This window comes from Winogradskyella sp. HaHa_3_26 (assembly GCF_019278425.1).
In the GTDB taxonomy this organism is placed as follows: domain Bacteria; phylum Bacteroidota; class Bacteroidia; order Flavobacteriales; family Flavobacteriaceae; genus Winogradskyella; species Winogradskyella undariae.
Genome location: NZ_CP058981.1, coordinates 987,501 through 1,045,171, shown reverse-complemented (window position 1 = coordinate 1,045,171; position 57,671 = coordinate 987,501). Strand labels below are relative to the sequence as shown.

The 57,671-nt window shown below is 31.5% G+C and carries 51 protein-coding genes and 1 tRNA gene (1 of these 52 only partly in view); 25 read left to right on the top strand and 27 right to left on the bottom strand.

The features are described from left to right. The 5 genes in view from lipA to H0I32_RS04570 are tightly spaced (at most 50 nt apart) and all read right to left on the bottom strand, a layout consistent with a single transcriptional unit that may run on beyond the window. Window positions 1–367: the start of a lipoyl synthase gene (gene lipA / locus H0I32_RS04590; protein WP_173587323.1), read on the bottom strand. The gene continues 506 nt to the left of window position 1, outside the view; 367 of the gene's 873 nt are visible here — the first part of the coding sequence; the start codon lies at window positions 365–367; its stop codon lies beyond the left edge, outside the window. Window positions 368–417: 50 nt separating this feature from the next. Then, complete coding sequence (locus H0I32_RS04585; protein WP_179312876.1) at window positions 418–1,662, bottom strand: Nramp family divalent metal transporter; 1,245 nt, start codon at window positions 1,660–1,662, stop codon at window positions 418–420. After that, window positions 1,662–2,207 carry an RNA polymerase sigma factor gene (locus H0I32_RS04580; protein WP_179312877.1) on the bottom strand — a complete coding sequence of 182 codons (546 nt, stop codon included), beginning with the start codon at window positions 2,205–2,207 and terminating at the stop codon, window positions 1,662–1,664. Before H0I32_RS04580 ends, H0I32_RS04585 begins: the two co-directional genes overlap by 1 nt. Beyond that, window positions 2,198–3,310, bottom strand: coding sequence for a glycosyltransferase (locus tag H0I32_RS04575; RefSeq protein WP_173587326.1), 1,113 nt, complete (start codon window positions 3,308–3,310; stop codon window positions 2,198–2,200). The genes H0I32_RS04580 and H0I32_RS04575 overlap by 10 nt, the downstream gene beginning before the upstream one ends. 6 nt (window positions 3,311–3,316) lie before the next feature. Beyond that, on the bottom strand, window positions 3,317–3,520 hold the full coding sequence (locus H0I32_RS04570; RefSeq protein WP_173587327.1) for a membrane or secreted protein: 204 nt from the start codon (window positions 3,518–3,520) through the stop codon (window positions 3,317–3,319). Window positions 3,521–3,651: 131 nt separating this feature from the next. On the opposite strand from H0I32_RS04570, the gene aqpZ reads away from it, so the two are divergent. Then, window positions 3,652–4,338 carry an aquaporin Z gene (aqpZ, locus tag H0I32_RS04565; protein ID WP_179312878.1) on the top strand — a complete coding sequence of 229 codons (687 nt, stop codon included), beginning with the start codon at window positions 3,652–3,654 and terminating at the stop codon, window positions 4,336–4,338. 76 nt (window positions 4,339–4,414) lie between these two features. Here aqpZ and H0I32_RS04560 read toward each other — a convergent pair whose 3' ends face one another. The 5 genes from H0I32_RS04560 to H0I32_RS04540 form a co-directional block, all read right to left on the bottom strand. After that, on the bottom strand, window positions 4,415–5,206 hold the full coding sequence (locus H0I32_RS04560; protein ID WP_179312879.1) for an anti-sigma factor: 792 nt from the start codon (window positions 5,204–5,206) through the stop codon (window positions 4,415–4,417). 11 nt (window positions 5,207–5,217) lie between these two features. Then, window positions 5,218–5,751, bottom strand: coding sequence for an RNA polymerase sigma factor (locus H0I32_RS04555; protein ID WP_179312880.1), 534 nt, complete (start codon window positions 5,749–5,751; stop codon window positions 5,218–5,220). 187 nt (window positions 5,752–5,938) lie between these two features. Continuing rightward, the gene (gene murB / locus H0I32_RS04550; protein ID WP_179312881.1) at window positions 5,939–6,952 is read right to left on the bottom strand and encodes a UDP-N-acetylmuramate dehydrogenase; all 1,014 of its coding nucleotides are present in this window, start codon (window positions 6,950–6,952) and stop codon (window positions 5,939–5,941) included. Continuing rightward, window positions 6,952–8,142 (bottom strand): pyridoxal phosphate-dependent aminotransferase, encoded by a 1,191-nt coding sequence (locus tag H0I32_RS04545; protein ID WP_173587332.1) that lies wholly within the window; start codon window positions 8,140–8,142, stop codon window positions 6,952–6,954. The genes murB and H0I32_RS04545 overlap by 1 nt, the downstream gene beginning before the upstream one ends. A 121-nt stretch (window positions 8,143–8,263) precedes the next feature. Then, window positions 8,264–8,689 (bottom strand): DUF1573 domain-containing protein, encoded by a 426-nt coding sequence (locus H0I32_RS04540; protein ID WP_173587333.1) that lies wholly within the window; start codon window positions 8,687–8,689, stop codon window positions 8,264–8,266. Between the two features lie 187 nt (window positions 8,690–8,876). Between H0I32_RS04540 and H0I32_RS04535 the strand changes: the two genes are divergently transcribed. Then, complete coding sequence (locus H0I32_RS04535; protein WP_179312882.1) at window positions 8,877–11,507, top strand: valine--tRNA ligase; 2,631 nt, start codon at window positions 8,877–8,879, stop codon at window positions 11,505–11,507. Window positions 11,508–11,561: 54 nt separating this feature from the next. Here the strand turns inward: H0I32_RS04535 and rodA are convergent, their stop codons facing one another. The 6 genes from rodA to purH form a co-directional block, all read right to left on the bottom strand. Then, window positions 11,562–12,842 (bottom strand): rod shape-determining protein RodA, encoded by a 1,281-nt coding sequence (gene rodA, locus H0I32_RS04530; protein WP_179312883.1) that lies wholly within the window; start codon window positions 12,840–12,842, stop codon window positions 11,562–11,564. Between the two features lie 6 nt (window positions 12,843–12,848). Further along, on the bottom strand, window positions 12,849–14,783 hold the full coding sequence (locus H0I32_RS04525) for a peptidoglycan D,D-transpeptidase FtsI family protein (protein WP_179312884.1): 1,935 nt from the start codon (window positions 14,781–14,783) through the stop codon (window positions 12,849–12,851). Next, window positions 14,780–15,286, bottom strand: a complete 507-nt coding sequence (locus H0I32_RS04520; protein WP_179312885.1) for a rod shape-determining protein MreD — start codon at window positions 15,284–15,286, stop codon at window positions 14,780–14,782. Before H0I32_RS04520 ends, H0I32_RS04525 begins: the two co-directional genes overlap by 4 nt. Continuing rightward, window positions 15,279–16,100 (bottom strand): rod shape-determining protein MreC, encoded by an 822-nt coding sequence (gene mreC, locus H0I32_RS04515; RefSeq protein WP_179312886.1) that lies wholly within the window; start codon window positions 16,098–16,100, stop codon window positions 15,279–15,281. Before mreC ends, H0I32_RS04520 begins: the two co-directional genes overlap by 8 nt. Before the next feature lie 10 nt (window positions 16,101–16,110). After that, window positions 16,111–17,139 (bottom strand): rod shape-determining protein, encoded by a 1,029-nt coding sequence (locus H0I32_RS04510; RefSeq protein WP_173587339.1) that lies wholly within the window; start codon window positions 17,137–17,139, stop codon window positions 16,111–16,113. 193 nt (window positions 17,140–17,332) lie between these two features. Then, window positions 17,333–18,862 carry a bifunctional phosphoribosylaminoimidazolecarboxamide formyltransferase/IMP cyclohydrolase gene (gene purH, locus H0I32_RS04505; RefSeq protein WP_179312887.1) on the bottom strand — a complete coding sequence of 510 codons (1,530 nt, stop codon included), beginning with the start codon at window positions 18,860–18,862 and terminating at the stop codon, window positions 17,333–17,335. Window positions 18,863–19,075: 213 nt separating this feature from the next. Between purH and H0I32_RS04500 the strand changes: the two genes are divergently transcribed. Next, window positions 19,076–20,329 (top strand): ABC transporter permease, encoded by a 1,254-nt coding sequence (locus H0I32_RS04500; RefSeq protein WP_173587341.1) that lies wholly within the window; start codon window positions 19,076–19,078, stop codon window positions 20,327–20,329. Between the two features lie 14 nt (window positions 20,330–20,343). Here the strand turns inward: H0I32_RS04500 and H0I32_RS04495 are convergent, their stop codons facing one another. Then, entirely contained in the window at window positions 20,344–20,799 is a 456-nt protein-coding gene (locus H0I32_RS04495; protein WP_173587342.1) for a GAF domain-containing protein, read from the bottom strand. Between the two features lie 114 nt (window positions 20,800–20,913). Here H0I32_RS04495 and xrtF point away from each other — a divergent pair, with 114 nt between their 5' ends. From xrtF to H0I32_RS04460, 7 genes are all read left to right on the top strand, one after another. Next, window positions 20,914–21,465 carry an exosortase family protein XrtF gene (gene xrtF / locus H0I32_RS04490; protein ID WP_179312888.1) on the top strand — a complete coding sequence of 184 codons (552 nt, stop codon included), beginning with the start codon at window positions 20,914–20,916 and terminating at the stop codon, window positions 21,463–21,465. Continuing rightward, entirely contained in the window at window positions 21,458–21,886 is a 429-nt protein-coding gene (locus H0I32_RS04485) for an exosortase F system-associated membrane protein (RefSeq protein WP_179312889.1), read from the top strand. The genes xrtF and H0I32_RS04485 overlap by 8 nt, the downstream gene beginning before the upstream one ends. Window positions 21,887–21,936: 50 nt before the next feature. Then, window positions 21,937–22,350: an HYC_CC_PP family protein gene (locus H0I32_RS04480; protein ID WP_173587345.1), complete on the top strand. Its 414-nt coding sequence runs from the start codon at window positions 21,937–21,939 to the stop codon at window positions 22,348–22,350. A gap of 68 nt (window positions 22,351–22,418) precedes the next feature. Continuing rightward, window positions 22,419–24,659 (top strand): TonB-dependent receptor domain-containing protein, encoded by a 2,241-nt coding sequence (locus H0I32_RS04475; RefSeq protein ID WP_173587346.1) that lies wholly within the window; start codon window positions 22,419–22,421, stop codon window positions 24,657–24,659. Window positions 24,660–24,756: 97 nt separating this feature from the next. Further along, window positions 24,757–25,113: a heavy-metal-associated domain-containing protein gene (locus H0I32_RS04470; RefSeq protein ID WP_179312890.1), complete on the top strand. Its 357-nt coding sequence runs from the start codon at window positions 24,757–24,759 to the stop codon at window positions 25,111–25,113. A gap of 117 nt (window positions 25,114–25,230) precedes the next feature. Further along, window positions 25,231–26,115 carry a LysR family transcriptional regulator gene (locus H0I32_RS04465; protein ID WP_179312891.1) on the top strand — a complete coding sequence of 295 codons (885 nt, stop codon included), beginning with the start codon at window positions 25,231–25,233 and terminating at the stop codon, window positions 26,113–26,115. 73 nt (window positions 26,116–26,188) lie between these two features. Continuing rightward, on the top strand, window positions 26,189–27,109 hold the full coding sequence (locus H0I32_RS04460) for a YeiH family protein (protein WP_179312892.1): 921 nt from the start codon (window positions 26,189–26,191) through the stop codon (window positions 27,107–27,109). Window positions 27,110–27,154: 45 nt separating this feature from the next. Here the strand turns inward: H0I32_RS04460 and H0I32_RS04455 are convergent, their stop codons facing one another. The 9 genes from H0I32_RS04455 to miaB all read right to left on the bottom strand — a co-directional run bounded on the left by H0I32_RS04455 (window position 27,155) and on the right by miaB (window position 36,212). Continuing rightward, entirely contained in the window at window positions 27,155–28,006 is an 852-nt protein-coding gene (locus H0I32_RS04455; protein ID WP_173587350.1) for a phosphatase PAP2 family protein, read from the bottom strand. A gap of 109 nt (window positions 28,007–28,115) precedes the next feature. Beyond that, window positions 28,116–29,744, bottom strand: coding sequence for a chaperonin GroEL (gene groL, locus H0I32_RS04450; protein WP_173587351.1), 1,629 nt, complete (start codon window positions 29,742–29,744; stop codon window positions 28,116–28,118). A gap of 87 nt (window positions 29,745–29,831) precedes the next feature. Next, window positions 29,832–30,107: a co-chaperone GroES gene (gene groES, locus H0I32_RS04445; protein WP_173587352.1), complete on the bottom strand. Its 276-nt coding sequence runs from the start codon at window positions 30,105–30,107 to the stop codon at window positions 29,832–29,834. 169 nt (window positions 30,108–30,276) lie between these two features. Continuing rightward, window positions 30,277–30,609, bottom strand: coding sequence for a preprotein translocase subunit SecG (secG, locus tag H0I32_RS04440; RefSeq protein ID WP_173587353.1), 333 nt, complete (start codon window positions 30,607–30,609; stop codon window positions 30,277–30,279). Window positions 30,610–30,611: 2 nt separating this feature from the next. Then, window positions 30,612–31,559 (bottom strand): tetratricopeptide repeat protein, encoded by a 948-nt coding sequence (locus tag H0I32_RS04435; RefSeq protein WP_179312893.1) that lies wholly within the window; start codon window positions 31,557–31,559, stop codon window positions 30,612–30,614. 4 nt (window positions 31,560–31,563) lie between these two features. After that, window positions 31,564–32,067, bottom strand: a complete 504-nt coding sequence (locus H0I32_RS04430; RefSeq protein ID WP_179312894.1) for an LptE family protein — start codon at window positions 32,065–32,067, stop codon at window positions 31,564–31,566. A 117-nt stretch (window positions 32,068–32,184) separates the two neighbouring features. After that, window positions 32,185–33,456 (bottom strand): sigma 54-interacting transcriptional regulator, encoded by a 1,272-nt coding sequence (locus H0I32_RS04425; protein ID WP_173587356.1) that lies wholly within the window; start codon window positions 33,454–33,456, stop codon window positions 32,185–32,187. A gap of 3 nt (window positions 33,457–33,459) precedes the next feature. After that, on the bottom strand, window positions 33,460–34,761 hold the full coding sequence (locus H0I32_RS04420) for a hypothetical protein (protein ID WP_179312895.1): 1,302 nt from the start codon (window positions 34,759–34,761) through the stop codon (window positions 33,460–33,462). A 5-nt stretch (window positions 34,762–34,766) separates the two neighbouring features. Then, window positions 34,767–36,212, bottom strand: coding sequence for a tRNA (N6-isopentenyl adenosine(37)-C2)-methylthiotransferase MiaB (gene miaB, locus H0I32_RS04415; protein WP_173587358.1), 1,446 nt, complete (start codon window positions 36,210–36,212; stop codon window positions 34,767–34,769). A 187-nt stretch (window positions 36,213–36,399) separates the two neighbouring features. On the opposite strand from miaB, the gene H0I32_RS04410 reads away from it, so the two are divergent. The 8 genes from H0I32_RS04410 (at window position 36,400) to H0I32_RS04375 (ending at window position 47,282) form a co-directional block, all read left to right on the top strand. Further along, on the top strand, window positions 36,400–37,215 hold the full coding sequence (locus tag H0I32_RS04410) for a hypothetical protein (protein WP_246293565.1): 816 nt from the start codon (window positions 36,400–36,402) through the stop codon (window positions 37,213–37,215). A gap of 324 nt (window positions 37,216–37,539) precedes the next feature. Then, complete coding sequence (gene topA, locus H0I32_RS04405; RefSeq protein ID WP_173587360.1) at window positions 37,540–40,083, top strand: type I DNA topoisomerase; 2,544 nt, start codon at window positions 37,540–37,542, stop codon at window positions 40,081–40,083. 6 nt (window positions 40,084–40,089) lie between these two features. Continuing rightward, window positions 40,090–41,256, top strand: coding sequence for a formimidoylglutamase (locus tag H0I32_RS04400; RefSeq protein ID WP_179312896.1), 1,167 nt, complete (start codon window positions 40,090–40,092; stop codon window positions 41,254–41,256). 159 nt (window positions 41,257–41,415) lie between these two features. After that, entirely contained in the window at window positions 41,416–42,768 is a 1,353-nt protein-coding gene (gene gldK / locus H0I32_RS04395) for a gliding motility lipoprotein GldK (protein ID WP_173587362.1), read from the top strand. A 78-nt stretch (window positions 42,769–42,846) separates the two neighbouring features. Continuing rightward, on the top strand, window positions 42,847–43,488 hold the full coding sequence (gene gldL, locus H0I32_RS04390) for a gliding motility protein GldL (protein WP_173587363.1): 642 nt from the start codon (window positions 42,847–42,849) through the stop codon (window positions 43,486–43,488). A gap of 50 nt (window positions 43,489–43,538) precedes the next feature. Further along, window positions 43,539–45,119: a gliding motility protein GldM gene (gene gldM / locus H0I32_RS04385; RefSeq protein WP_179312897.1), complete on the top strand. Its 1,581-nt coding sequence runs from the start codon at window positions 43,539–43,541 to the stop codon at window positions 45,117–45,119. Between the two features lie 61 nt (window positions 45,120–45,180). Next, window positions 45,181–46,092 (top strand): gliding motility protein GldN, encoded by a 912-nt coding sequence (gldN, locus tag H0I32_RS04380; RefSeq protein WP_173587365.1) that lies wholly within the window; start codon window positions 45,181–45,183, stop codon window positions 46,090–46,092. A gap of 146 nt (window positions 46,093–46,238) precedes the next feature. Beyond that, the gene (locus H0I32_RS04375) at window positions 46,239–47,282 is read left to right on the top strand and encodes an NAD(P)/FAD-dependent oxidoreductase (RefSeq protein WP_179312898.1); all 1,044 of its coding nucleotides are present in this window, start codon (window positions 46,239–46,241) and stop codon (window positions 47,280–47,282) included. Here the strand turns inward: H0I32_RS04375 and H0I32_RS04370 are convergent, their stop codons facing one another. Next, window positions 47,283–47,684 (bottom strand): DUF983 domain-containing protein, encoded by a 402-nt coding sequence (locus tag H0I32_RS04370; RefSeq protein WP_173587367.1) that lies wholly within the window; start codon window positions 47,682–47,684, stop codon window positions 47,283–47,285. Between the two features lie 112 nt (window positions 47,685–47,796). Here H0I32_RS04370 and H0I32_RS04365 point away from each other — a divergent pair, with 112 nt between their 5' ends. From H0I32_RS04365 to H0I32_RS04335, 7 genes are all read left to right on the top strand, one after another. Then, window positions 47,797–49,707 carry an ABC-F family ATP-binding cassette domain-containing protein gene (locus H0I32_RS04365; RefSeq protein ID WP_173587368.1) on the top strand — a complete coding sequence of 637 codons (1,911 nt, stop codon included), beginning with the start codon at window positions 47,797–47,799 and terminating at the stop codon, window positions 49,705–49,707. Window positions 49,708–49,783: 76 nt separating this feature from the next. Further along, on the top strand, window positions 49,784–50,917 hold the full coding sequence (locus tag H0I32_RS04360) for an efflux RND transporter periplasmic adaptor subunit (protein WP_179312934.1): 1,134 nt from the start codon (window positions 49,784–49,786) through the stop codon (window positions 50,915–50,917). Continuing rightward, window positions 50,917–54,114 (top strand): efflux RND transporter permease subunit, encoded by a 3,198-nt coding sequence (locus H0I32_RS04355; RefSeq protein ID WP_179312899.1) that lies wholly within the window; start codon window positions 50,917–50,919, stop codon window positions 54,112–54,114. Before H0I32_RS04360 ends, H0I32_RS04355 begins: the two co-directional genes overlap by 1 nt. Beyond that, window positions 54,104–55,420, top strand: coding sequence for a TolC family protein (locus H0I32_RS04350; protein ID WP_179312900.1), 1,317 nt, complete (start codon window positions 54,104–54,106; stop codon window positions 55,418–55,420). The genes H0I32_RS04355 and H0I32_RS04350 overlap by 11 nt, the downstream gene beginning before the upstream one ends. A gap of 11 nt (window positions 55,421–55,431) precedes the next feature. Further along, window positions 55,432–55,614 (top strand): CPXCG motif-containing cysteine-rich protein, encoded by a 183-nt coding sequence (locus tag H0I32_RS04345; RefSeq protein WP_179312901.1) that lies wholly within the window; start codon window positions 55,432–55,434, stop codon window positions 55,612–55,614. A gap of 130 nt (window positions 55,615–55,744) precedes the next feature. Beyond that, window positions 55,745–56,581, top strand: coding sequence for a Two component regulator three Y domain protein (locus H0I32_RS04340; RefSeq protein WP_179312902.1), 837 nt, complete (start codon window positions 55,745–55,747; stop codon window positions 56,579–56,581). 171 nt (window positions 56,582–56,752) lie between these two features. Continuing rightward, window positions 56,753–56,825, top strand: a tRNA-Met gene (locus tag H0I32_RS04335). The last annotated feature ends 846 nt before the right edge of the window (window positions 56,826–57,671 follow it).

Genomic DNA, 57,671 nt, shown 5'->3' with positions numbered 1-57,671 from the left:
TACTCCCCATGTCTTTAAGATCATCACGGTCTACACTTGTTAAAACGGCATGTTTAATTTGCATTAATTTTATAGAGCGTGCTACTTTTTCTGGTTCATCCCAATCTACCGTTTCTGGTCTTCCTGTTTTTACACCACAAAAACCACAAGAACGTGTACATACATTTCCTAAAATCATAAATGTAGCTGTTCCTTCTCCCCAGCATTCACCCATGTTAGGGCAACTTCCAGATGTACAAATTGTATTTAATTTATACTTATCTACTAATGACCTAAGTTCTGTGTATTTTTTTCCTGTAGGTAACTTTACTCTTAACCATTTTGGTTTTCTTTCTGGTAAAATATTCGAAGCAACTGTGGTTTCCATGTAATTATCAATTTCTTGTTGCAAAGATACGAAGTAAATAATAAAATAATTTAAAGTATAGAGAGGTACCAAGCACTAAATCCAATAAGAAAAACAATTCCTGTCCAAGATAAAATGCGGAGCGCTATTTTTGGTCTCCATTCTGGTGGTGTATGTTCACTACAGATTAATCTGTAATTGATGTAAGCATAAAAAGGAGTTGTTATAAAAGAGAGAATGGTTGCGATTTTTATAAGAATCCCCATTTCTGAAGCAAAAGCGAAGAAGATAATTAAAGTCCCTATAGTAAGGGTTAAGATCCAAAATAGATATCCGTTTTTATGTTTTTTTTGAGTTAATACCTCAATACTTGTTGCCATTGCTCTTGGTGAAGCATCTAGAGTGGTTAATGTTGTGCTAAACATAGTGGTTAATACGGCAATACCGATAATGACATAAGACCATTGCCCTAAGCTAGAAGTGTAAACATCTATTAATTGACTTGCGAATAACGTTGCTTGGGTACTGAAAGGTTCTTTAGAATCATACATTACAAAATAACCTAAGCATATAAATCCGATACCGAGAAACATAGCTCCAAAATAACCAATATTAAAATCTAATAATGCTACTTTAGGAGTGAAAGAGTTTTTTTCCTTTTTCTTTTCAACAGCCCATATAGATTGCCAAACAGAAACATCTAAAGGTGCCGGCATCCAACCCATGAAGGCTACTAAAAAAGCAATTTCTATTGGTGTTTTTGGTAGAATTTGACTAAAGTTAAGTGTCTGATTAAAGTTGTCATAAGCAAAATACACAGCAATAAGCGTACTTACAGTAAGTATTAAAATAATAACTTTAATTATTTTATCTAAGGCTTTATATTTTCCTACAAAAAGAATAAAAAGACAAATAGAAAGTATAATTACTGTCCAAATTTCTATACTTAAAACCTTTAAGTTTCCATAGTTTAAAAAGCTAATATCACCAAAAAGTGTATTGGCTATACCTGCAGTGACGATGGTTACAGCAGTTTGTATTGTAAATATAGTGGCAATGTTAAGAATGAAATAGGTAATTAATACACCTTTTCCTAATTTATAATAGCCATGAATTAGACTTTCTCCTGTAGCTGCAGCATACTTTGCTCCAAATTGAAAAAAAGGATACTTAAAAATATGGACTAGTAATAATGCCCAGAGCAGTCCTAAGCCAAAATCAGCACCAGCTCTTGTAGATTGTACAATGTGAGAAACTCCTATCGCAGCTCCTGCAAATAATAGTCCTGGACCTAATTTTTTAAATATTGAAAACACTAACTTTTTGTAATTATAGCTGCTAATAATTTTTTGGCTCTTAGGAGTTTTACTTTTACATTGTTTATCGGTTCATTTAATTTTTCAGAAATTTCCTTATAACTCAGTTCTTGAAAATATCTTAGGTTAATAACTTCTTGATAGTGAGGTTTTAGTTTTTTGATGTCTCGTAAAAGTTTTGCAAGATTTTGTTCTGTGATAATTTTATCTTCAGGAGTGGGAGAATCGTCAACGATGTAAAAATAGTTTTCATCGTTATCTTTAGAGGTGTTTCTAATAGATTGTTTTTGTTTTCTAACTAAATCTATATGAATGTTTTTAGAAATAGTAATTAGCCAAGTTTTAAACTTATAATCGTCATTATAACTGTTAATCTTGTCAAAAGCCTTAGAAAATGTTTGAATGGTAATGTCTTCAGCATCATTCTCATTCATTGTTCGTTTTAGTTGAAACGCATAAACATCATTCCAATATGTATCTAAAAGGAAATTGAATGCAATTTGATTGTTGTTTTTTGCTTTGTTTATAGCTTCTTTTATTTCCAATGTTTTGGCTTAGATATCAAATTAACTATAAAGATACTTAAATGAAAAGTAATTAATAGTATTTCTAAAATTGGCATCAGTAAAAGTAAGTCTGTTTCTTTAAATTTTTTAGCTGTAAACCCAAAAGAAATCCATTGTATTACATACTTTAAGGCAATTAAAGAAACAACCAAAGGCCATGAAAATTTAGTGATTAATAGTGAAATACCTAAAATCCAAAATAATAATTGTGTGGTGTAAAATAAGCCTAATAAAACTTTATGCTTTGATTTGTAATGCTTTGAAGTACTGATGTGTCTTCGTTTTTGGAGTATCCAAGATTTAAAAGATGTTTTTGGTTCTGAAATGGTGAAGCTTTCTTTAGTGTAGCAAAGTGCTGTATTTGAGGTGTTAGATACTTCATTAATAAATAAATCGTCGTCACCAGATTTAATAGACATATGGCTGTTAAAACCACAGTTGTCAAAGAATACATTTTTCTTGTAGGCTAAATTGCGACCAACGCCCATATAAGGTATCCCCATTTTAGCATAAGAAAAGTATTGTAAAGCCGTCATTACAGTTTCAAAACGGATAAGCTTATTTAAAATAGAAAATTTCTTTTTTGCATAAGCTCCATAACCTAAAATAATAGATTTTTCATTTGAAAAATGACTGGTTAATTGACTTAGCCATTGATCAGAATTTGGCGTACAATCTGCATCGGTAAAGACTAAATAATCATTTTTAGAGGCTTTGATGCCTAAGGTAAGTGCGTATTTTTTATTTCCCCAAAAAGCTTCGCTTATTTTAACATCAACAAGTTTTATTGAGTTGTGTTTTGAAGCGAACTCTTCCATTATTTCTAATGAGTTGTCAAACGAGCTATCATTGACTAATACAATTTCGAAATTAGAATAATCCTGATTTAATATTAAAGGGATATTTTTTTTTAAATTATCGGCTTCATTTTTAGCACAAATAATAAGAGATATTGGGATGTGTTTTTTTAATTGAGCTTCTGCTTTTTTTACTCCAAAAGAGAAGAGGAAACTTAGATAATATATAATTTGAACACAGACTACTGCTATAAATGCATAAAACAGCATTAAAATAATTGTCATTTAGGCTTAAGAATGTTGAGGTTCGCTACAGTCTTTATATTCGTCTGGCGTTTTTCCACAAAAACCACAAGCTTCTCCATCTTTGTTAAGCATTGGATTTTGGCTCGCACATGTGCCTGCAAATTTACCATCTTTTTTAGCCCAAATTTTTATTGCAATTCCTGCTACTGCTAAAGCTAATAATCCTAATGTAAGTAATAATAATTTCATTTGAATTTTTAAATTTGATGCAAAGATAAGGCTTTTCCATTTATTTCCTTCTTTCTTTTAGTGTGACTTAAACAGTTTTATTTGTGTCTTATTGACAATAGATATAACTAATTATATTAAAATAAAGAATTATGAAGAAATTATTTGCAGAGTTTTTTGGAACTTTTTGGCTTGTCTTTGGAGGTTGTGGTAGTGCTATTTTTGCAGCTGCATTTCCTGAATTAGGAATCGGATTTTTAGGTGTTGCATTAGCATTTGGACTTACGGTATTAACCATGGCTTTTGCTGTTGGGCATATTTCTGGAGGGCATTTTAATCCTGCTGTTTCTATAGGTCTTTGGGCTGGAGGAAAGTTTGAAGCTAAAAGTTTATTAGGGTACATTGTTGCTCAAATTATAGGAGCCATTACAGCTGCAGCAGTATTATATCTTATTGTTTCGGGTAAATCTGATTTTAATGGCGTAGGAGGTTTTGCAGCTAATGGTTATGATGCTTTGTCTCCAGGTGGTTTTAGTATGATATCTGCTTTAGTTGCAGAAGTTGTATTAACAGCATTCTTTTTAATTGTGATTTTAGGAAGTACAAATTTTAGAGCACCTAAAGGTTTTGCGCCTATTGCTATAGGTTTGTCTTTAACTTTAATTCACCTTATAAGTATACCTATTACAAATACATCTGTAAACCCCGCAAGATCTTTAAGTCAAGCAATATTTGCTGATGGGGCTTATTTATCTCAAGTATGGTTGTTCTGGGTAGCTCCAATTGCAGGTGCTATTATTGGAGGAATTATTCATAAGTCATTCTTCGAAAAAGAGTAATATTTTTAAATTTAAAAAAACAAAAGAGGCGCAATATATATTGCGCCTCTTTTTGGATTAATTAACTAATACTTGTTTAGTTATCTTTTAAAGAAATCTCAGCAACTTCAGTGTCATTTTCACTTGCGTTATCTCCTTTTGTTCCAATTTTAATACTTAAAGCTAAGGCATCTTCCATATATGGAATCTGTTTTAACTTACGGTCAGACTCATCTAAAATACCTAGATTAACCATTCTGTCTTGTAATTCAGCCCAAATTTGATATTGCTGTTCTTTTGGTAATTGAGGGAGTGTAATAACATCAATCATAGATGTTTTTTCAATAGGATTAATGTAGGCTACAGTTTTTAAATTCTTAGCACGATCATTACCATTAATAACATATTTCTTTGAATCTGGATTATTGAGTTTTAATAATTCTCTAGATAGTTCATCTAATTTAGAATTGTTACTTTCAATATCACCACGTAGATCAAAAATTTCATCTACAACAACATTATTTTCGTTTTTAAGCTCTTCATTTTTTTGATAAAACATAAAAGATGTTACCGCAAATATTACAGCAGCAGCACTCGCCGCAAAACTATACCACGGTGTCTTTCTGTTTTGTGTTATATGAATCACTTTTGGTTCAGTAGGTTCTTCTAAAGACTCTAAAATGTCATTTAAGAAATCTTTAGGCAAATCAACAGCTCCAGCTTTTGCTATGATTTCTAAATTATCTTGAAGTTTTTCATAAGCTTCAGTAGCCTCTGGGTAACTTGAAATAAAGTATTCTACTTCTTTAGACTCTGCTGTAGAGGTCTCTCCAATCAAATACTTTTGAAGTAGATCGGAATTTAAAAAGGTGTGTAATTTCTTTTCCATGATCAAATAATTTATGGATTATAAACTTTTTTCAGCTCTCTCAATCCTATTTTTAATCTAGATTTAATTGTACCAAGCGGAATATCTAATTCATCGCTGGCTTCTTGTTGTGTCATTCCTTGAAAAAATAAAGCATCTAACACAATTTGATATTTTTCTTCTAGTGTTCCAACATGTTTCTTAATGTCCATGACATCTTCATTGAAATTTGTTGTTGGTAGAATATATACGTTAGAAGTTTCAATTTGGACTTCTTTATGAAATCTATTATTAAAACTTCTTAGTTTATCTATAGCTGTATTTCTTGCAATACGGAATAACCAAGTAAATAGTTTGGCTTTCTTCTGGTCGTATTTTGAATGATTCTTCCAGACTTTAATAAAAGTTTCTTGTAAAGCGTCTTGGGCAATTTCTTCATTTATTGTAATTTTTACGATTACACCATAAAGACTATTTGAATAATTTTCATAAAGTAAATTCAAAGCCCGTTTATCTCCTTTATGAAGATAATCGATAATTTTTTGTTCTGTAGGTGTAATACTCAAAATGATAAAATCTTGTTTAGTTGATTTTTAAAAGGTCCAAAATGAATTTATAGGCGTAAATACACCTTAATGGTACTCTATATAAAGTGCTAGAATGGTTTTGTTTTTTTAAGATATTGATTGATAGCATTTTTTAAATAAAATCATTCTAAGGTCGAAAGTCACAATTTTAATTGTGGCTTTTGTTTTATATAATATTCACTTCAGTTTCTATATTAATATTAAATAAGCGTTTTACTGTTTTTTGAATTAGTTGTGCTAATTTAAATATGTCTTTGCCTTTTGCATTTCCATAATTGACTAAAACCAAAGCTTGTTTATCATGGACCCCATAGTCTTTAAATCGTTTTCCTTTAAAACCCGCTTTTTCAATGAGCCAACCTGCCGGTACTTTAATTTCATCTTCTGAAATGACGTAAGATGGTGCATCTGTAAAGTTAGCTTGTAATGCTTTAAAAGTTGCTGCTGTTACAATAGGGTTTTTAAAAAAACTACCGCTATTACCAATTTCTTTTGGATCTGGTAATTTGCTATGTCTAATGGCTATAACTGCTTTTGAAACATCTTGAATTGTAGGGTTTTCTATTTGTAAATCCTCTAATTCATTTTTAATAGCACCATAATCTATTCGTAAATGGTGGTTCGTTTTTGTTAATTGAAGATTAACACTTGTAATAATATAGTCGCCTTTTAAATCTTGTTTAAAAATAGATTCTCTGTAGCCAAAATTACAATCCGGTTTTAAAAATGTTTTTAAGGTTTGATTTTCTACATTTATAGCTTCACAACTCGAAAACACATCTTTAAGCTCAACTCCATATGCTCCAATATTTTGAATAGGTGCTGTTCCTATATTACCAGGTATTAAAGAAAGATTTTCAATCCCTCCATAATTATGCTGTAAACACCAAAGGACAAAATTATGCCAGTTTTCACCTGCCATAGCTTTAACTATGACGGTGTCTTCTGTTTCACTAACGACTTCAATACCTTTTAAATTAATATGAAGAACAAGTGCTTCAATATCTTTAGTTAATAGCATATTGCTTCCACCTCCTAAAAAAAATAGAGGTTTAGAATGTTGCGCTTTAAGAATGTCTTTAAGTGCTTCTATTGAGCTAATGTCACAATAAGATTGTGCATTAGCATCAATACCAAAGGTGTTAAAAGGTTTTAATGAAGCGTTGTTAATAATAGTCATTAGTCCTTGTAAACTTTTAATGCTTCTTTTAATATTTTAACTGCAGTTATTAGACTTTCTTCGTTTAATACGTATGCTATTCTAATTTGGTTTAATCCAACGCCTGGCGTAGAGTAAAAGCCAGCAGCAGGTGCTACCATTACAGTATCATTATTATAATCAAAAGATTCTAATAACCATTTTGCAAAATCGTCTGAATTTTTTACTGGTAATTCAGCAATACAATAAAAGGCACCGTTAGGTTTTGCAACTTTTACACCTTCAATTTTTTCCAATTCAGTAATTAGCGTATTTCTACGTTTTACATATTCATCTTTAACATCATCAAAATAACTCTGAGGAGTTTCTAAAGCTGCTTCACTAGCAATTTGAGCAAATGTTGGAGGACTTAATCTTGCTTGGGCAAATTTTAAAGCTGTCTTTATAAATTCTTTATTTTTTGAAACTAAATATCCAATTCTTGCGCCACACATGCTGTAACGTTTAGAAACAGAATCTATAATGATAGCATGCTCTTCTATACCTGGTTCTTGTAAAATAGAGTAGTGCTCAATACCATCGTAGACAAATTCTCTATAAACTTCGTCAGCAATTAAAAACAAATCATGCTTTTTTACAACGGCAGCTAATTGCTTTATTTCTTCTTTAGAATATAAATAACCTGTAGGGTTTCCTGGGTTGCAGATTAATATAGCTTTAGTTTTAGGAGTAATAAGTTTTTCGAATTCCTCAATTGCAGGTAAAGCAAAATTATCTTCAATTTTAGAAATTACCGGTACTACATTTACGCCAGAAGCTATAGAAAATCCGTTATAGTTAGCATAAAATGGTTCTGGGATTATTATTTCATCATCCTTATCCATTATACTACCAAAAGCAAATAAAAGTGCTTCACTTCCTCCTGTAGTAACAATGATATCGTTATGAGTTACGTTAATAGAATTACGCTTATAATATTCTGCAATTTTAATTCTGTATGTTTCAGAACCTTCAGATCTACTATAGGCTATAGTTTCTAAATTCTGATTTTTAACAGCATCAAGAGCGACCTGAGGGGTTTTTATATCTGGCTGACCGATATTAAGGTAATAAACATTTTTACCTTTTTTATGTGCAGCTTCGGCATACGGTACCAATTTTCTAATTGGAGATTCTGGCATGTTGATGCCTTTGTTTGATATTATTGGCATATTAAGATGAATTTTTAAAGTGCTAAGTTCTGAAATTTATTAAGGTTTATATGCTAAAAAAGCATAAAAAAATGAGTCCTCGATATGAGAACTCATTTTAAACTTTAGAAAGCAAGCTAAATTATTGCTCTAACATGCTTTTGCTTTTCTTTTCTAAAACACTAGTCTTGCTAGAGTCTACAACTAAACCTTTAATTTTTAAAGCTACAGTTGGTGTTTCCGCATTAGAAAAAACAGTGATTGTTTTTCTAATAGGGTTTACTCTTTTAGTGTCATATTTTACTTCAATTACACCTGTTTCACCTGGCATAATAGGATCTTTTGGCTTTTTTGGTACAGTACAACCGCAAGTAGATTTTACATTAGAAATTACTAAAGGAGCATCTCCTGTATTTGTAAATTCAAATACTCTTACACCATCAGCACCTTTTTCAATAGTACCGTAGTCAATAACATCTGTTTTAAACTCGATTTTTGCTACTTTTTCTTGAGCGAAAGAACCAAAGCTAATTAGTCCTACAAATAAGATTGCTAATAAATTTTTCATCATTTTAATTTTAAAATTGATTATTCAAAACTAGGTACTTTTTCGTTTCAATCAAAATTTATTAGTTGTAATACATGGCTTTTAACAGATTTTCTGCTTTTTTACACCATATAGTTCCATTAATAATTTTTCGAAATAGGAATTATAAGTACTTTTGACAGCTATATTACAAAAACAATACCAAAAAATGGAAATTCCTTCTAAATATAATGCACAGTCAGTAGAAAATAAGTGGTACGACTACTGGATGCAAAATAACTACTTTCATTCTGTGCCAGACGAAAGAGAGCCTTATACGATTGTTATTCCTCCTCCAAATGTTACAGGGATACTTCACATGGGGCATATGTTGAACAATACCATTCAAGATGTATTGATTCGTCGTGCGCGTTTAATGGGGAAAAATGCGTGTTGGGTTCCCGGAACTGATCATGCCTCTATTGCTACAGAAGCAAAAGTTGTGGCTAAGCTAAAAGAGCAAGGCATTGATAAAAATGACCTTTCTCGCGAAGAGTTTTTAGAACATGCTTGGGAGTGGACAGAAGAATATGGTGGTGTTATTTTAGACCAACTTAAAAAGTTAGGATGTTCTTGTGATTGGGACAGAACTAAATTTACCATGGACGATGATATGTCCGAAGCTGTAATTAAAGTGTTTGTTGATTTATATAATAAAGGCTTAATTTATAGAGGTTACCGAATGGTGAATTGGGATCCTGAAGCAAAAACAACGTTATCTGATGAAGAAGTAAATCATGTTGAAAAACAAGGCTTGCTTTATTATTTAGAATATAAAATTGAAGGTAGTGACGAAAAGTTAACTATTGCAACTACACGTCCTGAAACAATTTTTGGTGATACCGCAATTTGTATCAATCCAAATGATGAGCGTTTTACGCATTTAAAAGGAAAGAAAGCTATTGTTCCTATTTGTGGACGTGTTATTCCTATTATTGAAGATGAATATGTAGATGTTGAATTTGGTACAGGTTGTTTAAAAGTAACACCTGCACACGATGAAAACGATAAAGGTTTAGGAGATAGACATAATTTAGAAGTGGTTGATATCTTTAATGATAATGCGAGTTTAAATAGCTTCGGAATGCATTACGAAGGTCAAGATCGTTTTGTGGTTAGAAAAGCAATTTCTAAAGAATTAGAAGAAGCTGGTATTTTAGTTAAAACTGAAAACCATATTAATAAAGTAGGAACTTCTGAGCGTACCAAAGCCGTTATTGAGCCACGTTTAAGTGATCAGTGGTTTTTAAAAATGGAAGATTTAGCACAACCTGCTATTGATGCTGTTTTAAAGAATGGTGATATTAAACTTTTTCCTAAGAAGTTTGAAAATACTTACAGACACTGGATGGAGAATATTCGTGATTGGAATATTTCACGTCAGTTACTTTGGGGACAACAAATTCCTGCATTTTATTATGGAGATGGAAAAGAGGATTTTGTAGTTGCAGAAACTATAGAAGAAGCTTTAAAATTAGCCCAAGAGAAAACAAAGAATTCAGATTTAAAAGCAGAAAACTTAAGACAAGAAACAGATGCTTTAGATACTTGGTTTAGTTCTTGGTTATGGCCAATGAGTGTTTTTGATGGTATTCGTAATCCTGAAAACGAAGAAATAAAATATTATTATCCAACGAATGATTTAGTAACTGGTCCAGATATTTTATTTTTCTGGGTGGCACGTATGATTGTTGCTGGTTATGAATATAAAGACGAAAAGCCTTTTGAAAATGTTTATCTAACAGGATTAGTTAGAGATAAACAAAGACGAAAAATGTCTAAATCTCTTGGTAATTCTCCAGATGCTTTAAAACTTATTGAAGAATATACAGCAGATGGTGTAAGAGTAGGTTTATTATTAAGTTCTGCAGCCGGAAATGATTTAATGTTTGATGAAACATTATGCCAACAAGGTAAAGGTTTTGGTAATAAAATATGGAATGCTTTTCAATTAACGAACCTTTGGGAAGTTGCAGATATTGAACAACCAAACTCTAGTAAAATAGCTTTAGAATGGTACGAAGCTAAGTTTCAGTCTGTATTAGTAGAAATAGAAGATCATTTTAGTAAATACAGATTAAGTGATGCTTTAATGTCTATTTATAAGTTGATTTACGATGATTTCTGTGGTTGGATGTTAGAGATGGTTAAACCCGCTTATCAACAACCAATAGATAGAACAACTTACAATAAAGTAATGTCTATTTTTGAAGATAACTTAAAGATTGTTCATCCATTTATGCCTTTCTTAACGGAAGATATTTGGCAATATATTAAAGAGCGTTCTCCTGAAGAAGCTTTAATTATAGCAAAATGGCCAGAAGCAAAACCTATTAATGAAACATTAATTTCTGAGTTCGATTTTGCTTCAGAAGTTATTTCAGGAATTAGAAACATAAGAAAACAAAAGAATATTGCTTTTAAAGATGCTATTAGTTTCTCTGTGGTTAATAACGAAAATGCAACAACGACTTTTGATGCTGTAATTTCTAAATTAGGTAACCTAGAGAGTTATGATTATGTAACGGAAGCTGTAGAAGGAGCTTTAACTTATCGCGTAAAATCTAACGAATACTTTATTCCTATGGAAGGAAGTATAGATGTTGAAGCTGAGATAGCTAAACTTACTGAAGAGTTAAGTTATACTGAAGGTTTTCTTAAGTCTGTACAAAAGAAACTATCTAACGAGCGTTTTGTTGCAGGTGCACCAGAACAAGTTGTAGCTTCTGAGAAAAAGAAAGAGGCTGATGCTTTAGCTAAGATTGAAACGATTAAAGCGAGTTTATCAAGTTTAAAATAATATTTATTTGAAATATTTTATAAAAAAGACTACTGTAAAGGTGGTCTTTTTTATTTACCATTCATTAATCTTATTACTATCTAACTTTACGAATATAAAAAGTAGAATAGTAAAGCCCCAAAGTCCTGAACCTCCATAACTAAAAAAGGGTAGAGGGATACCAACAGTTGGTATTAAGCCCATAACCATACCAATATTAATCGTAAAATGGACAAGTAATATTGAAGCTACACCATAACCATAAACACGGCTAAATTGTGATTTCTGAGCTTCTGCAAGATATAATATTCTAACAATAAGCATTACAAATAGGATTACAACAAAACTAGTACCCATAAAACCCCATTCTTCACCAACGGTACTAAAAATATAATCGGTGTGCTGTTCTGGTACAAATTTACCTGTAGTTCTTGTGCCTTGAAGAAATCCTTTTCCTGTAAGGCCACCAGAACTAATAGCATGTTCTGATTGAATAAGGTTGTAGGCTTCTACTTTTTTCATTCGTTCAAGCTTCGTAGGGTCTTTTTCTAAACGTAACCAAAGACTAATTCTATTTTGTTGATGTGGCTGTAAAGCATGTTCATAAAATAATTTTACACCATAGGAAAAACCTACACAAACAACAAGAATACCAATATGTTTAATAAGTGAACCTCGTTTTCTCTTTCTTAAAAAATAGGATGTGAAGATGATAATTGCAGCGATAACTGCAGTAATTAAAACACCAAATTTTAATCCTACTACAGCAAGTATAATTAGGCTTATAGCTATCGTTAAATATACTTGTTGTAATCCTTCTCTATAAAAAACAAAGAAAAAAGATAAATATACAATTGTACTACCGGCATCATTTTGAAGTAAAATTAATAGCGCAGGAGTGAAGATTATTGCAACGACACTAATTTGATCTTTAATGGTCTGCATGTTAGTTTGCAAATCACTCATATATCTTGCAACAGCAAGAGCTGTAGCAAATTTAGCAAATTCACTAGGTTGAATAGTCATACTACCAATACCATACCAAGAGCGCGCTCCATTAACTTCTTTTCCAAAAATGAATAAACCAACTAAGCTAAGCATGGCGACCAGGTAAATAACACTCGCAAATTGTTCGTAAAATTTAGCTTCTACGGAAAGGATTAGTACAATAAGAACAAAGGTTAGTCCAATAAACATCATGTGTTTACCGTAAAGCTGATCGGTATCAAAATAACTCGTAATTTCACCTATATGTGAAGCCGATAAAATATTAAGAAATCCAAAACCTACTAATAATAAAAATAGAATAATAGTAATCCAATCGAACTTAAAGTGTCTTTGATTTGCTCTTAGCATGTAAATTTATAATTTTAAGTCGCTTGTTTCTGGTAGTTCTACAGCATAATTGTCAATAACCTGAAGTTGTGAGCCTCTATTAATTTGAAAAGGTTCACCAGAATAAGGTTTTTTGTATTCGTTCTCAAGACTATGAGTTAAAATCCAACTTTCTAAATCTGTTCGTGTAATATTACCATTAATGTATTTTTCAATCATTAAAGTTGCCATTTTACCAGCAAAGCGACTTCCCCAATAGCCATTTTCTACAAAGATAGCGAGTGCGATTTTAGGATTGTCTTTAGGTGCAAAAGCTACAAAAATAGAATGATCTGTAAGTTGTGTTTTTACACTGTCTATTTTTATAAAGTTTTCTGCAGTTCCTGTTTTACCGCAAATATCTATGCCTGGTACTTTTAAAGATTGTGCTGTTCCATAATTATAAACATCAAACATTCCTTGTACAACGGGTTCAAAATTTTCTTTATCTATTGTTGTGTATTTTGGTGTTGTATATTTTTTAGGAATAGTATCTCCTTCAATATTTTTTATAATATGGGGGGTATAATAGAACCCGCGATTAGCAATTGCAGCTGTCATATTAGCGAGTTGAATAGGTGTTGTTTCTACTTCTCCTTGACCAATAGCATTAGAAACTATATACGTTGATCCCCAACGATTATCACCATAAGCTCTATCGTAATAATCCCCATCAGGTATTCTTCCTTTTCGACCAACAGACAAGTCATTATTTAAAAAGTTACCTAAACCAAAACTTTTAGCGTGGTTAGCCCAAACGTTCATTCCAACTCCTGCATCATCATATTTATCTATGATTTTTCGATAGACATGAACAAAGTAGCCATTACAGGATTGAGAAATACCCCAATTCATATTTGTAGGATTGCTGTGGTGGTGACAACCTGTTAGTTTTCTGCTACCATAATAATAGCCCATTCTACAAGTGTAAGTGTCATTTACATCAATAACACCTTCTTGTAAGCCAATAAGCGCATTTATTACTTTAAAAGGCGAACCTGGTGCATATTGAGCTAATAATCCTCTATCGTATAAAGGTTTTGCAATAGTATCGTAATGTAGTTTTGTGTAGTTTTTAGATCTATTTCTTCCAACTAAATCATTTGGGTTATAGCTAGGACCTGTCACCATTGCTAATATTTCACCTGTACTTGGATCAATGGCTACAATTCCACCTCGTTTGTGCTTCATTAACAACTCACCATAAGCTTGTAATTCTGCATCAATGGTAATTGTAATATCCTTTCCTGGTTTTGGTAAGGTATCATAGATACCATCTTTATATGGGGCAATATTTTTGTTAAATCTGTCTTTTTGAATAAACTTTATTCCTTTAACACCTCGTAAGACATCTTCATAAGTTTTTTCGACCCCTTGGTTTCCTATTAAATCTCCTAATTTATAGTAAGGTTGTTTTTCAATTATAGAGCGATTAACTTCTCCGATATCCCCTAAAACATTAGCTCCAATTGTTGTTTGATAAGAACGAAGTGAACGTTTTTGAATATAAAACCCTTCAAATTTTCTCATTTTCTCTTGAAGAACAGCATAATCTTTTTTTGAAAGCTGAGGTACAAAAGGAGATGGAAGTCTAGGGGAATACGTTGTGGCTCTTTGTAGTTTATTATCGTAATCTTCTCTTGTTATTTTTAAAAGTTTACAAAATTCATCAATTTCTAATGAATCTAAAGGGGCCACTTCTCTAGGGATAACCATAACATCATAAGATGGCTGGTTGGCAACTAAAAGTTCTCCATTTCTATCGTAAACATATCCGCGTTTTGGGTAGTTGTATTCTTTTTTGATGGCAATATCTTCAAATATATTATACGCAGAATTATCATAAACTTGAAGATAAAATAAACGTGCTATAAAAACAAGGCCAACAAGAATAACAGTGGAGATTAATAACAGTTTTCTCATTTTCGGTTTCGACTAAATAAAATTATAATTAATACACTAAGTATTATAGTGAAAATACTAGAGAATAACGTCTTTTTCAAGATTAATAGTATTTCAGAAACGTTAAAAACTTCTAAAGAGAATAGAATTAAGTGATGAAGAATTGTACCTATCGTAATATAACTAATTAAGATTCCGATTTCTGTAGCATTAAATTTTATAGATTGATGCTCGTAGAGCATTCCGAAAGAACTTTTTAAAATTAAGGGGCGTGCATAAGCTAAACTCACAGCTGCTGCTGCATGCACACCTCCAGAGTCTGAAAATAAATCGACTAATAAACCAAGTAAAAAACTTATAAAAAGGAACAGTAGGCGTTCATCTTTAACAGGATATATAAATATAAAAATAATATATATGTAAGGGTTTATGTATCCTAAAAAGTTAATATGATTACATATGATCACCTGAATTAGAAGGAGTAAAATAAACCGAGCGATATTTGTACCAGTAACATTATTCATCACTTTTGTTTTCTAATGAATTAATTTCATTACTGTCTAAATTTTCTAAAATGTAAACAGTTCCAACATTAGTCATGTCATTAAACAATCTAACTTCTATTGTGTAAGTGTCTCCACTGATGTCTGTTTTGAAACTATCAATTGTACCAATGCCAATGCCTTTAGGGAAAATTGAAGATTCACCACCTGTTACAATTGTATCGCCTACTTTAATAGGTGCAAATTGAGACACATCTTCTAGTTGTACAAAAACAGGAGATTTTCCATTCCATGTTAATGACCCAATATGGTTAGAAGATTTAAGTTGTGCGTTAATTTGACTTTTATGATTTAATATGGACAGTGTTCTAGAGTAATTTTTAGAGGTATTATCAATAATACCAATAATACCGTTAGAGGTTATAACACCAAAATCTTGTTTTACACCATCATTTTTACCTTTATTTAAAGTTAAATAATTATTGGTTAATGAATAGCTGTTTTTATAGACTTCAGCAGTTGTAACACGATATTTAGATTTTTGATACGTTGTATCTATAAAAGATGAATCCTTTACAACAGATGAATTAAGCAGTTGTTCTCTTAAAATTCTGTTTTCTTCAGCAAGAATGTCGTTTTCTGTTTTTAAGTTAAAATATTGATCAACAGAATTCATTGTACCATAGACTCCGCCAGTTAAAACATTAGCTGAGTTTATAAATTTACTTTTATGATACGAATGTGACTGAATTGTTAGCGTTAAGGCTATACTTAAAAGCAATAAAAACAACAGAAAGGTTTTGTTTCTTATAACAAAATTGAATATTTGTTGCATTATTTACTTCTTATTTAATCAATATGCTTTTGTATTTAGATAGGCTTTTAAGTACGATTCCTGTACCTCTAACTACGGCTCTTAAAGGGTCTTCTGCAATATATACAGGTAGATCTGTTTTTTGAGATAGTCGTTTGTCTAAACCTCTTAACATTGATCCTCCTCCAGCTAAATAGATTCCGGTGTTATAAATATCAGCGGCTAATTCGGGAGGTGTTTGAGATAAAGTTTCCATTACAGAATCTTCAATTCTTAGAATAGATTTATCTAAAGCTTTAGCAATTTCACGGAATGAAATTTGAACTTGTTTAGGCTTACCTGTTAATAAATCACGTCCTTGAACGCTCATATCTTCTGGAGGTAATTCTAAATCTTCAGTTGCAGCACCAATCTGAATTTTTATTTTTTCAGCAGTTCTATCTCCAACATATAAGTTATGTTGGGTTCTCATATAATAAATAATATCGTTTGTAAATACATCACCTGCAACTTTTACAGATTTATCACAAACAATTCCTCCAAGAGCAATAACTGCAATTTCGGTGGTACCACCTCCGATATCAACAATCATATTTCCTTTAGGTTGCATAATATCTACACCAATACCAATAGCAGCTGCCATAGGTTCGTGTATTAAATAGACTTCTTTTCCGTTAACACGTTCACAAGATTCTTTTACAGCACGCATTTCTACTTCTGTAATACCAGAAGGAATACAAACTACCATACGTAAACCAGGATTGAAAAATTTCTTTTTCAATGCAGGTATATTTTTAATAAACATGCTTATCATCTGCTCTGAAGCATCAAAATCAGCAATAACTCCGTCTTTTAGAGGACGAATCGTTTTTATGTTTTCGTGAGTTTTTCCTTGCATCATGTTGGCCTCTTTACCAACTGCTATGATTTTTCCGCTAATGCGGTCTCTGGCAACTATCGATGGATTATCTACAACAACTTTGTCGTTATGGATAATTAATGTATTTGCTGTTCCTAAATCTATGGCTATTTCTTCTGTAAGGAAATCAAAAAATCCCATGTGCTATTCTTAAATTATTTGGGTTATTTGTGTCTTAATTAATGAGACTATTCGTAAATGTAGTGAATTATACGATATTTCTATGATAATAGACACTTATTGATATACTTTTTTTCTTTTTATTTAAAATTAAAAAGAACCTAGAATCAAAAATGTGATTCTAGGTTCTAAAATAACTTCTTTTTTATGTTTTTTAATGCTTAAAATGACGTGTTCCGGTAAATACCATAGCAACATCATTATCATTACAATAGCTAATGCTTAATTCATCTTTTATAGATCCTCCTGGTTGAATCACAGCAGTAATACCAGCGTTATCAGCGATCTCTACACAATCTGGAAAAGGGAAAAATGCATCACTCGCCATTACAGCTCCTTTTAAATCAAATTTAAAAGATTGTGCTTTATGGATGGCTTGGTTTAAAGCATCAACTCTACTTGTTTGTCCTGTTCCACTAGCACATAATTGTTTGTTTTTTGCTAAAACAATAGTGTTAGATTTAGTATGCTTACAGATTTTAGAAGCAAATATTAAGTCATCTAATTCTTCTGCAGTTGCCGTTGTTTTTGTTACAGCTTTTAAACCTTCAAGTGTATCTGTAATATTATTTCTATCCTGAACTAAAACACCGTTTAAACAACTTCTTACATTTGTTTTTGGCATTTCAATATCTTTCAAGATTAAAAGAATTCTGTTTTTCTTTCCTTTTAAGATCTCTAATGCTTCATCTGAAAAAGAAGGAGCAATTACGACTTCACAAAATAATTTATGAATCTCTTCTGCACTAGCAACATCAATTTCAGTATTACTAATTAAAACACCACCAAAAGCAGAAACAGGATCTCCTGCCAATGCATCTACATAGGCTTGGTGTAACGTATCACGTTGTGCTAAACCACAGGCGTTATTATGTTTTAATACCGCAAATGTTGGAGCATCGTTTTTAAATTCTAGCATTAAATTTACAGCAGCATCAACATCTAAAAGGTTGTTGTAACTTAATTCTTTACCGTGTAATTTTGTGAAAATCTCATCAAAATCACCGAAGAAAAATCCTTTTTGATGTGGGTTTTCACCATATCGTAAAACTTTTCCGTTATTTTCTGAAATTTTTAAAGTTGGTATTTCTTGATTTTTGTTGAAATAATTAAAAATCGCTGAATCATAATGAGAAGAAACATTAAATGCTTTTGCAGCAAATTGTTTTCTATCATCTTCAGATGTTTCACCGTTTTTAGTTTCTAATAACTCTAAAAATTCAGCATAATCATCAACAGAAGAAACACAAGTAACATCTGCATAATTTTTAGCAGCAGCTCTAATTAAAGAAATTCCTCCGATATCAATTTTTTCAATAATATCTTGGTTGCTTGCACCTGAAGCTACCGTTTTTTCAAAAGGATATAAGTCTACAATGACTACATCGATTTGTGGGATCTCAAATTCTTTTAATTCAGCAACATCACCTTCGTGATTTTGACGATTTAAAATACCTCCAAAAACTTTAGGGTGTAATGTTTTTACACGACCACCAAGAATTGATGGGTAAGATGTAACATCTTCTACGGGTACGACATTTATACCTAAATCTTTAATGAACTTTTCTGTTCCACCTGTGGAATAAATTGTAACGTTAAGATCGTTTAATTTTTTTACAATAGGCTCTAATCCTTCTTTACTAAAAACAGAAATTAGTACCGATGAAATGGTTTTGTTACTCATAATGTTGTGTTGTATGTTGTATTGTGATTTCGAAGGCGCAAAAATACGCATATTCAGAGTTATAGTTTTGACGAAAAACGAGTTTCTTTCAATTTTTTGTAACAATAAATTGTTGAAAACGTCCTATATTTAAAATGTTGAATTTATTTGTGCTTTTATTTCATAAGAAATAGAGTAAATCGAGATAAGTTTATCATAAAAAATAACTTTTACATGCTGGTCTATTTACGTTTACTAAAAGAGAGTTTTTCATTTGCATTAAATGCACTTCGGAACAATAAACTCAGAACATTTTTGTCTCTTTTAGGTGTAACTGTTGGTATATTTTCCATTATAGCTGTGTTAGCAGCGGTAGATTCTTTAGATAAGACCATAAGCTCACAATTAAGTTCTTTAGATAGTAATACAATGTATGTTGTTAATCGCTCTTTTGGGCCATCAGATGTACCACGTTGGCAAAGAGAAACTTTTGACCAGGTCTCTTATAATGAATATAAAAGTTTAAAGTCTTCATTGACAGAAGTAGATCATGTGGCTTTACAATTAGGCGTAAAACGTGAAAATATTAGATATGAATCTGAATTAGTTAGTAGTGTAAATACTGTTGTTGTTTCAAGTGAGTTTACAGATATTCAGGTTTTAGAATTTGAAAAAGGAAGATTTTATAATGAATCGGAGTCTAATTCTGGTAAAGCCGTTGTTGTTATAGGTTCTGAAATTGCTAAATCTCTTTTTGGAGAATTAGAACCTATAGGAAAGAAAGTAAGATTATACGGGCAGAAGTTTACGGTTATCGGAGTTGTTAAAAAAGAAGGTTCTGGCTTATTTGGTGATAGTAATGATATTTCTATTTTTCTACCAGCTAACTATTATAGAAATAGATATGGTGATAATAATCCTTATACAATGTATATGGCAATTATTAAACCTAAAAAAGATGCAGATATAGAAGGGTTAAAAGCTGAGATAACTCAAATTATGAGATATAAAAGAGGTTTAAAACCAGATGATATAGATACCTTTTTTATAAACATTATAGCAGGTTTACAAGGTGCTATTGATGAAATGTTAGGAATGCTAAACTTAATAGGTTGGGTAATAAGTGGTTTTTCTCTTTTAGTTGGAGGCTTTGGTATTGCTAATATTATGTTTGTAAGTGTTAAAGAGCGTACCAATCTTATTGGAATCCAAAAATCATTAGGCGCTAAGAATAAATTTATATTATTTCAATTTTTATTTGAAGCTGTAATTTTAGCTGTTGTAGGAGGCGTCGTAGGTTTATTTCTGGTTTGGATAGGAACTTTGATAGGAAGTAGTCTTACCGAAGATTTTGAGTTTGTACTTTCAATACAAAACATGTTACTTGGATTTTTTATCTCTTCTATAATTGGTCTTGTTTCAGGTGTGATTCCTGCTTTAAGAGCCTCTCGTTTAGATCCGGTTGAAGCTATTAGAACAGGAATGTAAGTTTTAGTAAAGGTTTATAATAAAGAAGCAACCTTCTTACAAACATATTCTAAAAAGCGTTCATCAGCCTCAGTAAAAGGATCTGGAGTGCTAGAGTCAATATCTATTTGTCCAACATTTTCACCTTTTACAAAAATTGGGATAACAATCTCTGCTTTTACACTAATGCTGCAAGCAATGTAATTATTTTGAGCAGCGACATCTGGAACTACAAAATTTTGATTACTTATAGCAACTTGGCCGCAAATCCCTTTTCCAAATGGAATTATAACGTGATCTGTAGGTTCACCAACGTAAGGTCCTAACTTTAATTCGTCTTTATTTCCATTTTTAAAGTAAAAGCCAACCCAATTGTAATAGCTTATGTTGGATTCTAGAGCTTCACAGATTTTTAATAAACGTTGATCAACACTAAGGTTTTCTTGAGAAATAATTGATTTAACTTCTGATTTTAAGTTTTGAAATGTCATAGTAAAATTGATGAATGTTTAATTAAATAAAAACTTTTTGCAAAAGTATCTAAAATACACTATTTTAAATTACCGTTTTTATAAATTTATCACCAAACTAATAACAGGGTAATTTTGAAAGCACTTTTAAGGAAATATAAGTCAGTTATTCGGTTTATAGTCAAGTTTTTACTTGTCTATGGCGTCTTGATTGTCGGATATAATTTGTATTTAAATATATCTGATGGTAGTAGGTACTATCCAGATTATTTAACAAATTTAGTTGCTGAGCAAACTAATTCTGTAATGAATACCATAGGCTACGATTCTCAGGTTTTACCACATCCTGACGAACCTTCAATGAAAGTTATAATCAATGGGAAATATATAGCAAGAATCATTGAAGGATGTAATGGTGTAAGTGTTATTATATTGTTTTTATCTTTTATTATTGCTTTTTCAGGAAAATTAAAAACAACTATATTATTTGGTTTAGCCGGAAGCATCATGATATATGCTTTCAATCTCATAAGGATCATAATTTTATCTATAGGATTGTATCACTATCCTTGGAGGCGAGATATTTTACATACTGTAATATTTCCAATGCTTATTTATGGAGCAATTTTTTTACTTTGGATGATTTGGGTAAATCGATTTTCAAATAATAAAAAAAGAGATGAGTAATTTTTTAAAACTATTATTAGTCGGAATTCTAGTTTTACTCTTAGTATTAATCAGAGCTTTTGAAGATGTGTTATTTTACGATCCGTACTTAACTTTTTTTGAAAACGATTATTTGTATTTAGATAGTCCAAGACGAGAAATAGCAAAACTTGTTTTGTCTACAACATTTCGTTTTTTATTGAATACAATTATTTCTTTAGGTATTTTATTTGTTATTTTTAGAGATGCTAGTATTATTAAATTTTCAGTTTTAATATATACCGTTGCTTATGTGTTATTTCTAATTCCTTTTTTATACTTTGTTATTAATCCACGCCAAGAAGATTACTATTTGTTTTTTAATATCAGACGCTTTTTAATTCAACCTTTAGGTGTTATTTTATTGTTGCCAGCATTTTATTATTACAGACAGAATCGTTAATACTCTAATATTTGATTATATTGTATTCAAGAATTTTGTAATTTTACACTGTGAAATTTTCAAACACACATAAAATTTTTTCAATTGCTTTATCATTTTTGGTATTGTTTTCAACGTTGTCATTAACGATTGAGAAGCATTTCTGTGGAGATACTTTAATCGATGTAGCCATATTTTCAGAAGCTGAAATATGTGGAATGCAAGATATGAAGATGGATCAAGATGGCATGGTAGAAAAATCATGCTGTAAAAATGAGAAAGAAGTTATTAAAGGTGTCAATAAATTAGTTACAAAATCATTTGACGACTTTCATGATGTACAAAAGCTAGTGCTTATAGCTTATAGTTATTCTTACATTAATCTTTTTGAAGAGTTACCTAATGCTGTAATTCCTCATAAAAACTATTCACCACCCAAACTCATCAAAGACATATATGTTTTAGATGAAACTTACCTTATTTGATAGTGTATAACCCTTAAAAAAGGAGGCACATACTTATGTGCTATTAGTTATACATACATATCAAATAAATGAAAAAAACATATTTTATTATAAGTTTTGTGTTATTGTCTTACGTGGCAATTGCACAAGAACAATTAACAGGTACTATATTAGAAACAAGTAGTACAAAAGAAATGCCGCTACCTGGCGCCAATGTATATTGGTTAGATTCGTCTATTGGAGCTATCACAGCAGAGGACGGAACATTTTCGTTACCCTATAAGTTTTCTTATAACAAATTAGTTATAAGTTATGTTGGTTTTAAAACCGATACGATTACTATAAATGAAAATAAAAACATTAGACACGTACTTCAGGCAAGTGAAGAATTAGATGCTGTAGAAATTTCATCTCGTAAACAAGCTACACGTAAATCTTATTTACAAGCTACAAATACATTTACCGTAACGAGTGACGAATTATTAAAAGCAGCTTGTTGTAATCTTGCAGAGAGTTTTGAAACCAATCCTTCTATTGATGTTAATTTTGCAGATGCCGTTTCTGGGACACGACAAATTAAAATGTTAGGATTAACATCACCTTATATATTAATTGCTACCGAAAACATTCCTGCAATTAGAGGTGCTTCTCAAGCTTATGGGCTAAGTTTTATTCCTGGTACTTGGGTAGAAAGTATTCAAATTACAAAAGGAACAGGAAGTGTGGTTAACGGTTTTGAAAGTATTGCAGGCCAGATTAATGCTGAATTAGTAAAGCCAACTACAGATGATAAATTGTTTGTAAATCTTTATGGAGCATCTAGTGAACGATTAGAATTAAATACACATTTCAATACAAAGGTATCGGATAAGTGGAGTACAGGTTTGTACTTACACGGTAACACACATCAAGAAAAACATGATGTAAATGATGATGGATTTATGGATATGCCCATCTATAATCAGATAAATGTAATGAACCGTTGGCAGTATACTAATCCCGAAAAAGGATTGGTAAGTTTTATTAATTTAAGATACTTAAATGACGAAAAACAAGCCGGACAAGTTGATTTTGATCCTGAAACAGATAAAGGAACGACTAACTTTTGGGGAAGTGAAATAGATACTGAACGTTTTGAGGTTACAACAAAATTAGGGTATGTAAACCCTGAAATTCCTTACCAAAGTATTGGTTTTCAAACCGCTTTTAGTCATCATAAACAAGATTCTTATTTTGGGTTAAACTTATATGATATTCAGCATAATAGCTTTTATTCTAATATAGTTTACAATACCATTATTTCAGATTCGCGCCATAAAGTGAAAACGGGTGTAAGCTTTACATACGATCATTATGATGAATTGGTAAACACAACTGCTTACGAACGAACAGAAAACTCAGTTGGTGGTTTTTTTGAATATGCTTACGATAATTTAGATAAGCTAACCATGACGGCAGGAGTAAGGGTAGATCAGCATAATAAATTAGGCTTTTTTGTAACGCCGCGTTTACATGTTCGTTATACACCTTGGGAAAAATCAGCTTTGAGAGCGTCTATAGGAAGAGGGAAACGAAGTGCTAATATTTTTGCTGAAAACCAAAATATGTTTTCAAGCTCTAGGCAGATTAATATATTAAGCTCTGGTGGTGAAATTTATGGACTAGATCCAGAAATCGCATGGAATTACGGTATAAGTTATTTGCAAGGCTTCAATTTATTTGATAGAAAAGCAGATGTTACTTTCGATTTTTACAGAACAGATTTTCAGAATCAAGTGGTTGTAGATTGGGAAAATCCTTATGAAGTTAATTTCTATAATTTAGATGGAGATAGTTACGCTAATAGCTTTCAATTTGAATTTAATTATAATGTGTTTAAAGGTTTTGACATACGGACCGCATATAAGTTCTATGATATTAAAACAGATTATAACTCAGGTGAATTAGAAAAACCATTAATACCAAAGCATCGTGTGTTTGCTAATGCGTCTTACGAAACAGAGGTTAAAACAAATGGTGCACATTGGAAGTTTGATACGACTTTTAATTGGTTAAGTGCACAGCGTTTTTCTAGTACAGATTTAAGTCCTTCTCAATACCAAGTATCAGATAAAACACCAACAATAGGAACTCTTAATTTGCAAGTTACTAAGGTGTTTTCTCCTCAGTTTGAATTATATTTAGGTGGAGAAAATGTAACAAACGTAAGACAAGATAATCCTGTTATAAGTGCAGATAATCCATTTGGCTCTAATTTTGATAGTAATTTTGTGTATGGTCCAATTTATGGAAGTATGTATTACGCAGGGTTGCGATTTAGAATGAATTAGTATATCTCTGTGATTGCAGAAAAAGTTTATAAATAAAAAATCAATTTAAAAAGAACTAGTTTCCTGTCTTCTCAGGACTAACAAAAAACAAAACAATATGAAAAAAGTAATTTTAATCTTTTCGCTATTATTAACAACAATAGCATTTGCTCAAGATAAAAATGCAAAAGCAAGTATTGAAGTAGATGGTGTTTGCGGGATGTGTAAAGAACGTATCGAAAAAGCAGCGATAAGAACAAAAGGTGTAAAGTCTGCAGTTTGGACTATTAAAACACATGAGTTAAAATTAATTTACGATGCGCGTAAAACAGATTTAGAGACGATTTCCAAGCAAGTTGCTTCAGTTGGTCATGATACCAAAGAAATAAAAGCAACAAAAGAACAATATAACTCTGTTCACCCTTGTTGTCGCTATCGTGATGAAGTGGTAATTGACGACCATAAAGACGAGTAATAGAATAAAATCAATAATTTTAAAAAAGCCTGAATTTTAAATTCGGGCTTTTTTATGCAGTGTTGTTACTAAACAATACCTTTGAAATACTCATTTATTAAAAGTTGAATATCGCTTATGAAAACTAAATTACACATATTCAAAATTGTAGCTAAACATTTGAGTTTTACCCAGGCAGCGGAGCAATTATTTATTTCTCAACCTGCGGTTTCAAAGTCCATAAAGAATTTAGAAGAAGAATATAAAACAACCTTTTTTGTAAGAAAACGCAATTCAATAGAGCTTACAGAAGAAGGAAAGTCGTTTCTGTTATATGTCAATAAAATATTAGCCATCTATTCTGAAATGGAAGAACAATTTCTTCATAAGAAAGAGATATTCCCAGATTTTGTAAGCTTCGGAGTTAGTACAACGCTTTCAAACTATATTATACCAAAAGTGATTGCTAAGTTTAGAGTTCAGTTTCCTCAGACTAAATTTGAGATCATTAGCGACAATTCATCTCATATAGAAGATTTATTATTGAATGAGGATATTGATTTTGGTATTACTGAAGGCCGAACTAACAATTCTAAATTGCATTTTGAAAAATTTATAAAAGATGAAATTGTTTTAGTAACCAATGTGAATAATAATACATTTAAAAAAGGAAGTATTGATATTGAAACATTACAAACAATTCCTTTAATAGAGCGCGAAAAAGGATCGGGTACAAAAGCTGTAATTGAAGAGTTTTTAAAACAAAACGGCATAAAAACGTTGAATACTGTTGTTTCTCTAAGTAGTACAGAAGCTATAAAAAATTATTTATACCACTCAGATCATTACGCATTGCTTTCAGTCAGTGCTATTAATAATGATCTACTGCATAATAAATTAAAAATAATAGACATTACAGATCTAAGTATAGAACGTTGGTTTTACTTTGTGAAGCGAACAGGGTATCAATCGAGTAATATTCTGTTTTTTGAAAATTTCATTAGAAACAACTATAACTTTTAGTTATTTGTGATAACAAATTAATGTCCTTAATAGTTATTTCTTAAAGTTACTTTTGTATCAAATAATAAAAGATATGAAAACTTCTTTTTCAAAAATAATTTACGCCCTATTAATTGTATCTGCCCTTTTAGGATGGTTAAATAGTCCTACGGCATTAGTTTTAGGGTTTGTATTTACCTTGATTTTTAATAATCCATTTCAATCTTTTAGTCACAAAGCGATAAATTATCTGCTGAAAATTTCTGTAGTAGGTTTAGGTTTTGGAATGTTACTTAAAGAAACACTAGAAACAAGTAAAGAAGGTTTAGGGTTAACGGCATTTTCAATCTTCTTAACCGTAGGGTTAGGTTTGTCTCTTACAAGAATATTAAAAGTAGATTTAAAATTGGGTCACCTTATTACTTCAGGAACCGCTATCTGCGGAGGTAGTGCTATAGCTGCAATTTCACCGGTTATTAAGGCGAAAAGTAAAACGATTAGTATTGCTTTAGGAATTGTATTTCTATTAAACTCTATAGCTTTATTTGTTTTTCCTGCGTTGGGACATTTATTAAACTTAACGCAAGAGCAATTTGGGTTATGGTGTGCCGTTGCTATACATGACACCAGTTCTGTAGTAGGCGCTGCAATAGGTTACGGTGATGAAGCTCTAAGAATAGCAACAACAGTAAAGTTATCGCGAACTTTATGGATTATTCCATTATCAATTTTTTCAATGTTCCTTTTTAAAACGAAAGGAGAAAAAATTAAAATCCCTTACTTTATTATTCTGTTTATCGGAGCTATTATAATAAATAGTTATCATATTTTACCTGAACTAGCAACAAGTTTTATTGTTACAATGTCTAAACGTTTATTAATTGCTACGTTGTTTCTTGTAGGGGCTACAATTTCAGTGAAAGATTTAAAATCCTCAGGAGTTAAACCAATTATTTTAGCTTCTTCCTTATGGATTTTTATCTCAATATTTTCATTAATTTATATTCTGAATTAGAAATTATCAATAAAACATTTAGTTTTTTTAATTGAATATATAGATTTAAAAAGTACCAACAACGCCAATAGTACTCATGCCTGCGCTAATACGCCAGCTTACAGTTTTTGGTTTCGAGTCTGAATAAGAATTATTTCCAGTCATGAAATTATCAATACTATCTACAACGATTACACTTATAGCCATACCTAAACCAACATCACTTAACCAATGTGCTTCTTCCCATAATCTTGAAATAGGAGCGATAGAACCAATAGCATAAATACCAGATTTAACCCAAATATTACTAAATTGTTTGGCTATAGAGTGTGCCATGGTAAATGATAAAACACTATGTCCAGATGGAAATGAATGAAAACCAGGTTTGTTACTGAATGGTTCAAACTCATTATAGTCACCACTGTTTGGTCTTGCTCTACCAACAACCGTTTTAGAAATAGATTGAATAATTCCTGTAGTAATTGCAGACGAAAAGATTAATACACCAGTTTTTCTTACTTTTTCATTATCTGTTAATAGACCAAAGCCATAAATACCTGTAGAAACCATAAAGAAGTTTTGTGGACTCCCAAAGTACCAACCAAAGTCTTTTAAGACTTGTGGAGCACCAACGCCTTGTTTATAAAAAATACGATTAGCTTCTTTATCACTTAAATATAATAAACTGGTACCAGCAACCACACCACCTAATGTAGCAAAATCTTTACCTTTCCAGCTTAAAGGTCTCGTAAAAGAATGCCCAATACCTTTGGCTGTTATTTTAGCATCGTACTTTAAATTGTTCCAAGCTTTACCTGTTTTAGAAATTGTTGAGGTAGAATCAGTTTGAGAAAAGAGCGATAAGGATACTAATGAGAATAAACATAAAATTGTGATCTTATTTATTACTTCAGTCATAATATTTATTAGTGTTTAAAAAAGGACAAATATAATAAAGCCTCTGATTTTCATCAAAGGCTTTAAATTATAATTGTCCAAAGTCAATTATTTATAATAAGTGTTAAGTTTACATCATGCCTGGCATTCCGCCTCCGCCCATTGGCATTGCAGGTGCATCTTCTTTAATATCTATTAAAGCACATTCTGTAGTTAAGATCATACCAGCTACTGAAGCTGCATTTTCTAAAGCAATACGAGTTACTTTCTTAGGGTCAATGATACCTGCTTTAAGCATGTCTACGTAAGTTTCAGATTTAGCATCGTATCCAAAATCTTTTTTACCTTCTAATACTTTATTTATAACAACAGAACCTTCACCACCAGCATTTTCTACAATAGTACGTAATGGAGCTTCAATTGCTTTGTTTACGATTTGTACACCTGTAGTTTCGTCTAAGTTTTCAGTTGAAATCTTTTCTAAAACTTGTTTAGCGCGTACTAAAGCAACACCACCACCAGCAACAATACCTTCTTCTACTGCAGCACGAGTAGCATGTAAAGCATCATCAACACGATCTTTCTTTTCTTTCATTTCAACTTCAGATGCAGCACCAACATAAAGTACAGCAACTCCACCAGCTAATTTAGCTAAACGTTCTTGAAGTTTTTCTTTATCGTAATCAGAAGTCGTCGTTTCAATCTGAGCTTTAATCTGGTTCACACGAGCCTTAATATCTTCAGCTTTACCTTCTCCATTAACAATTGTTGTATTGTCTTTGTCGATTGTTACTGTTTCTGCTGTACCTAACATAGAAAGATCTGCATTTTCTAAAGAAAAACCTCTTTCTTCAGAGATAACAACACCACCTGTTAAGATAGCGATATCTTCTAACATTGCTTTACGTCTGTCACCAAAACCAGGAGCTTTAACCGCTGCTATTTTTAATCCACCACGTAATTTGTTTACTACTAAAGTTGCTAAGGCTTGTCCTTCTACATCTTCTGCGATGATTAATAATGGACGACCAGATTGTGCTACAGGTTCTAATATTGGAAGAATTTCTTGTAAGTTAGAAATCTTTTTGTCGAATAATAAAATGTATGGATTTTCTAAATCAGCAATCATTTTATCAGAATCTGTAACGAAGTAAGGAGATAAGTAACCTCTGTCAAACTGCATACCTTCCACAACGTCAACGTAAGTTTCCATTCCTTTAGCTTCTTCAACAGTGATAACACCTTCTTTACCAACTTTACCAAAAGCCTTAGCGATTAAATCACCGATAGTATCATCGTTGTTTGCAGAAATTGCAGCAACTTGTTTAATTTTATCAGAATCACTACCAACTTTTACAGCTTGTTTTTCTAAATCTTTAATGATAGCCTCAACAGCTTTGTCAATACCACGTTTTAAATCCATTGGATTTGCACCAGCAGCAACATTTTTAAGTCCTTCCTTAACAATAGCTTGTGCTAAAACGGTAGCAGTAGTTGTACCATCACCAGCTAAATCATTAGTTTTAGAAGCAACTTCTTTTACCATTTGCGCTCCCATGTTTTCAAGCTCGTTTTCAAGCTCAATTTCTTTCGCTACAGAAACACCATCTTTAGTGACTTGTGGTGCACCAAATGATTTTCCGATAATTACATTACGACCTTTTGGGCCTAAAGTTACTTTTACTGCATTTGCTAAAGCATCAACACCACGTTTTAAACCGTCGCGTGCTTCAATATCAAATTTTATATCTTTTGCCATAATTTATTTTATTTGTAATTTCTACTATTGCAGAAATCAATTTATTTTTAATTAGAGAATTTAATTATGCTTTTTGAGATTCTGCAATTAAATAATTGCTAAAATATCGCTCTCACGCATCATTAAATAGTCTGTTCCTTCTAATTTAAGGTCAGTTCCTCCATATTTTCCGTAAAGTACAGTATCTCCAACTTTTACCGTTAAAGGTTCGTCTTTTTTACCATTTCCAACAGCAACAACAGTCCCTTTTTGTGGTTTTTCTTTTGCATTATCTGGAATAATGATACCTGAAGCTGTTTTTGTTTCAGCTTGCATAGGTTCTACAAGAACGCGATCTGCTAAAGGTTTAATGTTTAAACTCATTACTATATGTTTTTTAGTTAATTATTTTATTTGTAATTAATAATATTCGAAAATTATGCCAATAGAGAATATCTGACAAAGTTTCAGATACGTCTGCCGAAATTTGTGGGCATAAAAAAAGCCAACTTAAATAAGTTGGCTAAATATTTTTTGAAGAGTAACGTTTTAGTTATTCTGCAGTAGTATCGTTTGTTACTGGTGCAGTTGGTGTTACAGGCATTTCTGTAGCTTCATCTGCATCGTATGCTTTAGATTCAGTTCCACCACCAGATCCGATAGTTAAATTAGATGTTAAGATTAAAACAATTAATGCTGTAGCTAAAAACCATGTACTTTTATCTAAAAAGTCACCTGTTTTCTTTACACCACCTAATTGTTGAGTTCCACCACCACCAAATGATGATGATAATCCTCCACCTTTAGGGTTTTGTACCATAATTACTACGATAAGTAAAAAGGCAACGATTACGATTAGGACTAGGAATATTGTAAATGCACTCATCTTTATATTGTATTATTATCTTTTAATTCTTTTACCAATTTTATTTGGTGTGCAAAGAAACTACTTTTTTCTGGATATTTCAAACTTAAAATTTTGTAAGATTGAATTGCCTTATCATAGTTCTTTTGTTCTAAATAAATCCGAGCTAAAGTTTCAGTCATTAAACTGTCTGAAATGTCGCTGTCATTGTTAACTAGTTTGGGTTTTGGAGCATTTTTAGACACTGGTTTAATCTTAGGATTATCACTTATAAATTTGTCTATAATGGCTAATTTATTTTGTAGAGGAGTCTGTGTTTTTTGTTTTAACTCTTCATTTTTAGGTTCATTCTCTACTTTTGTTTCTGCTTCTTCACGTACAATGGGTTTAAAACTTGTAATTTTTAACCATTGAGAAAAAGAATGATTTTCAGATTTATCAAACTCTAAGGGCTTACCAATGTTGAGTTCTTTTTCTAGAGTGTTATTTTTAACATTCTTAGTGATGATTGAATCTTCAATACTTCCTGTTTTAACTTCTAATTTTATTGGAGGCATTGGTTTTACTTCAAATAAATTAGGGTCTAAAACACCTTCGGTTGCTTTAATTTGTTCTTTTAAAACATCATCTATAGTTACACTTTTATGAACCGAAATATCTTCAATAGTGTTGACTTCAACCGACTTAATGTCTTCAATATTTTTCTTAATCTGTTCTGATATTGCATTCTGATTAAAAACTTCAGATGTAATATAATCAAATAAAATGCTACGATCTGTGGTGTGTGCAGCTGTTGTTTTTAAAGTGTTATTGTACTTATAACTTTCTTTTTGCTTTAAACCTTTGAGATATAATGCTCTTAAAGGTTGAAAATAAGGGTGTTCTTTAATTGCCGAAGCAAGTACCTCGGTTTGAGATGCTGTAACGGCTTCTGGGTGCTGTAATAGATATGTAAGTTCTTGAAGCTGCATAATATTACCAATCTGCTAAAGAAGCATTAAGAATATCTTGAGTTAATCGTTCTAATATTTCATCAAAAGCTGTAGCTTTTATGCTACCTGAAAGTTGGTCTGCTGCAGGATAATCATAATAGAATGAAAATCTGCGTTCAAAATCTTTCTCTTCATCTTTAGTGTTTATATAACGTACATTAACGCTGATAGTAAGTCTGTTTTGGGCAGCTGTGTTATCTGCTGTAGCTGTCATTGGAGAAATACGATATTCTACAATTTCACCTTCATATATAACCTCGCCACCTGATGATACCAAACCTGCACTTGTTTGATTTAATATATACTCTTGAAGTGAATTAGTGAATAATTGGTCTAAACCAGGCTCTATAATATCTGCGGTATTCTGAAAGAAATTGACTTGAAATGATTCTGGTGTGTCTGTTATTCCTGTAAATGAATAGTTGACTTTACAGCTAATGCATGCAAGGCAAATGGCAGTTATTATAATGTATTTGAAAGTATTCATGCTTTATGTATTTAATCTTTTAGAGATATATGCTTAAGAATTTTATTGTTTCTTAAATCAACTTTATATTAAACTGAATTAAGATTTTTTTAGTGTTATTAAGATTGTAAACTTATCTTAAAGATCAAATTGTTTAATTTTTCTATAAAGAGTTCGTTCACTTATGCCTAACTCAGCAGCTGCTAATTTACGTTTTCCGCTGTGGCGTTCTAAAGATTTTTTAATTAACTCTAGCTCTTTATCGTGCAAGGATAATGTTTCCTCTTCTTCAATTTCTTCAGCAAAATCGTATTTGTCCTCAAAACTTGAAATAGTTTCTTCAGATCTGTCTGTATGTGTATGTTCTGGTATTGATAAAACTTCTAAATCTTCAACAGCTGCTTCAAATTCTTCATCTTTTTCCTCACCGTAAATTTTCTGAATTAAATGCTCGTTTTCTTTTTGGACATCAGTATCACTTCCTTTTTTCATGAGTTCCATGGTGAGTTTTTTTAGATCATTAAGATCACTCTTCATGTCAAATAAAACTTTATACAAAATTTCTCGCTCACTACTAAAGTCGCTTTCAGATTTTGAGTTATTAACTACAGCGGGTAGGTTATTGTTGTTATTTGGTAAATAATTTTGAAGTGTAACACCATTAATGGTCCGGTTTTGTTCTAAAACAGAAACTTGCTCGGCTACATTTCGTAATTGACGAATATTACCATTCCAGCGATATTTTAAAAGTGAAACAACTGCTTCGTCTGTTAACTTTACAGTTGGCATTTTATATTTAAGAGCAAAGTCGCTAGCAAATTTTCTAAACAATAAATGAATATCTTCTTTACGATCCCTTAGTGGTGGTAAATTGATTTCAACAGTACTTAGTCTATAATATAGATCTTCTCTAAATTTTTCTTTTTTTATGGCTTCAAACATATTAACGTTTGTAGCTGCTACAATTCTAACATTTGTTTTTTGAACCTTACTAGAACCTACTTTTATAAATTCGCCATTTTCTAAAACACGTAGTAAACGCACTTGTGTTGTTAATGGAAGTTCTCCAACTTCATCTAAAAAAATAGTTCCTTCATCGGCAACTTCAAAATAACCAGATCGGGTAGATGTGGCACCTGTAAAAGCTCCTTTTTCATGCCCAAATAATTCACTATCAATTGTACCTTCTGGTATAGCACCACAGTTAACAGCAATATATTTACCGTGTTTTCTATGTGATAATTGATGAATTATTTTAGGAATACTTTCCTTACCCACACCACTTTCTCCAGTAACAAGTACGGAAATGTCAGTAGGAGATACTTGTATCGCTTTTTCTATTGCGCGATTAAGTTTTTGGTCGTTTCCTATAATGCCGAAACGTTGTTTTATGGCTTGTATGTTTTCCATATGCTATTCATAATATAAATCCATTGACGTAATGCCAGGGTTATATGGGTTTTCGTTCGTTATTCTTGTTGGTAGACCATTTTCTTGTATATAAGTAGCTTCATAATTTCTAGCACTAGATTCGGTAATCGAACCAAATTCAGAGGTAGTGCTAAAAGAAGTCCTTAATTTTTTTCCAAAAAAGAAAAAATTACTTAAGTCAGTATATATTGAATCTCCATAATCTAAAATCATATTTGTATAAATATTTTGATATGAGTCATCAAATGGGTTTAAAACACCTTCTTGATTGTAAGTAAATGTTGTTTCAGAAATGATATAATTATTTGGATCTAAAGAATAAGTTTGTTCTGTGTCAATATTATAACCTAAAATTCTTTCTGAACTAGTGGATAATAAGTTTTCAAAATTAGAATCATACTCAAAAACTTGTAAGGTATAATGTGCAGTATTGTCATTTACTCTTGTATACCGTTCCATTGAAACTAGGACACCTTCGTTATTTAAAATAAGTTTTTTAGTAAAAAGACCTGGTGGTTGTGTACCATCATATGTGTAAATTATATTTTCTTCGTAAACAACACTATAGCTGTAGTCATCTTGATATGTTTGGGTTTTTAAAACATTAGAAATTTTATTATTCGTATAGGTGTAATATATATTTATATCTTGATCGTCTGCAATAAATATTTGTGTTAGATATCCTTCATTATCGTAATAATGCTTGTGATATACTAAACCATTAGAAGGGAATGTAGTTTCATTAAATCGTTCTCCTTCATTGGTGAAAGAAAATTTTCTATGATAAGTACCATAAGTTCCTGTGAATACTTCTTTTAATTTAGTCCCTGCACCATTAAAATCAGTCGGGTCTAATAGATCTGTATTATCTTCAATCTCTCTACCATTGTTTATGCCGTCATTGTCACAATCTACATATAGTAACCATGATAATGCAGGCTCTGAATCTTGATTAGCGTAAACGAAATCACATTGATTAAGTAGATCAGTGCCATCAATAATTTCTTGGGCATTAGTTACTCCATCAAAGTCACAATCGCTATTTAGCCAATTAGAAGAAGGTTCTAAGGTTTGATCTTCAAAAATAAATGAGCAATCTTGAAGAGGACTTGTACCATTATCTTCAACAGTATCATTTCCATCTGGGTCTAATTCTTTCCAGTTGCTTACACCATCTCCATCTAGATCATCTGGGTTTATTTGCTCTACACCTTCATTAGAATCATCAGTTTGACAAGCTGTGACTAGCATCAGTAGGCAAAAAAATAAAACTATTTTTTTCATGTCTTTTAATTATGCTTTGAATAATCAATAGCTTTTCCGATAAGCGTAGCACTTGTACAATCTGTAATAAGTACGTTAACTAAATCTCCAATTTTATAATGTTCCTTTGGGAAGACAGCAACCGTATTATCAGAGGTTCTTCCAGACCATTGTAAATCGGATTTTTTAGATGCTTTTTCAATTAAAATTTCTACGGTTTTATTAACGTGTGCTCGCGTATTCATTTCACTATACTTTCGTTCTAATAGGATAATTTCCTTAAGACGACGTTTCTTAATGTTTTCTGGTACATCATCTTCCATTTTACGACCAGCTAAAGTTCCAGGACGTTCAGAATAGGTAAACATGTAACCAAAATTATATTTTACGTAATCCATTAAAGATAGCGTATCTTGGTGATCTTCTTCAGTTTCAGTTGGGAAACCAGCGATTAAATCGACACTAATTGAACATTCAGGAATTATACGTTTAATATTATCTATAAGTTCAAAGTATTCTTCTCGTGTATGTAAACGATTCATTTCTTTTAGAATACGATCGCTACCACTTTGTACAGGTAGGTGAATGTGTTTACAAATATTATCATATTTCGCCATGGTTTCAATAACGTCCAGAGTGAAATCTTGAGGATTAGAGGTTGAAAATCTAATACGCATTTTTGGTTGTGCTTTAGCACATAATTCTAAAAGATTAGCAAAGCTAACAGCTGTTGCTTTTTGGAAATCAGAAGCGTTATCAAAATCTTTTTTTAAACCACCTCCGTACCATAGGTAACTATCAACGTTTTGTCCTAAAAGTGTAATTTCTTTAAATCCTTTAGACCATAAATCGTTTACTTCTTCAATAATACTTTGTGGATCTCTACTGCGTTCTCTTCCTCTTGTAAAAGGAACAACACAGAATGTACACATATTATCACAACCCCGTGTAATAGAAACAAAAGCTGTAATTCCGTTACTGTTTAATCTTACAGGCGAAACATCTCCGTAAGTTTCTTCTTTAGAAAGTATAACGTTTATAGCGTCTCTACCTTCATCTACTTCAGCTAATAAATTAGGTAAATCTTTATAGGCATCAGGGCCAACAACTAAATCTACAATCTTTTCTTCGTCTAAGAATTTAGTTTTTAGACGTTCTGCCATACAGCCTAAAACACCAACTTTCATTTTGGGGTTAATACGTTTTATAGCATTGTATTCTTGTAATCTTTTTCTAACAGTTTGTTCGGCTTTATCTCTAATAGAGCAAGTATTTACTAATACAAGATCGGCTTCTTCAAGTGTTTGTGTGGTGTTAAATCCTTGTTCTGATAGAATAGAAGCAACAATTTCACTATCGCTAAAATTCATGGCGCAACCATAACTTTCAATAAAAAGTTTACGCTTATTACCTTCTTTATTATCTAAAATTAAGGATTCACCTTGTTTATTTTCGTCTATAATTTTCTCCATCTTTAGTGTTCTGTGAAAACAGAATAGCTTCTTTTTGTAATTCTAATTTAAGATTGCAAAGATAGTACTATTTTGTGAATTATGACAAAGTGGCAGTTGTAATTTAATTAAGATTTTTTAATCCCCTTGAGTTTATTATAGATGTGCAAATTCTTTTTCTTGAATATCTGTAAAAAATAGAGTTCTTTTGGCATCTCAATTACAAATCATAAAAATGAACGCTACAGAAATAAAAAACAGAATTGATAAAGCAAATGGATTAGATTTTGGGACTCTGTTTAATCAATCCATTGAATTATTTAAAAAGGTTTGGGTGCAAGGATTGGTTACTCTTTTACTTAATGTTGTTTTAGCTATTCCTGTTATAATGGTTATTTATATACCTATGATATTTCTAGGTTTTGCGGGTGCTTTTACTGCTGCAAATAATAATGATTTAATAAATGAGACTGGGTTTAGTGTATTAATGATGCTTCTAATGTTTGTTTTCTATATTTTTATAATTGTAGCAATGAGTACTATTGCGCTTGCTTTAAAAGCGGCATTTTATAGGATTTGTAAACTTAGAGATTTTGAGGAATTAGGAAAAGACGATTATTTCTATTTTCTGAAAAAAGCATATTTAGGAAAAACCATTAAATTAAGTTTAGCATTTTCAGGCATAGCAATACTATCTGCTATGATGTGTTTTATTCCTTTAATATATGCTTTAGTTCCTTTGTCATTTATTGTTGTTATCTATGCGTTTAATCCAGATTTACCAATTAAAGATATTATAAAATTAGCTTTCGATCTTGGGAATAAAAAATGGCTGTTATCATTTGGGCTTATGTTTATATCTGGGTTTTTAGCTATGGTTATAGGATTCTTAATGTGTGGTTTTGGAGTTTATATAACGTCTTCTTTCGGTCAGCTACCATCTTATTTTATATATAAAGGAGTCGTTGGTTTCGATGATGAAGATGAGCAGCTAAGACGTATTAATGAATTGTCTATTTTATAACCTATATTTTTATAAGGGTTAGTCTATTGTTGTGCTGTTAAAATTGAAAATTAATAGATTGATGCAGTTCTATGTTTATTTTATTAGGCTGAATAAATTTAATCTATGGGTATAATATTTAATTGTGTTTTTGCTGTTTCGGGTTGATTACGTATACTTCAATTAATGAATTATATATTGAGAAGCAATATTTTGAAGTTTTCTAATTTGAAAGACTTTTTTATTTTGAAACAAAAAAAATTACGATAAAATGTATGGTATTTAAGACCAAATTAGGATTGTATCTTAAATTTCATATACATTTGTAAACGTAAAATTTTAAGAATGTCAAAAAATCTTGTTATTGTTGAGTCACCTGCAAAGGCTAAAACTATTGAAAAATTTTTAGGAAAAGACTATAAAGTAGAGTCCAGTTTTGGACATATTTCAGATCTTCCTTCTAAAGAATTAGGAGTTGATGTAGAAGGTGATTTTATGCCCAAGTATCAAGTGTCCAAGGATAAAAAGGATGTTGTTAAAAAACTAAAAGATTTAGCGAAGAAAGCAGACATTGTATGGCTAGCGAGTGATGAGGATCGCGAGGGAGAAGCTATTGCATGGCATTTAGCAGAGACGTTAAAATTAGATAAAGAAAAAACAAAACGTATTGTATTTCATGAGATTACCAAAACGGCGATTAATAAAGCTATTGAGAATCCTAGAAGTATCGATTATAATTTAGTAGATGCACAACAGGCAAGACGTGTTTTAGATCGTATTGTAGGTTATGAGTTGTCTCCTGTATTATGGAGAAAAGTAAAAGGCGGTTTATCGGCTGGTAGAGTTCAATCTGTATCTGTACGTTTAATTGTAGAGCGCGAGAGTGATATACAAGCTTTTAAAGCAACAGCTACTTATAGAGTTGATGCAGAATTTACAAATGAAAAAGGAAATTCATTTAAAGCAAAACTGCCTAAGAATTTTAATTCAGAAGAAGAAGCTTTACAGTTTCTAAAGAATAATGTAGATGCTTCATATCAGGTTGCAGATTTGCAAAAAAAACCTGCTAAAAAATCACCTGCAGCACCATTTACGACGTCGACCTTACAACAGGAAGCTTCACGTAAATTAGGTTATTCGGTGAGTAGAACGATGACTAATGCGCAGCGTTTGTATGAAGCTGGTCTCATTACTTACATGAGAACAGATAGTGTTAACTTATCTGATGAAGCTAAAAAAGGAGCTGAGAATGAAATTGTTTCAGCTTACGGATCAGAATTTAGTAATCCAAAAAATTATAAAGGAAAAACAAAAGGGGCTCAAGAAGCTCACGAAGCGATTAGACCTACTGATTTTTCAAACCATACCGTTAAAGCAGAGCGTGATCAAGCAAGATTATACGATTTAATATGGAAACGTGCTATTGCTTCACAAATGAGTGATGCAAAATTAGAGCGTACCAATCTTAAGGTTCAAATTAATGCTAAAAAGAAAGTTAGCGAACAGTTTACTGCAAATGGTGAAATCATAACTTTTGAAGGCTTTCTTAAAGTTTATTTAGAAGGAACAGATGATGAAGATGCAGAACAAGAAGGTATTTTACCAGATTTAAAAGTTGGTGAAGCACTTCAGAATAAATATATCACAGCAACGGAGCGTTTTACACGTCCACCAGCAAGATTTACAGAAGCATCGTTAGTTAAGCAATTAGAAGAACTAGGTATTGGACGTCCGTCTACTTATGCACCAACAATTTCTACCATTCAAAATAGAAATTATGTTGAAAAAGGAACGCATGAGGGTGATGAAAGAAAATATAAGCAACTTGTTTTTGAAAATCAAAAGATAAAAGACAATACATTATCAGAGCAAACAGGTTCTAATAAAGGAAAATTAGTACCAACCGATATTGGAATTATTGTAACAAATTTCTTAGTCAATCATTTTGAAAGTATCTTAGATTATAACTTTACAGCTAAAGTTGAAGATCGTTTTGATGATATCGCAGACGGTAAGCAGGACTGGCGAGAAATGATGAAAGAGTTCTATAAGGATTTTCATCCACATGTTAAAGATGTTCAAGAAAATGCAGATCGAGAATCAGGAGAACGTATTTTAGGTACTGATCCCGTTTCAGGGCGTCAAGTAAGTGTTCGTTTAGGTAAATTTGGTGCTATGGTGCAAGTTGGTACTATGGACGATGAAGACAAGCCTAAGTTTGCTAGTTTGTCACCAGACCAACAATTGAATTCTATTACTTACGAAGAAGCAATGGATTTATTCAAACTTCCAAAAGCTTTAGGAACATATAAAGATGAAGATGTTGAAGTTAATAATGGCCGTTTTGGACCTTATGTAAGATTTGGTGAGAAATTTGTTTCATTACCAAAAGGCGTTGATCCTTTAAGTGTAGAAATGGATGAAGCATTAATCTATATTAAAGAAAAAGAGTTAGCCGATGCTCCAATTTATATCTATAAAGATTTAGAAGTTATTAAAGGTAAAGGACGTTTTGGACCATTTATAAAATGGAACAATATGTTTATCAATGTGAATAAAAAATATGATTGGGATAATTTATCTGATGAAGACATTGTAACTTTAATTGAAGACAAAATTCAAAAAGAAATTGATAAGGTTATCCATAATTGGGAAGATGAAGGTGTTAGAGTTGAGAAAGCAAGATGGGGAAGACACAATATCATAAAAGGGAAGCAAAAATTAGAGTTAGCTAAAACGGTAGATGTTACTAAAATGACATTAGATAAAGCGCTTGCTTTACTCGAAAAAAATGCACCTAAAAAGAAGGTTGCTAAAAAGAAAGCAACCAAGAAGAAAGTGGTGAAAAAGACTGCAGCAAAGAAAAAAACAACTGTAAAAAAGAAATAATTGGATATGAATTTTAGTTTTCTTAAGCCCGTGTCAGACGCAGTTTTGGCTCATAATGAACTAACTGCACAGCAGGCGCTAGGAAAAAAAATAAAAGTCCATTCTCGCCAAAATGGAATACCTGATTTAGAAGGTGTACAGGTGGCTATTATAGGTGTTTTAGAAAATAGAAATGACGTAAATTATATAGGGAATCCTATTAATCTCGATTCAATTCGAAAAACACTTTATACGTTATTTCCTGGGAATTGGCATACCACACTTGCCGATCTTGGAGATATAGAACCAGGAGAAACTGTAGAAGATACCTATTTTGCTATCCGAACAGCTATTACTGGTTTGGTAGAGAATCGAGTTATCCCTATCATCATAGGAGGTAGTCAAGATCTTACTTATCCAACTTATCGTGCTTACGATGAATTATTACCAATGGTAAACGTTGTTAGTGTAGATACAAACTTCGATTTAGGGGATGCTAATCTTCCTATTAAAAATAATAGTTACATTGGTAAAGTAATTGTAGAAGAGCCATATAACCTCTTTAATTACACAGCTATTGGTTATCAAACCTATTTTAATTCTCAAGAAGAAATAGATCTTTTAGAAAAATTGTACTTTGAGGCCTATCGTTTAGGTGAGATTTCTGGAGATATTAGTAAAGTTGAGCCGTTAATGCGAGATGCTCACATTGTTTCCGTAGATTTAAAGTCTATTAGAGCTTCAGAGGTTAGTGACAGCCAAAAATATTCACCAAATGGTTTTTCCGGCAAAGAGATATGTGCTATTAGTAGATACGCGGGTATAAGTAACAAAGTCTCTTCATTTGGGATTTATGAATACAATGGGTCTAAAAATGACAGTGCAACTTCGATGCTAGTTGCTCAAATGATCTGGTATTTTATAGAAGGAGTTAATTGTCGTGTGAAAGATGATGATTTTCATAATCAAGATCATTATCAGAAATTTAACGTTTTGGTTGAGAATGATGAGTTAATTTTCTTCAAAAGCCTAAAAACTGGACGTTGGTGGATTGAAATTCCATTTTTGCCAAATGTTAATAATAAATTAAAAAAGCATACGTTATTACCTTGCATGCATTCAGATTATATAAATGCTACTCACGGAGAAATTCCAGAGCGTTGGTATAAGGCATATCAGAAAAATAGCTTCTAAAATAAACGCTTTGTCGGACTTTAACACTTTTTGAATCGACGAAATGCTTATTTTTAGGGTAAAGTGCAAAAAAAATTTAAAAAAAGTTGTTTATTCGGAAATATATAAATATGTTTACGACCTCAAAAATAATAAGGACTAATTTAACCTAGAGTTACTATGAATATTAAGAAGTTTATTTTACTAACCGCAGTACTACTTATGGTAGCCAGTTGTAATTCTGGAGACCGTGGACAATTAGTAGGCGTACAAGGTAAGCAGTGGCACCCAGAAAAGCCCTATGGAATGACATTGGTACCTGGAGGAGCATTTATTATGGGTAAATCAGATGATGATTTAGCTGGAGTACAAGATGCCCCAACAAAAACAGCTACAGTTCGTGCATTTTATATGGATGAAACTGAGATTACAAATAGCGAGTATCGCCAATTTGTAGAATGGGTAAGAGATTCAACGCTTAGATTAAAATTAGCTGAAATGGCTGACTTAGAAGGTAAGACACCAGGTAGTGGTGATATCGGAGAGTTTGCTTATTTAGATGCTGATCCAGAAAATCTTAATGCTTATGAAAGCTATATGGTAAATACCTATGGTAATGAGCAAAGAAAAATTAATCGCGATGCAGATTTAATCTTCAATACAGATGAGTATCCAGATGAGTTATATGCAGAAGTAATGGACGGTATGTACTTACCATTAGAAGAGTCTTATAATGGTCAACGTACTTGGGATGTTAAGCAATTTAAATTCCAGTATACTTACATGGATATTCAAAAAGCAGCGAAAGACAGAGGTTTAAAACGTTCTGAGGTTATTGTTCAACAAGAAGTCGAAATTTATCCAGACACAACTGCTTGGATTAGAGATTTTGCTTATTCTTATAATGAGCCAATGCATAATGATTATTTCTGGCATGATGCTTATGGAGATTATCCTGTTGTAGGTGTATCTTGGAAACAAGCACAAGCTTTTTGTCAGTGGAGAACACAATATCATAATGCAGATAGAAAGAAAAGAGGACAACAAGCTGTAAACTCTTATAGATTACCATCTGAAGCAGAATGGGAGTATGCTGCTCGTGGAGGTTTACAAGGAGCAACTTACCCTTGGGGTGGACCTTACACTAAAAATGACAGAGGTTGTTTTATGGCAAACTTTAAACCAATGAGAGGTGATTATGCAGCTGATCAAGCATTATATACAGTTGAAGCGGATTCTTATGATCCTAATGATTTCAATTTATATAATATGGCTGGTAACGTTTCAGAATGGGTAAATGGTTCATACGATCCTGCATCATATGAATATGCTTCATCAATAAATCCAAATGTAAATGATCCTGATAATGCACGTAAAGTCGTTAGAGGTGGATCTTGGAAAGATGTTGCTTATTACTTACAAGTAAGCTCAAGAGATTACGAATATGCAGATTCTGCAAGAAGTTACATCGGATTCAGAACCGTACAAGATTATATGGGAACTGAAGTAACTCAAAACGCAGCAACAAACTAACTTAACTTTAACTTAAATATTAATCCATAATGAGTGTTAATTAACCAAGCTCATTAGAAAACAAAAAAACTTAAAATCATGGCAAAAAAGAAATTATCAGTAATGAATATGGTCTATGGACTAGGAGCAGCAATTGTAATTGTAGGTGCATTATTCAAAATTCAACACTGGCCTTACGGTTCAGCTATCCTTACATTAGGTATGGTTGTAGAAGCGCTTGTATTTATTATATCTGCTTTTGAAAAGCAAGGAGATGATTTAGATTGGTCATTAGTATACCCAGAATTAGCAGGAGGTGAATCTTTAGGAGGTAAAAAGAGCGTTAAAGCAATTGAAGAGCCAAAAGAAGCTGATGGTATGTTATCTAAAAAATTAGATAATTTATTAAAAGATGCTAAAATTGATGGTGCTCTTATGGCAAGCTTAGGAGATAGTATTAAAAACTTCGAAGGTGCTGCAAAAGGTATTTCTCCAACAGTAGATTCAATGGCTGCACAAAAGAAATATAGTGAAGAAATGACTTTAGCTGCTGCACAAATGGAATCATTAAATAGTCTTTATAAAGTACAAGTTGATAGTGCAAACCGTCAAGCTGCAATTAATGAAGAAGCTGTAGAAAATGCAACTAAATTAAAAGAGCAAATGCAATCATTAGCGTCTAACTTATCATCTTTAAATGGTGTTTATGGAGGTATGTTAACTGCAATGAACAAAAACTAATTGGTTTTTATAATCATATTAATTAATAATAATTAAAAACTAATTAGAAAATGGCAGGAGGAAAACAGTCCGCAAGACAAAAAATGATTAACCTGATGTATTTGGTATTTATTGCAATGATTGCAATGACTGCAAGTAAGGAAATATTATCAGCATTTAGTCTTTTTGATAAGAAATTTGAAAACGCAAATGAATTAGCTGTAAATTCAAATACAACCTTATTAAAAGGTTTAGAAAAACAAGCTGAAGAAAAACCAAATGAATTTGGTGTAACGTATAATAATGCGAAAAAGATCAGTTCTTTATCTGATGAATTTTACACGTTTTTAGAAGTTCAAAAGAAAATGATCTTGGACAAAGGTGGATATGCAGAAGAGTATAAAGAAAAAGGACTATTGCCAGCTGAAAAGATGGATAAGGGTACTGTATTAGATGAAGCGTGGTTTACTGGTGACCGTTTAACAAAAGATGGTGATGCGTTTGTTGCTAGAATTGAAAAGTATAAATCAGATATTAGAAATGTTTTAGGTGAAGATGTAGCTTTTAATCCAGCGAAAGAAACACTTGAAGCCCGTTTTACTACTGCTGAAATGAAAGACAAGGACGGTAATAACCAAAGTTGGTTAGAGTATAATTTTAAGAATTTTCCAGCTGTAGCATCATATACTAAGCTTACGGCTATGCAGAATGATATTAAAAGTACTGAAGCTAACCTTTACAATGTGTTTTTAGGTAACACAGTCGATGAAGTAACATCTTTGAAGAACTATACAGCTATTGTAATTCCAGATAAAAATGCTTTTTTTGCAGGTGAAACATTTACAGGTAGAGTTGTTCTTGGTAAGTATGCTAACGTAATCCCAACTAAATTAAAAGTTGGAGATAACGAATTAGATTTAAATAGAGAAAATGCAATTGACTCTACAGGAGCTGCACGTATCGAATTTAAAGTTGGTAATGTTGGTGAACATGATATTAATGGTCAGTTTACTTTTTCAGAGAAAGGTCAAGATTTACCAATCGATTTTACAGGTCAATACGTAGTAGTACCAAGACCAAATTCTGCAACTATTTCTGCAGATAAGATGAACGTTGTTTATCGTGGTGTTGCTAACCCAATGACTATTTCTTTTGCAGGTGTTCCTGACAATAAAGTAAGAGCTACAGGTGCAGGTCTTAAGCCAGCAGGTAATGGTAAATATCTTATGAACCCTGGTTCTGGTAGAGAAGTAACAATTAGTGTTACTGCTACATTAGACGATGGATCTCCAGCAAGTGATAAAAAGACATTTAGAATTAAAGATATCCCTCAACCTACTGGTACTATTTCTGGTAAAGATGGTTTAGTTAAATTACCTAAACGTAACCTAGAAATAGGTACAATTGGTGCTAAATTGGATGATTTTGTATTCGATTTACCTATAAGTGTAACTTCATTTAAAGTTAAGGTTCCTGGTCAACCAACAGTTATTGTTGCAGGTACTAAAATGAATAGCCAAGCTAAATCAGCAATTGGTAGAGCACGTTCTGGTGATGTTGTTACTATCTTTGATATTAAAGCTAAGATTACAGGTAATTCTAGTTATAACTTAAAAGGTGTATCACCTATAGCTGTAGAGGTTTCTAACTAATTAAAATATTTAATAGGTTATTATCCTTAAAAGAAAATCCCAAATTATAATAAAAAATAAGATGAATTTAAAAAGCTTTTTATGTATAGGAATAGGTGTATTAGCCGCAAACACTATGTTTGCTCAAGCTAATATCCTAAATGCAAAAATACCTGAAGAAATAGGTATGAAAACTGAAGCCCAGTTACTTCTAGATAACGACAAGCCTTTAGAATATGGATATGTTGGAGATAGAGATATCTTATTTTCTAAAATGACTTGGGAAAAGATTGTTTTAGATGAACGCGCTAACTTTCCTTTATATTTTCCAATAGAAGATAATTTAGGTGAAGATAGAAAGTCTTTATACATGGTGTTAATGCAAAGTATTAATGACGGTATTATACCAAAGGTATATGCTGATCCATACTTTACAGAAGAACGTACTATGGAAGATCTTGCTCCTTCATTAAGGAAAGAGGAAATTACTAATGAAGGAATTGATTGGATGAACGCCGAAGGTGTTTCAGACACATCTTTAATTCCTGAAGAGTATGTGATTCGTAGAGAGATCGGACCTGCAGATATTAATTCTTATTTAATAAAAGGATTATGGTATTTTGATAAACGTCAAGGTGAATTAAAATATCGTATATTAGGTATTGCTCCTGCAGCACCAGATGTTAACTTTATTGATTCTGATGATGAAGCTAATAAAGAACCTATCGGATTATTTTGGGTATTTTATCCAGAAATAAGAGAGATTCTTCATGATGCTAAAGCATTCAACAATAAGAATAGCGCTGTGCCATTATCTTTCGATCATTTATTAAATAGTAGACGTTTCAGTGGAGTTATCTACAAAGAAGCTAATATTTATGGTGATAGAGAAGTAAAGGATTATGTTGCAGAAAATTCATTAATGCAACTATTAGAATCTGAACGTATCAAGGATAGAATTAGAAACTTTGAACAAGATATGTGGAGCTATTAATTAGCTTAACATAAAAGATATAAACGCCCACTTTTTAAGTGGGCGTTTTTTATTTATAAATCTTTCAGTCATATTTTTTTAATTATAAAACAAAAATAGACTACCACCTGTACAGTAATGACTAACATTTATTTACTTTTGTAACTATGAAAGAAGTTAATTATATTGTTGTAGGCTGTGGTTTAGCTAGCATATCGTTTTGTGAAGAATTAAGAGCCAATAACAAGACTTTTATTGTGTTTGATGATCAATCACAGAAATCTTCTGTAGTTGCAGCAGGCTTATATAATCCTGTTATTTTAAAACGTTTTTCAGCCGTTTGGAAAGCAAAAGAACAATTAGCATTGTCTGCTCCACGTTATGCTAAAATTGAGGACGATTTAAATATAAAATTCGATTATAGGTTACCTATTTTAAGACGTTTTATTTCTATTCAAGAACAAAATAAATGGTTTAGTGCTTCAGATAAACCGTTATTAGAGCTTTATCTATCTACTAATCTTGTAAAAAATAACAATTCTTTTGTAGATGCTAACTTTGGATTCGGTGAAGTTTTGCATGCAGGACGTTTAGATACAGAAACACTCATTACAAATTATAGACATTTTTTAATAACTAACGATAGTTTTATTGGCACTTCTTTTGTTCATGATAAGATGGAGTTTGTAGATGAAGAGATTCATTATGAAAACATAAAAACAAAGCAGATTGTATTTGCAGAAGGATTTGGAGTAAAGAATAACCCTTATTTTCATAATATACCACTTGCGGGTTCTAAAGGAGAAATATTAAAGATAAAAGCACCAGATTTAAAAATTGATTATGCTATAAAATCCTCAGTATTTGTAATTCCATTAGGTGATGATTTGTATAATGTTGGTGCGACGTATAATAATGAAGATAAAACAAATACACCTACAGAATTAGCTAAAGAAGAGCTGATTTCTAAATTAAAAACCTTTATCACTTGCGATTTCGAAATTATAGAACACATCGCAGGTGTTAGACCAACGGTTAAAGATCGTAGACCTTTAGTTGGTAGACATGCTCAATATAAAAATTTATATGTACTTAATGGTTTAGGAACAAGAGGCGTTATGATTGCACCTTATGTTTCTAATCAATTATTTAGGTTAATTGAACATGGTGAAGACTTAGAAAATGAAATAGATATTTCGCGCTTTAATTAATTAAAGCGTTTTATTTTTTGATTTTTCGACTAAATCCTTATCGTAACTCATAAAAATGTTTATCCATATATTACGAGATAACCTCATAATAACAGGCATAAAAGCAATTAATGTTACTACAATTGCAACAAATGCTGTGGTTAAAGAAAGTTCTAGAATTACAAAAGTTATAATGAAAGCTGCAACTGCAAATGCTACTGCTACTGCATAACTTACGTACATAGAGCCGTAGAAAAAAGAAGGTTCTATTTCATATTTTGTGTGACAATGAGAACATTCTTTGTGCATTTTAACAACATCTGTAAGTACATAAGGATTTTTATTAATGTACATAGATTCTTGGTGACATTTAGGACAAGCACCAAAAAGAATACTATAAAGTTTCATTCCTTTTCTAATCATAACTAAAACCTTTATTTTTGCGCTTTTTACAAGCAAGGCAAAGATAAAATTTTATTGCTTACTCACTGTAACAATTGTAACTCAAAAAGCAATTGAATTATTTATAAAACTTATGCTAAACATTCACAATCTTTCTATATCATTTCAAGGAGAATATCTATTTGAAGAAATCACTTTTAAACTAGGTCCTGGAGATCGTATTGGTTTAATCGGTAAAAATGGAGCTGGTAAATCTACCATGCTTAAAATTTTATCTAAAGAACAAGAACCAGATACGGGGCAAATTGCTGCAGATAAAGATATGCGAATCGGATTCTTAAAACAGGATATTGATTTCGATTTAGGGAAAACGGTTCTAGAAGAATCATATGAAGCATTCAAAGAAATTAAAGAATGTGAAACGAAACTCGAAGAGATAAATATTCAATTAGCAGAACGAACAGATTACGAAAGTGAATCTTATCATCAATTGATGATCGATTTAAACGATATTCAGCATAAATACGAAATATTAGGAGGTTATAATTATCAAGGAGAAACGGAAAAAATTCTTCAAGGTTTAGGATTTAAGCGTGAAGATTTTGATAAACTTACCGATACATTTTCTGGTGGTTGGAGAATGCGTATTGAATTAGCAAAGCTTCTTTTACAGAATAATGATTTACTTTTATTAGATGAGCCTACTAACCACTTGGATATCGAATCGATTATTTGGTTAGAGAACTTTTTAAAAGGTTACAGCGGAGCCGTTGTAATTGTATCTCACGATAAAATGTTTTTAGATAATGTAACCAATCGTACTATTGAAATTTCATTAGGACGTATTTATGATTATAGCAAGCCTTACTCACAATTTTTAGTGTTACGTAAGGAAATGAAAACACAACAATTAGCAGCTCAAAAAAATCAAGAAAAACAAATTCAGCAAACTGAAAAGTTGATTGAGAAATTTAGAGCTAAAGCTTCTAAAGCAACAATGGCACAATCTTTAATTAAAAAATTAGATAAGATTGATCGTATTGAAGTTGATGAAGATGATAATAGTGTAATGACTTTAAGTTTTCCTGTTTCTGTAACACCAGGAAAAGTGGTTGTTGAAATTGATAACATATCCAAAAAATATGGTGATTTACAGGTTTTAAATAAAGTAAACTTAGCGGTTCCTAGAAATATGAAAACAGCTTTTGTTGGTCAGAATGGTCAAGGGAAGTCTACATTGGCTAAGATTATTGTAGGTGATATTGAGCACGAAGGAAATTTAAACCTAGGGCATAATGTACAAATTGGTTATTTCGCACAGAATCAAGCAGAATATTTAGATGGTAACAAAACTGTTTTAGATACGATGATAGATGCCGCTAATGAAACCAATAGAAGTAAGGTTAGAGATATTTTAGGATCATTTTTATTTAGAGGATCTGAGGCTGAAAAATATGTTAGAGTACTTTCGGGTGGTGAACGTAACCGTTTAGCTTTGGCTAAATTATTGTTGCAACCTTTAAATGTGCTTATAATGGATGAGCCAACCAATCACTTAGATATTAAATCTAAAAATGTTTTAAAAATAGCTCTACAGAATTTTGAAGGGACTTTAATTTTAGTATCTCACGATAGGGATTTTCTACAAGGATTAACAGATACAGTTTACGAATTTAAAGATCAAAATATTAAACAATACTTAGGTGATATTGATTTTTACTTAGAACAACGTAATCTTGAGAATTTAAGAGAAGCTGAAAAAAGGACGGTAATTGCAAATAAGCCTAAAGAAAGCAATAAGCAGAATTACGAAGACCAAAAGAAATTAAAATCTTTAAATAACAAGTTGAGTAATATTGAATCTAAAATCAATCAACTTGAAAAAGATATAGAAGCTGATGACGCTAAGCTTGCTTCAGATTACGATAAGACAGCTTCAGACCCTAAATTTTTTGATGCTTATCAAACAAAGAAAAAATCTTTAGATAAATTATTAAATGATTGGGAGTTGGTTCAAGCAGATTTAGATAAGTTTTCTTCTTAAGTATTAAGATTATTTTAACGTTTGCACTTCACTATAAAGTTAGTTTTGTAAAATACTTACGACTTTAAGCTTTATGTTGAGAAAAATTATTTTATCCGTTATCGGAGTTGCATTAATTGTTGGTGCATTTTTAGTAGCTAATTATCTAATTGATAATAAGCACAAACCAAAACCTGTAATACCAAAGGTTGTTAAAACAGTACTTGTAGAAACCGTAAAGAACAAAACTGTTCCTATAGTGATTTCTGCAAATGGTAATTTGGTAGCTAAACAACGGGTAGAATTATATTCTGAAGTTCAAGGTATTTTTAAAACGGGGTCTAAATTATTTAAATCAGGTCAGAAATTTAATAAGGGTGAAGCGCTTATTCGCATAGATGCCTCTGAATATTATGCAAGCGTTCAATCTGCAAAAAGTGATTTATATAATAGTATCGCTGCTATTATGCCAGATTTAAGATTAGACTTTCCTGAAGTATTTCAAAAATGGCAGGACTATTTAAATGGGTATAATTTAAATAAAACAACACCGAAACTACCTGAAATTGTAGAAGAGAAAGAAAATTATTTTATAACAGGTCGTGGCATTGTAAGCGCTTATTACAATGTAAAAAACTTAGAACAACGTTTAACAAAATATAGAATTATAGCCCCTTTTTCAGGGATTTTAACAGAAGCCTTAATTACTGAAGGAACTTTTGTTAGAAGTGGTCAGCAGTTGGGTGAGTTCATTAATCCTTCTGTCTATGAAATGGAAGTTGCAATAAGTAAATCTTTTGCAGATATTTTAAAGGAAGGAGAAAGCGTAACGCTAACGAGCTTAGATAACACCAAGCAATATGAAGCTAAAGTGTCTCGTGTTAATGGAAGCATTGATGCAACGACACAAACAATTACAGTTTATATTGAAGTAAAACATGATGACCTTAAAGAAGGTATGTATCTTGAAGCACAACTTAATGCTGAAAAAGTAGAAGATGCAATAGAAATAGATAGAAACTTATTATTAGATAGCGAAGAGGTTTATGTCGTTAGAGATAGCCTATTAGATGTGATTTCTGTAAAACCAGTTCATTTTTCTGATGAAAAGGTTGTTTTAAAGAATGTACCAGATGGTACTATAATTTTAAGAAAACCAGTACCTGGTGCTTATGCTGGTATGCATGTTAAGGCAGCTACTAATCCTACAAATACTGATTCTATTCCATAATGAGAAAACTAATTGAATATTTTATCAGGTATCATGTTGCTGTCAACATTTTAATTATAGCATTTTTTGTTTTCGGAATAATAGGACTTTTATCTCTAAAATCATCTTACTTTCCACTTACAGAAACCAAGATTATAAATATTACTATTGCTTATCCTGGTGCATCTCCACAGGAAATAGAGGAAGGTATTGTGCTTCAAATTGAAGATAACTTAAAAGGTCTTAGAGGTGTTGATCGTGTAACGTCTACATCACAAGAAAATAGTGGTTCTATTACCGTTGAGATTGAAAAAGGTGAGAATATCGATTTCATGCTTCTCGAAGTTAAAAATGCGGTAGATAGAGTGCCAACATTTCCAACAGGTATGGAGCCTTTAGTGGTTTCTAAACAAGAAATTGTTAGAGAAACAATCTCTTTTGCTATCAGTGGAAAAAATATTCCTTTGGTAACATTAAAACAATTGGCCCGTCAGGTAGAAACAGATCTACGTGCAATAGATGGCATTTCTCAAATAGAATTGTCTGGTTTTCCTGAGGAAGAAATTGAGATTGCAGTAAATGAAATAGATTTATTAGCTTATAATATAACATTTAACGAAGTTGCAGAAGCAGTAACTAAAGCCAATATTTTGGTGACAGGTGGTAATGTAAAAACAGATGCTGAAGAGTATTTAATTAGAGCAAATAATAAACAATACTACGGAAGTGAGCTTTCTAATATTGTAGTAAGAGCTTCTTCAGACGGAAAAGTAATTCGACTTAAAGATGTGGCCATTATTAGAGATCGATTTTCAGAAACGCCAAATGCAACTTATTTTAATCAAGAATTAGCAGTAGATATTGCTATTACGAGTACTAATAATGAAGATTTAATTAGTTCTGCAGATAAGATTAATGTTTACATAGAAGAATACAATCAGAAACATTCCAATATACGTTTAGATGTTGTTAGGGATTTATCCATAACACTTATGCAACGTACGCAACTCTTAACAGAAAATGCTATTGTGGGTATGTTGTTAGTATTATTATTTCTATCTATATTTTTAAACATGCGATTAGCGGCATGGGTTGCTTTCGGATTACCTATTTCTTTTTTAGGAATGTTTATGTTTGCTGCTCAATTTGATGTTACTATTAACGTGTTGTCTCTTTTCGGGATGATTATTGTTATTGGTATTTTAGTAGATGATGGTATTGTCATTGCCGAAAATATTTACCAACACTACGAAAAAGGTAAGAGTCCTATTCAAGCTGCTATTGATGGTACAATTGAAGTTATTCCACCTGTAGTTTCAGCAATTATAACAACACTTTTAGCATTCTCATTATTTTTCTTTTTAGACAGTAGGATAGGAGAGTTTTTTAGTGAAGTCGCCGTTATAGTTATATTAACATTAATAGTATCCTTAATTGAAGCACTTATTATTTTACCTGCGCATTTAGCACATTCTAAAGCTTTGAGAGCTCAGAAGGTTGATGAGAATCCTTCAAAAATTAAGCAGTTTTTCTCTTTTATGAGATATATAAATAAAGGAGGTGATATGCTTATGTCTTTTTTAAGAGATAGGGTTTATACACCAATTTTAGATCTTGTTTTAAGATTTAAATTGTTTTCACTTGGTGTTTTCATAGCTTTATTGGTATTAACATTAGGTTCGCTAGGTGGTGGAGTTATCGGAGTAACTATATTTCCTAGAGTAGCAAGTGATGCGGCAAATATAGAATTGGTTATGCCAGCAGGTACTAACGTAAAAATCACAGATTCTATTATTTCTTTAATAGAGGAAAAATCGTTTATTGTAAATCAAGAATTAACTAAAAAATATTTAAAAGGGACAGGTAAACAACTCTTCGAAAATACGATTGTAGATATTAGTAGTAGTTCTAGCGCAAGACTTAGAATTAATTTGTTACCAGGAGAAGAACGCCCAGACGCTATAAAATCTAATTTAATTACAGATCGATTAGAAGAATTAGTAGGTCCTGTAATTGGTACAGAACGTCTTATTTATGGTTCTGGTGGGAATTTTGGTGGTAGTCCAGTATCGGTTTCTTTATTAAGTAATAATATAGAAGAATTAAAAGCTTCTAAACTAGAGCTTAAAAAGTACATGCAAACAAATCCACTACTTAAAGATATTGGAGATAATGATCCTGCAGGTATTAAAGAGATTCGTTTAGAATTAAAAGAAAGCGCTTATTTGTTAGGGTTAGACTTACAAACTGTAATGTCTCAAATACGTTCTGGTTTCTTTGGTGCTCAAGCACAAAGGTTTCAACGTGGTCAAGATGAAATTAAAGTTTGGGTACGTTACGATAAAACCAATAGAAGTTCTATCAACGATTTAGATGCTATGAGAATTGTAACACCAACAGGTGAGCGTGTAACTCTTAAGGATATTGCTAATTATACTATTGTTAGAGGGGATGTGGCTATTAATCACTTAGAGGGAAAGCGTGAAATTCAAGTCTATGCAGATTTAAAAGATCCGAGTTCTAGTGCAACTGATATTATTGAAGATATAAAAACAGATTTTATACCACAATTACAATCTAAATACCCAACGATCAATACATCATATGAAGGTCAAAATCGTGAGGCAACTAAATTAACTGATTCATTAAAGTTAGCAGGTCCAATTATTTTAATATTAATATATATTACAATTGCCTTTACTTTTAGAAGTTATTCGCAACCGTTTTTGTTACTGCTATTAATTCCATTTAGTTTAACAGCAGTAGCTTGGGGACATTGGTTATTAGATTTTCAGGTTAATGTTTTATCATTATTAGGTATTATAGCCTTGATTGGTATTATGGTTAATGACGGTTTAGTACTCATTGGTAAATTTAATAGTAATTTAAAAGAAGGTATGGCCTTTGATTTAGCACTATCTGAAGCAGGTAAGTCTAGATTTAGAGCTATATTTTTAACCTCATTAACAACAATAGCAGGTTTAGCACCTTTATTATTAGAGAAAAGTAGACAAGCACAATTTTTAAAACCAATGGCAATATCTATTTCTTTCGGAATAGCTTATGCTACGATTTTAACATTATTAGTATTACCATTATTTTTATCATTTAGTAATACTATTAAAGCTAAAAGTAAATGGTTAGCGACAGGAAAAGAGGTAACAAAAGAAGAAGTAGAACGTGCAATTAAAGAAAAACAAGAAGAAAATGAGCACTAAATATAAATTGATAGCCTTATTTCTATTGTTTGGATTAGGTATTGAAGCGCAAGAAGTTTTAACCAAAGAAGAAGCAGTAGCATTAGCATTAGAAAATAATTACGGAGTAAAAATCGCAAAAAATGCCGTTACCGTTGCTGAGAATAATACTAGTATTCTTAACACAGGATTTTTACCTACTGTTACGGGTGGTGCAGGCGCAAACTATAATTTAGATAACACAGAGGCCGAATTCTCTGATGGGTCTACAACAGTATTAAACGGTGTAGAGAGCTCTAATTACAATGCTAGCGTAAGTTTGAATTATACACTTTTTGACGGTTTAGGAAGACGTTATAATTATAAACGGTTAAAAGAGCAGTATCAGTTATCAGAACTTCAAGCAAGAGAAACTATAGAGAATACAATGCTACAGTTGTTTGCTGTGTATTATAATGTGGCGCAATTGACCGATAATTTAAATACGCTAGAGGAGACTTTAAATATTACTAAAGACAGATTGATTAGAGCAGAATATCAATTCGAATATGGCCAAAACACAAAATTAGAAGTTTTAAATGCCGAAGTTGATATTAATAGTGATAGTATCAATATCATTAATATTAAACAAGAAATAAAAAATGCGAAACGCGATTTAAAACTCGTCTTAGGTGAAACTTATACTACAGATTACAATGTTGAAACAGAAGTAGAGTTTACCCTACAATTTCAAAAAGATAGCTTATTTGAAAAAGCAAAGTCTAGAAATGTAGCCTTATTGCAAACTGAAAGAAATATAGCAATAAGTCAATTAGATATTAATTCTGGTCAATCAGCATATCTACCAACAATTGGTTTAGTTGGTTCTTACGGTTGGAATAAGAACAATAATAACGCAGCTTCCTTTGTGTCTGTTTCTACCAGTACAGGTTTATCAGGAGGTTTAAATTTAAGTTGGGATTTGTTTGATGGAGGATCTACGATTACAACCGTTAGAAATGCCAAAGTGAATTTAGAAACTCAAAAACTAGAGAAGGAAAATATTTTATTGAGTATAGAGCGTGATTTCAATAATGCTTGGGATAATTATTTAAACAAGTTAGAAATCTATAATATTCAAGAGAAAAATATACTAACTGCTGAAAATAATTTTGAGCGTACTCGTGAAAAATTTAATATAGGTCAGGTTAATTCAATAGAGTTTAGACAAGCACAACTTAATTTATTAAGTGTAGAGTTAAGTAGAAATACTGCTAAATTTGATGCTAAATTATCAGAATTAGATGTGCTTCAAATAAGCGGTGAATTACTAAACTTCCAATTATAGATAATTAAAATATGGTTGAATATTTTTTTCAATGTCCATATTGCTGGGAAGGGATCTCAATGCTTATTGATAGATCTCAAACAACTCAAAGTTATATTGAAGATTGTGAGACCTGCTGTAATCCTATACAAATTACTGTACATATCGAAAACCAAGAAATCACAAGTTTTCAAGCAGAAAATATAGAGCAATAGTATGGTTCATGTAATTAATAATTCTCTAACTTCAATATAATTTATGTATTTCGTCGAATAAATTTGCTTTTAATAGTGTTTGAGTTTATATTCGTGCTGTTATTGTGTCCCTCCACAAAAATCAATCACTATGAAGACACTAAAAATAACCTTATTATTCTGCCTAATTTCTGTATTCTCATTTGCAGAAGTTTCACAAAAACAAAAATCTGCACTTGTTGATTTATACAACGCTACCAATGGCGATGCATGGAATAACTCATGGGATTTAGATCAACCTGTATCAGATTGGTATGGAATAGCCATAGAAAATGAAGAAGTTGTATCTATAGATTTAATGTTTAATAATTTAACTGGATATTTACCTGAGTCAATTTCAGAATTAACAAGTTTAAAAAATCTTAATTTAGCTTTCAATAATTTAGAAGGCGAATTACCTGATGCTTTAATTAGTTTAATTAATTTAGAAGAATTGAAACTATTTTCTAATCGATTTAGTGGAGAAATACCTTTCAAAATAGGAAATTTAAAAAAGTTAGTATCTATTGAATTATATAATAATGACTTTGTAGGAGAAATACCTTCTTCTATAGGAAAGCTACCTAAACTAGAAAAATTAATGTTGAGTAGTAACCAATTACAAGGTCGCTTACCATCAAGTCTATCAAGTTTAAATTCGTTAAAGGTATTAAGTCTATTCGATAATAACTTGTTAGGAACGATTCCTTCGTCTATTGGAGGATTATCTAAACTTGAAGAATTAGTATTATCTAATAATGCTTTTTACGGTGAATTACCAAATGAATTAGCACAACTTACAAATTTAAAGACATTACTATTAGGTCAAAATCAATTTAAAGGAAACTTTGCAGTCCTTAGATCTAAGTTGCCAAATATTGTTGACTTTGACTTGGAAGACAGTAATAGTAAGGGTTCATTAGCAACATTAGATGCTGAAGAGGATTAATTATTAGCCATGATAATTATAAAAAAAGTGCTCAATAAAAATTATTGAGTATTTTTTTTGTTTTTTTCTTTGTCAATTGGAAATAAGTTGTATCTTTGCAGTCCCAAAACAATACATCGGCATTATGAACCGAAAGTTAAAAGCTAAAGATATTGTTTTTTGAATACACATCGCGGGATAGAGCAGTAGGTAGCTCGTCGGGCTCATAACCCGAAGGTCACTGGTTCGAGTCCAGTTCCCGCTACTAAGTAAGAGTAATCAGAAATGGTTACTCTTTTTTTTGTTCAAATCTATTAAGATTGAAGTTCCTGTTTCTTTATGGTTAAAATGCTATTTTCAGAAGCTTGTTCTTCTTGTTGCTTCACAAACTATTTTTTATTGTAATACCTTAATTGTGGTAAAATCACTTTGTCTTTACATTAAGCATTTTATAACTTATCTTAATTCTTTAAAGTGACAATATTCTTTAAAGTGACAATTCTTATATCTATAATTTTTCGGGCATTTCGCTTTTGCTTTAAAGGAAGCAAAAGCGCCGCGTCATCCGCTATATCTTTTTTTAGAAGATGCATTTCTAATAGAATAATGCCTTACCTATATATAGTAGGTTTATTATTTAATAGTATAAGGAATAAAAAAAGGATGCCGCTATTACCGCTAATGCAGGCATATCGTATAGAAGAATAAGACAAGTACATTATAAAACGAAGCCAGAGTAGGCGTATAGCAGATAAAAACTACAAAATCAATAAATCTTCAGAAGTTAAATAACAGACAACAAGCGGGTTAAAAGTTTATCAGAAATAAACCCTAAAAAAACCTTGTCAGTTTAAAAAAGGGATCTATATTTGCACCCCGAAACAAAAACGATAAGTTTGGTTTCAATCCGTTCATTGTCAGATAATTTTATTTAGAAAAAGCGATTAAAATCTTTTTCAAATTAAAGTTGTGGGAATGGAAAAAGGGTTTTATATTTGCACCCGCTTAACAAAACAACGTTAAGTTAGAGTAAAGAAACAAGTTCATTAACATATTGAATTGACAGCGTAAGAATCAACTGGAAACGGTTGATTTAAAACAAGAGAATAAA

Excerpts from the sequence above, each read along its gene's own strand:
- H0I32_RS04520 (WP_179312885.1), bottom strand. The coding sequence starts at position 15,286 with ATGAATAATGTTACTGGTACAAATATCGCTCGGTTTATTTTACTCCTT.
- groES (WP_173587352.1), bottom strand. The coding sequence starts at position 30,107 with ATGAGTTTAAACATTAAACCTTTAGCAGATCGCGTTCTTGTAGAACCT.
- gldK (WP_173587362.1), top strand. The coding sequence starts at position 41,416 with ATGAATATTAAGAAGTTTATTTTACTAACCGCAGTACTACTTATGGTA.
- H0I32_RS04570 (WP_173587327.1), bottom strand. The coding sequence starts at position 3,520 with ATGAAATTATTATTACTTACATTAGGATTATTAGCTTTAGCAGTAGCA.
- secG (WP_173587353.1), bottom strand. The coding sequence starts at position 30,609 with ATGAGTGCATTTACAATATTCCTAGTCCTAATCGTAATCGTTGCCTTT.
- H0I32_RS04525 (WP_179312884.1), bottom strand. The coding sequence starts at position 14,783 with ATGAGAAAACTGTTATTAATCTCCACTGTTATTCTTGTTGGCCTTGTT.
- H0I32_RS04485 (WP_179312889.1), top strand. The coding sequence starts at position 21,458 with ATGAGTAATTTTTTAAAACTATTATTAGTCGGAATTCTAGTTTTACTC.
- H0I32_RS04500 (WP_173587341.1), top strand. The coding sequence starts at position 19,076 with ATGCTGGTCTATTTACGTTTACTAAAAGAGAGTTTTTCATTTGCATTA.
- rodA (WP_179312883.1), bottom strand. The coding sequence starts at position 12,842 with ATGCTAAGAGCAAATCAAAGACACTTTAAGTTCGATTGGATTACTATT.
- murB (WP_179312881.1), bottom strand. The coding sequence starts at position 6,952 with ATGACTATTATTAACAACGCTTCATTAAAACCTTTTAACACCTTTGGT.
- H0I32_RS04510 (WP_173587339.1), bottom strand. The coding sequence starts at position 17,139 with ATGGGATTTTTTGATTTCCTTACAGAAGAAATAGCCATAGATTTAGGA.
- aqpZ (WP_179312878.1), top strand. The coding sequence starts at position 3,652 with ATGAAGAAATTATTTGCAGAGTTTTTTGGAACTTTTTGGCTTGTCTTT.
- miaB (WP_173587358.1), bottom strand. The coding sequence starts at position 36,212 with ATGGAGAAAATTATAGACGAAAATAAACAAGGTGAATCCTTAATTTTA.
- gldM (WP_179312897.1), top strand. The coding sequence starts at position 43,539 with ATGGCAGGAGGAAAACAGTCCGCAAGACAAAAAATGATTAACCTGATG.
- H0I32_RS04430 (WP_179312894.1), bottom strand. The coding sequence starts at position 32,067 with ATGAATACTTTCAAATACATTATAATAACTGCCATTTGCCTTGCATGC.
- H0I32_RS04355 (WP_179312899.1), top strand. The coding sequence starts at position 50,917 with ATGAGAAAACTAATTGAATATTTTATCAGGTATCATGTTGCTGTCAAC.
- H0I32_RS04535 (WP_179312882.1), top strand. The coding sequence starts at position 8,877 with ATGGAAATTCCTTCTAAATATAATGCACAGTCAGTAGAAAATAAGTGG.
- gldN (WP_173587365.1), top strand. The coding sequence starts at position 45,181 with ATGAATTTAAAAAGCTTTTTATGTATAGGAATAGGTGTATTAGCCGCA.
- groL (WP_173587351.1), bottom strand. The coding sequence starts at position 29,744 with ATGGCAAAAGATATAAAATTTGATATTGAAGCACGCGACGGTTTAAAA.
- purH (WP_179312887.1), bottom strand. The coding sequence starts at position 18,862 with ATGAGTAACAAAACCATTTCATCGGTACTAATTTCTGTTTTTAGTAAA.
- mreC (WP_179312886.1), bottom strand. The coding sequence starts at position 16,100 with ATGCAACAAATATTCAATTTTGTTATAAGAAACAAAACCTTTCTGTTG.
- H0I32_RS04470 (WP_179312890.1), top strand. The coding sequence starts at position 24,757 with ATGAAAAAAGTAATTTTAATCTTTTCGCTATTATTAACAACAATAGCA.
- H0I32_RS04345 (WP_179312901.1), top strand. The coding sequence starts at position 55,432 with ATGGTTGAATATTTTTTTCAATGTCCATATTGCTGGGAAGGGATCTCA.
- H0I32_RS04540 (WP_173587333.1), bottom strand. The coding sequence starts at position 8,689 with ATGAAAAATTTATTAGCAATCTTATTTGTAGGACTAATTAGCTTTGGT.
- H0I32_RS04400 (WP_179312896.1), top strand. The coding sequence starts at position 40,090 with ATGAATTTTAGTTTTCTTAAGCCCGTGTCAGACGCAGTTTTGGCTCAT.
- H0I32_RS04465 (WP_179312891.1), top strand. The coding sequence starts at position 25,231 with ATGAAAACTAAATTACACATATTCAAAATTGTAGCTAAACATTTGAGT.
- topA (WP_173587360.1), top strand. The coding sequence starts at position 37,540 with ATGTCAAAAAATCTTGTTATTGTTGAGTCACCTGCAAAGGCTAAAACT.
- H0I32_RS04460 (WP_179312892.1), top strand. The coding sequence starts at position 26,189 with ATGAAAACTTCTTTTTCAAAAATAATTTACGCCCTATTAATTGTATCT.
- H0I32_RS04425 (WP_173587356.1), bottom strand. The coding sequence starts at position 33,456 with ATGGAAAACATACAAGCCATAAAACAACGTTTCGGCATTATAGGAAAC.
- H0I32_RS04340 (WP_179312902.1), top strand. The coding sequence starts at position 55,745 with ATGAAGACACTAAAAATAACCTTATTATTCTGCCTAATTTCTGTATTC.
- H0I32_RS04560 (WP_179312879.1), bottom strand. The coding sequence starts at position 5,206 with ATGGAAAAGAAATTACACACCTTTTTAAATTCCGATCTACTTCAAAAG.
- H0I32_RS04475 (WP_173587346.1), top strand. The coding sequence starts at position 22,419 with ATGAAAAAAACATATTTTATTATAAGTTTTGTGTTATTGTCTTACGTG.
- H0I32_RS04545 (WP_173587332.1), bottom strand. The coding sequence starts at position 8,142 with ATGCCAATAATATCAAACAAAGGCATCAACATGCCAGAATCTCCAATT.
- H0I32_RS04350 (WP_179312900.1), top strand. The coding sequence starts at position 54,104 with ATGAGCACTAAATATAAATTGATAGCCTTATTTCTATTGTTTGGATTA.
- H0I32_RS04575 (WP_173587326.1), bottom strand. The coding sequence starts at position 3,310 with ATGACAATTATTTTAATGCTGTTTTATGCATTTATAGCAGTAGTCTGT.
- H0I32_RS04420 (WP_179312895.1), bottom strand. The coding sequence starts at position 34,761 with ATGAAAAAAATAGTTTTATTTTTTTGCCTACTGATGCTAGTCACAGCT.
- H0I32_RS04370 (WP_173587367.1), bottom strand. The coding sequence starts at position 47,684 with ATGATTAGAAAAGGAATGAAACTTTATAGTATTCTTTTTGGTGCTTGT.
- H0I32_RS04455 (WP_173587350.1), bottom strand. The coding sequence starts at position 28,006 with ATGACTGAAGTAATAAATAAGATCACAATTTTATGTTTATTCTCATTA.
- H0I32_RS04495 (WP_173587342.1), bottom strand. The coding sequence starts at position 20,799 with ATGACATTTCAAAACTTAAAATCAGAAGTTAAATCAATTATTTCTCAA.
- gldL (WP_173587363.1), top strand. The coding sequence starts at position 42,847 with ATGGCAAAAAAGAAATTATCAGTAATGAATATGGTCTATGGACTAGGA.
- H0I32_RS04375 (WP_179312898.1), top strand. The coding sequence starts at position 46,239 with ATGAAAGAAGTTAATTATATTGTTGTAGGCTGTGGTTTAGCTAGCATA.
- H0I32_RS04435 (WP_179312893.1), bottom strand. The coding sequence starts at position 31,559 with ATGCAGCTTCAAGAACTTACATATCTATTACAGCACCCAGAAGCCGTT.
- H0I32_RS04365 (WP_173587368.1), top strand. The coding sequence starts at position 47,797 with ATGCTAAACATTCACAATCTTTCTATATCATTTCAAGGAGAATATCTA.